Raw genomic sequence first — 57,671 nt, forward strand, 5'->3', positions numbered from 1 at the left:
CTTACCGTATTGGTGACTCAGTCACAAACGTTATTGCTCCAATGATGAGCTATTTCGGTCTTATTTTGGCAATGGCAGCCAGATACAAAAAAGATTTGGGTATGGGAACGCTCATCGCCATGATGCTGCCTTACTCTATGGTGTTTATCGTAGGTTGGACAATTTTGTTCTACATTTGGGTTTTCCTACTCGGTATGCCGGTAGGCCCGGGCGCAGCGACTTATTATCAGCCTTAAATAGATAGATTAACGCCTTAGTACGCTTAATGCGGCAGCGAACTAAGAAAAGCGGCATATGGTTTTGAAAAGTATTTCCGAACACCTGCCGCTTTTTTAATGCCCAAAAGCTATTAGCGCAATCGCACTTTTTTGGCGTTATAGCAGATCATAATCTAAGGTAATTCAGTATAATACGGATATCGCGCAGTACTTCTGGGATTATGAATACATGAAATACAAATCGAACAAAGGTTTTACTCACGGGCAACCAGATAAAATTGGCGTACTAGTAACTAATTTGGGAACGCCAGAAGCGCCAACTAAACAGGCGTTACGCCCTTATTTGAAAGAGTTTCTTTCTGATCCGAGAGTTGTGGAAGTGCCTAAAGCGATTTGGTGGTTTGTATTAAATGGCATTATTCTAAACTTTCGGCCTAAGCGCTCGGCAGAGGCTTATTCCACCGTATGGACGGAAGAAGGCTCTCCACTTATGGCTATCACTAAAGCGCAAGCATCTGCTATTGCTGAACGCTGTAAAGCCCAATATGGCGATGATGTAATTGTCGATTTCGCCATGCGCTACGGCAAGCCTGCCATAGGTGATACCATCGAGTCCCTGTTAGAAAAAGGCGTACGCAAACTTGTCGTTTTACCGCTTTACCCTCAATACAGCGCGTCGACAACTGGCTCCACATTTGATGCCATCGCTAAAGATTTCACCTCTCGCCGTTGGCTACCAGAACTTCGCTTCGTGAATCACTATCACGATCGTGATAATTTCATCACCGCGCTGTCGAACAAAGTAAAAGCGCACTGGGAAACCCATGGAAAAGCGGACAAGCTTATCTTGTCTTATCACGGTATTCCCAAGCGCTACTTAATGAACGGTGACCCCTATCACTGTGAGTGCCACAAAACGTCGCGTTTGCTTGCCGAGAAGCTTGGCCTTTCACACGACGAATATATGACAACCTTCCAATCTCGTTTTGGTCGAGAAGAGTGGTTGAAACCGTATACAGATGAAACGTTAAAGTCTTTACCTGAAAAAGGAGTGAAATCCATTCAGGTTATGTGCCCTGGCTTCTCAGCCGATTGCTTGGAGACTATTGAAGAAATTGGTGAAGAGAATCGCGAGTACTTTATGGAAGCTGGCGGTGAGCGCTATGAATACATCGCGGCACTTAATAGTGACAAAGAACACATAGACGTGCTTTTTGACATAGTGCAAGAAAACCTGCATGGATGGGCAGTAGAGTCGGATAATGGTTTGCGCGCAGGCTTAGCAAGAGCGCTGGGCGCTGAAAAGTAGCGTTTGAAAAGCTGACAGTAAACGTTTCGGGAATAACCAATAGGGAAATCACCCTTGGTGGCGCATTTATTTTAGATTTATTGTATTAATAGGGAGATAAGGTCGTGGAAGGCAAAGCACCAAAGGCACTACTTAAAGCGCAAAAACTGGCGAACTTGCTGGATACTGCGGTAAAGCTCCCTTTTATTCCAATAAGAATAGGCTTGGATTCAATCGTAGGCCTTATCCCAGGAGCCGGTGACGCGCTAATGCTTTTCGTTTCACTTCGAATAGTTTGGCTGGGAAAATCATTGGGTATGCCCAAAGCGTTAATAGCTCAAATGGTAAAAAACTCAGCAATCGACTTTGGCTTAGGTTTTATTCCATTTGTTGGCGACATCGTGGATATATTCTATAAAGCCAATCAGAAAAATGTCCGTATTATGGAGCGCTGGTGGATAAGCGAAAATAAATATGAAGTAGATAAAGTAACACAGCAGGCGCTATCCGAATGGAGCGCTGAATAACCTAGATTTAATTACTTCAATATCTGCGTTTTTTCACTTTGCTTATTTACAGTGTAAAGCTACGTAAAGCTTGAGTAAATAAGAGAACCTTGTCCTTTAATTAAATGTCTTTTTTGCAAAGACAACCAAGGGCAACGTACAATGACATCAAAAAAATTAACGGAAGAGCTGCTTAAACGACGCCGCTTTTTAAAAACAGCGGTGGGGCTTACATTGGCTCCTGTTGCTATCGGATTGTGGGGGTGTGGAGGTTCTAATTCCACCTCTGAAAGTTCCACAACATCTAACTCCTCATCTTCCAATAACGACACCGATTCAAATTCAGATTCAGAAGTGGATTTTGACGGTTGGGCAAGCGGTGGCACGTCAGCTATAACATCAGACTTTCCAGACGATAGTTTATTTGACACTGCTTCTGTATGCAGTGTTGCCCTCACAGGTTCCCAAACGGAAGGCCCGTGCTATTTTCAAAGTGACTATCTTGACGACATATCATATGCGCAAACAGGTTTACCGATGATGTTGTGTCTTCAGCTAATTGATGGAGCATGTAATCCGCTGTCCGGCTACGAAATTGAAGTATGGCATTGCGATGTAGATGGTATTTATTCAGGGGATACCGATGATAGTGCTGACGCCAGTAGTTTCAATTCAGCATTTTGTACGGGCAACGATGCAAATGCATTGCGTTCAAAGTGGTTCAGAGGCATTGCGGTGACAGATGCTAGCGGAAGAATAAACCTAAAAAGCTGTTTTCCCGGCTGGTATAGTAGCCGGGCGATTCACATTCACTTTCGCATACGTCGCAACAACACCGATCAGTTGGTCTCTCAATTTGGCTTTGCTGATAGCTTCTGCCAAGACATTTGTGCCAATCATCCCGACTATAGTCACCGGGGTGAGCCGGACACATTGCTAGGGCAGGATACGGTATTTGGCAGTGACTACGACAAATATACATTCAATGTGGCGCAAAACGAAGATGGTTCTTTACTCGCATACAAGCGCATAATAATCAGTGAATAGACTTCCTTTTTCTCTCCTATACGCTATTTTTTAACATGCCCGTTAGTTACGGGCATTTTATTACGCACAGTAAACCCATTCGCAGCATTGTTTCGTAGCACAACTAATAAGAACTTTATTTTCTGCTCAAATTACAAGGAGCGTGCAGCACATGAAAGCGTCCGATTTATTTGTTAAAGCGTTAGAAGCAGAAGGCGTGGAATACGTCTTTGGTATCCCCGGTGAAGAAAACCTCGACTTACTTGAGTCGTTGCGAGAGTCTTCTATTAAACTGGTGCTGACTCGTCACGAGCAAGGCGCTGGTTTTATGGCTGCTACTTACGGCAGGCTTACCGGAAAAGTGGGAGTGTGCCTTTCGACTTTAGGACCTGGGGCCACTAATCTAGTTACTCCAGCGGCTTATGCTCAACTTGGCGCCATGCCAGTGTTGATGATTACCGGGCAAAAACCGATTAAAACCAGTAAGCAAGGTCGCTTTCAAGTCATCGATATTGTGGACATGATGCGGCCGATCACGAAATTCACCAATCAGATTGTGAGTGGTGATAGAATTCCTTCTACTGTGCGAGAGGCATTTCGTCTAGCCCATGAAGAGCGCCCAGGCGCTGTACACATTGAACTGCCAGAAGACATTGCCGCAGAACAAACCAGTGCCCAAATACTAACCCCTAGTATGGCCCGTCGACCTATCGCCGAATACAAAGCGATTGCTGCTGCGATTACTATGATTGAAGAAGCCCAGTCACCTTTGTTATTGATTGGCGCCGGAGCGAACAGAAAGCTTACCGCGAAAATGCTTAGGGAATTTGTTGATAAAACCTGCATTCCGTTTGTTACAACCCAAATGGGTAAAGGGGTGCTTAATGAAAGCGACCCTCGCTTTGCAGGAAACACTGCGCTATCTGACGGCGATTTTGTGCATAGAGCAATTGAGCGCGCCGATCTTATCATCAACGTAGGGCACGACGTGGTAGAAAAACCACCGTTCTTCATGCATCACAACGATAAAAAAGTGATCCATGTTAACTTTGATTCGGCTGCCGTAGACCCTGTTTACTTCCCACAACTCGAAGTGGTTGGGGATATTGCCAACAGCATCTGGCAGATAAAAGAAGGCATTACTCCCCAAGACAGTTGGAAACTCGACTTTTACAAAGATGTGCATCAAGCCTATGTAGACCACCGTGCTGAAGCAGAAGACGACAATCGATTCCCTATCTTACCTGAACGTCTTGTGCGCGATATTCGTAAAGTTATGCCTGATAACGGCATTGTTACGTTAGATAACGGCGTATATAAAATATGGTTTGCCCGAAATTACCCCGCTTATCATCCGAATACTCTGCTTCTAGATAACGCACTGGCTTCAATGGGGGCCGGTTTACCATCAGCTATAGCAGCTAAACTAGTGAAGCCTGATGTCCCTGTGGTAAGCGTATGCGGCGATGGCGGCTTTATGATGAATAGCCAAGAAATTGAGACTGCTGTTAGGCTAAAACTTGACCTTGTTGTGATCATCTTGCGCGACGATGCGTACGGAATGATCAAGTGGAAACAAGCAAACATGCAGTTCGATGAGTTTGGTTTAGATTATGGCAATCCCAACTTTGTTAAATACGCACAAAGTTACGGCGCACAGGGCTGGAGAGTTGACGATGCGGATGTACTTATTCACTTAGTTGATAAGTGTTTGAACACAAAAGGCGTACATATTATCGATTGTCCAGTTGATTACAGTATGAATGACAAAACACTAAATCATACGATCAAAGAGCTTAGCGCCAAGCTTTAAGCCAAACGTAACAGAAAGGTAAGGAGTAAAAAATGTTGAAGGAAAGCTATCCCTATTATTTAGCGAGTGAGCCACATTATGCCAATACCGACTTGGACGTGACTAATAAATACACCGGAGAGGTAGCAACCAAGGTGGCGATGGCCGATGCGGATACCATCGATAAAGCCATTGCTGCAGCAGAAGAAGCGCAGCCTGCGATGGCCGCCATGGCTCCTTTCGAAAGACAAGCGGTGCTAGAGCACTGTGTGAAGCGCTTTACCGAAAGAGCCGATGAGTTGGCACAAGCGCTTTGTATAGAGGCTGGTAAGCCAATTAAAGACGCTAAGGGCGAAGTCAGCCGCCTTATCGATACCTTCAAAATAGCGGCAGAAGAATCAGTGCGTATTAACGGCGAAGTTGTGAATTTAGAAATCTCGGCGCGCGCCAAAGGTTATCAGGGCATGACCAAGAAAGTCCCTATAGGTCCATGTTCATTTATATCGCCGTTTAATTTTCCTCTGAATTTGGCTGCGCACAAGGTGGCTCCTGCAATCGCAGCAGGTTGTACCTTTGTACTTAAGCCTGCCTCGCGAACCCCTATTGGTGCGCTTATTATTGGTGAGGTATTAGCTGAAACCGACTTACCCAAAGGCGCATTTTCTATTCTACCTTGTAGCCGCGACGGCGCTGACTTATTCACTACTGATGAAAGACTAAAGCTGCTTAGCTTCACAGGTTCACCTGATGTGGGCTGGGCGCTTAAAGCAAAAGCAGGAAAGAAGCCGGTTGTATTGGAGCTTGGCGGTAACGCCGCTTGTGTCGTTGATGAAGATGCCGATATTGAAGACGCCATCGACCGCGTAATTGTCGGAGCTTATTATCAATCAGGGCAAAGTTGTATAAGTGTTCAGCGCCTTTTAGTACACAGCAAAATATACGATGAATTTAAGTCACGCTATGTGGAAAAAGTTAAAGCGCTAGTGTCTGGCGACCCGTCTAATGAAGACACCTTTATCGGGCCCATGATTTCAGAAGGTGAAGCAAAGCGCCTTCACGGCTGGATTGAAGAGGCAAAAGAGAAAGGTGCCACCATTCTATGCGGCGGAACGCGAGACGGCGCCATGCTTGAGGCTACGGTAATGGAAAATGTACCAAAGGATTGTGATGCCAGTGCCGAAGAAGCGTTTGGCCCTCTATCTATTCTGGTGCCATTCGATGACTATGACGAAGCACTTGAGGAAGTAAATAACAGCCGCTACGGACTTCAAGCAGGTGTGTTTACCCGCGATATCTACAAAGCGCACAAAGCATGGAATGTGCTCGACGTTGGCGGTGTGGTCATAGGGGATGTGCCTAGCTGGCGGGTGGATAATATGCCTTACGGCGGCGTGAAAGACTCAGGTCTAGGACGCGAAGGTATTCGCTACGCGATAGAGGATATGTCTGAAACTCGACTTATGGTTATTCGTACTCCTCAGTAGCTGTTAGGCATGGGGAGCTGACCAAAAATTTGCTCGGAGCTACAAATAATACTAGGTCGATCTGTTAGAGCGCAGATATTAGAAGTTAAAGACTTCAGAAAAAGCATGCTAATTAAGCATGCTTTTTTATTCGCGCCAGATCAGCTTAACCATTTGAATGTTGTAAACCTGCGCTATTATGGGGGCGATTAATCTGCAGCGAATTCCTCAAGAAGAGACAGAGGAATGATATCGAGCGCTTTTTCATGCGTGGCTTCCAAGCGTACTTTAGGTGCTACACCTGCTTCATAAGCCTGTAGCCAGCGAGCTGCGCACAGACACCATCTGTCACCAGCCAGTAAACCCGGAAATGACATGCTCGGCCACGGTGTAATAAGGTCATTGCCTTGGCGTAACGAAAATTGAAGAAACTCGTTAGTGACAACGGCGCACACGCTGTGATTGCCAACATCAGTGTCGGGTACATAGCAAAAACCTTCTCGAGTAAATCCAGTATTTCCACAACACAGCTGGAGCGGACGTCCATAAACATTTTTTGCGTTCGCCAAAATCAGAACCCTCTTTTACAACGTATATTTTCAAAAAGGTATCCCTTTTTGAATAGCTAAATAGCATGGGGCAGGTTGTAAAACCGTACCAATGTTCACCTTATGACCCTCTTTGATAAGGGTCAACTGTAAAGCACCCAACTGACTACGTTTGAAGGTAAAATATCGTGCTTGATAAAAGTAAAAAAACAGGCGGAAGTAACTTTTCGGAACAAGAAATTTCGCGATTTGACACATTGGCTGAGTCTTGGTGGGACCCGCAAGGTAAATATAAAACTGCTCTGGAATTTAATCGAGCACGGCTACAAGTGATAAAAGCACAAATAGAAAGTCATTTTGGCAGAGGAAACTTACCACCAGACTATTCTGCGTTGTCCATCATTGATATTGGCAGTGGCGGTGGGCTAATAAGCGAACCGCTAGCAAAATTAGGCGCTCAAGTTACGGGAATAGATGCCAGTGCGGTGAGCGTAGAAGTGGCAAAGCGTCATGCTCAAATAAATGGGGTTGAGGTTATATACCGGCATATGCTTTCCAGTGAACTGGTAGAAGAAGGTTTGCAGTATGATGTGGTGATCAATGCAGAAGTGGTGGAGCATGTACCCGACCAGCGGCAGCTTATTCAAGAATGTGCCAGCTTAGTAAAACCGGGTGGATTACTCATTCTGGCAACGTTAAATCGAACCCTCAAAAGCTATATTATTGCTATTTTGGGGGCCGAATATGTAATGCGTTATTTGCCTGTAGGAACCCACGATTGGCAAAAGTTTGTAAAGCCGGAGGAATTGAAAAGTTGGGTTGGAAATGACTTTATGTTGAAGCATCAAATAGGTATGAAACTTAACCCGTTTAAGGGTAACTGGCTAACCACTTCAAGCCTTGCAGTAAACTTCATTCAAGCGTATTCCAAGAGTAAATAGTCTACTATATATATTAGCTATTCCCTATATTTTGAGAGTAAATGGTATGAGAAGATATACCATTAATAAATGCTATCTTATTGTATTAAATGATTAACAGCGCGCCTCTCTACAAACTTTTTATCTATATTTGCTCATTGGCATCATTACAATTTTAATACGGGATTGATTTTTACATTTGTTTTACACAATCATAACAGGGGTCTGGCCACAGACCACAATGTTATAATTATGGGGAACACACACGATGAGAAAATCCAAAAATAAAAGAGCACGGAATGCTCTCATTGTTACTCTACTTACAATGTTCGCAGGCATTAGTATATTTGCGGGAGCAGCAGGACACGCCCTCGCAAGTACGTACGCAAAAACGAGTCACCCAATCGTATTGGTTCACGGTCTTTTCGGTTTTGAAGATATACTGTTTGTAGACTATTTCTATAAAGTCCCACATAAGCTCGCCCGTAACGGCGCGGTTGTGTACATTGCCGAGGTTTCTCCTACAAACTCAACAGAAGTGCGCGGCGAGCAATTACTTGAGTTTATCGATGAGGTTCTAGCCTTATCAGGCGCTGAAAAAGTGAACCTTATCGGACATAGCCACGGTGGCCCTACTGCACGCTACGCCGCAAGCGTCGCCCCTGATAAAGTCGCATCAGTGAGCTCGGTTGCTGGGGTAAACTGGGGAAGCAAGGTAGCCGATGAATTGCGGGATGCATTCGCTGAGGGCTCAGTAGGTGAAGGTGCTGCCGGCTTGGTGGTTAATGCCTTCGCGAATATCATTGAGATTGCTTCTGGGTCGGACCCCCGTGACAAGCCCACCGATTCAATCGCTGCACTTGATTCGCTCTCGACGAAAGGCTCGGTGGCGTTTAATGAAAAATATCCAGAAGGCATGCCAACGGCCTACTGTCAAAATGACGGAAAGATGTTAGCAGAAAATGGCGTGTATTATTTCTCATGGAGCGGCGGCAGAACTTACACTAACGCCCTTGACGTGGTTGACCCATTTCTTGCCATTACTGGCACTGCATTTAAAGAACCCAATGACGGCTTAGTCTCAACCTGTAGTTCCCATCTAGGCAAAGTCCTTAAAGACAATTACAAAATGAACCACCTTGATGAAGTGAATCAAAGTTTTGGCATTACGCATTGGTTTGAGACTGACCCCGTAGACGTATTCGTCCGTCAGGCCAACCGCCTTAAAAGATTGGGGCTATAGTGACGACGCGTAAAATACGCGGTGTTTATCCAGTATTAGGAGGGCTTCTCGCTCTCTTGGTATTGGGCGTTATTTTTTATGCGAAATCTGCCTTTAAAACGGATAACTTCAATCAACGTTTATTGATATCCGCTTTTAAGAACGCAAGTGAAAATACACTAGATGAGAATGGAGTAATACATGGCAGTTCAGTAATCAGCGCTCGGTTGAAAAATAAAGCTGTTTCTGAAAGTAAGCGCCTTACACCGTTTAAACTCGATTACTCAACCAAAGATAGCTTCGATCGTTTTATATTTCTGCGTACCAGCGAGGAACCTAACGAAGTTAAGCTTGCCTACTCTATTCAAGCAACTGGGAAATTTACGCAAGACACGCTGGCCGTTGCCACTGACTTATTTGGTCGTTACGTAGATTATAAAGTTTCGCTTTCCTCAACAGAAATTGAGGTCGACCTTGCAAGTCATAGTTTGCGAGATGTTTCTTTTAAGCTTGATGAGCGAGAGAAAACAAGGCGCGCTTATTTCAATGACAATGAGTACCACTATTTGTTTAGCCAAGAAGCGCAAGTGGACGAGGCGGCGCTAGCACGTTTACAGCTTGCTCAGGAAAGCACGCTATCCAGAGATGAAAGAAAAGCGCTTATCATTGAGTCATTAGAAACGGGTAGCCAAGCCGAACGCAACGCCTTTCAGCCAACGCTGAATATGCATCGTATCAACCAAATAAAACGCAGCCACGATAGTATTAATGACCGATATAACGCCGTGGCGGCAGAATTTGGCAGTGAAGTTGCAGATCGCTTCGCAAGAACTTGGGAAAACCAGGCGCACTGGAAAAACAAAATTGCTGACTATGAAAAATATCGCGACAACTTATCAAAACAGGCGATTGCGGCTAGCGAGCTAGAAAGCGCGCTACGCGAATACCAGTCTGCACACTTCACTGATAATGAAATAAAGCGTCTTAAAGTCATTATCGGGTCTTAAATTATTAAAGGGCGCAACATAGTCGCTTAAGGTTAAGGGCCTCCTTTTCACCAGCGAGTGATACCTCAGAGGTATAACCATAAAAGAACTGAATAGTCCTGTGCATAGACAGAGTGATTTGAAAGCAGTTTGTGCAGTTACTAATCTAGAGAATACCCTATATTCAACAACCCGTCATAAGGTCTGTGACAATCATTATGAAAATCTACGAAACACAAACAGCACCTAATCCACGCCGAGTGCGCATGTTTTTAGCCGAAAAAGGCATTGATGTTGATTACGTTCAGGTCGATATTCAAAAAGGTGAAAACTTAAGTGCAGAAATGCGCGCTAAAAATCCACTGGGAAAGATACCCATTCTAGAGCTAGATGACGGCACTTGTATTGCTGAAACTGATGCCATTTGTACGTATTTTGAAGCACTGCATCCAGAGCCGCCGCTAATGGGGACAACACCCGTTGAAAAAGCAACAATATCTATGTGGCAGCGACAGGTCGAATTAGCGTTTATGATGCAAATTGGTATGTGTTTTCAACATACTACAGGCTACTTTAAAGATCGTATGACACCAGTTCCTGAATTTGGTAAGGAAGCGGGTATCAATGCGTCGAAATATTTGAACATTTTAGAGCGTCGACTTGGTGTTAAAGAGTTTATTGCTGGTGACACCTTTTCTATTGCTGATATAACCGCGTTATGCGCTATGGATTTCGCCCGTGTGGTAAAAATTCGTATGACTGACGAGCATGTCAATCTGGCGCGCTGGTATGAGGCGGTAAGTAACAGAGAGAGTGCAAAAGCCTAATGATAGATTTATACACCGCAGCCACACCGAACGGCTGGAAAGCGTCGGTAGCGCTTGAAGAAATGGGGCTTGAATACACCGCCCATGCCGTAAACCTGATGAAGGGAGAGCAGAAAACTCCTGAATTTTTGGCAATGAACCCCAATGGCCGCATTCCGGTAATTGTGGATAGAGAAGCCGAAGGTCACATCGTGTTTGAGTCTGGCGCTATCATGATTTATCTCGCAGAAAAAAGCGGTATGTTTTTACCCTCTGACGCAAAGCGAAAAAGCCAGGTTTTACAGTGGGTCATGTTTCAGATGGGAGGCATAGGCCCAATGATGGGCCAAGCTAATGTGTTCCACCGCTACTTAGAAGAAAAAATTCCAGTGGCGATAGCACGTTATCAGAACGAAGTACGCCGCCTATTTACTGTGCTTGATGGGAGGCTAGAAAATCGAGAGTATTTGGTCGACGACTACAGTATTGCTGACATGGCGAACTGGTGTTGGGTGCGTACCTATGAATGGTCTGGTGTAAGCATAGAAGGGTTGGACAACTTAATACGTTGGAAGAACAGTATTGAAGCGAGGCCTGCTGCACGACGTGGTGTTGAAGTACCCAATAAAATTGATAAAGAGGTACTTCTTAAAGGTGCTAAAAATGTTGTTACGAGATAGGCACTATATACATGTATGGTTTTCAAGTACGCTAGACTTGGTGTATAAAGGGTTATAACTGAAAACTATAGTTACTTAAAAAGTACGAAAACAAGGATGTCTATGAACAGGTTGTTACTTACTGTTTTGCTCTTCACTGCAATGTTTACTGCTCACGCCGCCGAACCTTTACCTCTCGAATATTTTATAAAACATGGAGACTACCTCAATCTTAGTCTTGCCCCTGATGGAAAACACATCGCTGCACGAGTGCAGTATGACGGCCGTGTTTATCTCGCAATTCTGCAAACAGAAGACATGAAAGCGGTTGGCGGGATTCGTCCTGCAGATAAAGATATTATCCACACCGTTAACTGGGTAACTAACGAACGCATTTTGTACGAGTATGCAGAAAAGCAAACAAACCTAGACAGTCCAGTTCCAACGGGTGAATTGTATGCCATGAATATTGATGGTTCTCAACGAGAATTACTCTATGGATATCGCGCCAGTGATTCAAGAGCCGACAGCCGACTTTCGAACAAAGACTCTACGTTAGCAAGCCAAGAAATTCTAAGCTTTTTAGATGACGATGATAGAAACATTCTTATTGCTGAATATCCTTGGAGCAGAGTGGGCAATACCTACTACAATGATCATAAAAGAGCGCCTACAATCAGCAAACTTGATATCTTCACTGGCAAGAAACGTAAAGTTGAAGTCCTGCCTCATGGTTATAGTCGAGCGCTTGCTTCAAAGAGTGGTGAAGTTAGGTTTATGTCTTGGGTGGATGAAAATAACAATGGGTATTCCGCTTATAGAAAAGATAATGATTCAGAGTGGATATCGCTTGAAAAAGTGTTTGGGGAAGTAGAAGGGTTATTTCCACAAGGTTCAAGTGATGACAACAAATTTGTCTATCTTTCAGGTCGTCACGGACCGGAAGAAATATATACTTTGTATTCACTGAATTTAGAAACCGGTGAATATAAACGTATTTTTGCAGATCACACCACAGATATTGAAAACTACATACTCGATAAAAATGGAATGCCTGCAGTTGGGATTATCTTCCCCAATACCTCTAAATATGTCTACGCAGCTACAAAATCTCGAATTAGTGATGTTCACAAGATGCTAACTGATGCGTTCAAAGGTCAAACGGTTAATATAGTTAGCCGTACAAAAGACGAGAAAACCCTTCTTGTTCATGTATCCAGCGATGTGAACCCGGGCGAATATTATTTGTTTAATAGCGAAACGTTCGGTGCGCGTTTTATTTGGGCTAATAGTTCATGGATAGACCCTAGAACACTCCTAAAAATGCAGCCTATTGTCGTTCCAACGGAAGACGGAGAGAAAGTTCACGGTTATTTAACGCTACCGCCAAGAAGATCGACAGAAAGAAAGCCACCCCTTGTAGTCGTTATTCATGGTGGACCTCATCAGGCTGGAACACGAGACTACTGGGACTACGATGCTGAAACGCAATTGCTAGCAAATCGTGGGTACGCGGTGCTTCGCGTGAACTTCAGAGGAAGTGACGGATACGGTAAACGATTTGAACGATTGGGCTATCGTGAGTGGGGCGGCGCAATGATAAAAGACGTTAATGACTCGGTTAAGTGGTCGATTGAACAAGGGTATGTTGACGGTAGTCGTGTATGTGCTTACGGCGCGAGTTACGGTGGATATGCGGCCCTAATGGTGGCCGTAAGAGAGCCAGAACTCTATCAATGTACGGTTGGTTATGTTGGTATTTACGATTTGAGTTATATGCACTCAGAAAGTGATATTCCAACAATTTGGGGCGGAGAGTCGTACCTAGAGAAAGTGATAGGCTCTGACTCAGCAGTGCTTGCCGAATTTTCACCAATTTATCATGCAGATAAGATTGAAGCGAATGTTATGCTTATACATGGCTCAAAAGACCGTCGAGTTCCAGAAATCAACGCCGAAGCGCTATTTGAAAAACTAACCAGCCTTGGTAAGGACCCTGTGTATTTACAATATTCTCAAGCGGGTCATGGTGTGTATGACGAAAGCAATAGACAGGAACTGTATCAAGGCCTTTTAGACTTCCTTGGTACTAATTTAAAGTAGAGTGGGTAAATTCGTCTACAAATCTGGTAAGCCACTCAAATGCGGTGCTAGGTTTGTAGACAAGCTCAACGGTTTCTTCGTATTAAACTCTACGGTTTTCGGCGTTCATTTTTTCAGCTAATGTATTGTTGCCACTACGTCATACACATAAGCGAGTCAGCTTTCCACATTAACCATAAGAGTACTGAAGCCATTTTCTTTCCAGACTCCTGCCCTACATCTCTTTTAATATCGTAAAATTGCGATTCAATCGGGGCAAGCAAACCCAAACTTTTTAAGCGGGACCTTGCGAAACTGCACAAGTTATCAAGAGCACAATAAAATACGCCCGCTTCATGCGTAATCAGTAATAGCTTGCCTGAAGGGCTAGGTTTGCACTGCCTATAGATTGTGCTTTTCTGCCTACCTTACCTGCACTAATCTCAAACTTCGCTACGCCTCTCATATCTAAACCTCGCATATCACTTTGAGTTTGCTCAACGAGCGAATACTTAATGTTATCAGGTATAGCGCCATCTATAATTACGCCATCTAGGTCTAATAGGCTCATTGCACATTGAGCAGCAAAGGCTAAACCTCTGGCCGTTTCGTTCAACCAGTCATCTATTATTTGCTTGTCGCAAGACCAGTGGGAAGGAGATTCATAAATATGCTGGCCGTTACTTCCTGCTTGATTAAGCTTTCGTTCTAGTAAATAAAGTGAAGACTGAGCTATCAACTGGCTCTGTGTAGTTCTGTTAAAAAATGGGAGAGAGCCAATTGCACCCGCGTTCCCTGTTTTTCCATTGATCAACTGGTTATTTAGCACGAGACCGCCACCTAAAAATGTACCAACAAAGATATATAGGAAACTATCGTAGTTATCTGGGTTACCAAAAGACATCTCGGCGCTACACGCAGCTCCAGCGTCGTTTTTTATAAAAACAGGCAGTGATAATAAGTCTTCCAATGCGGCTTGTGCATTAAACTCTCTCCATTCTTCCAATTCTTTTTTTGGGGCCCCTGCCTCTTCTGCCCAGCTCCAAATTTCGAAGGGCATAGCAACGCCTAAACCGCGAACCAGACGCTGTTGGTGTGCATCCAAATTCTTAACTAGGACATTGAATGCGCGTTTGGCAAAAGTAAGCAAGTTGTCCACGGTGGGGTAGGCAAATTTTTCGTGAAGCGTGGCGCGCACATTGCCTTTCAGGTCGAGCAGTGTCATGTCGAAACTTCGTCGACCTACTTTTAGTCCTATACCAAAGGCCCCATTTTCATTTAGACCAAACGGCACTTTGGGTTGGCCTACGCCGCCTTTGATTGGCTTTAGCTTTTTTACTAGTCCATCAGCCTCTAGCTTTTTAATGATCACTGTAGCTGATTGTGCAGACAGCCCAGTTAACTGGGCTATTTCAGCTTTGTGCAAAGAAGCGCGTTGGCGAATGAGGGTAAGAACATTCCGTTCATTCGGTGAGCGGCTATCAAGCAATGCAGGTGTTTTTTGTGTTGGCAAGTAAAGGGCCGATTCAGTATTCAATGTATTTACAATCTATCGTTATCAGAAGCTAGAGTGTAATAACAACCTAGCCATGTATCAAATTTAAGAAATGGCGTAGGTACTTGTTCAAACAAAACTTTATTTAGCAGTACTGCGTCAACCTTATCACACACATTGATGCTTGCACAAAACGATAAATCAATTGGGTTGATTTAATTAGTGCTTTCGACAATACTATGCCCTAATTAATTAACGATTCGTTAACCTTGCGCGAATTGCGTATTGGGAAGCTGCAATTTTTAAACTCTGTTAAGTGAGGCTGGTATGAAGATTTTATGTTTAGGTGAAGTGCTAATTGATATGTTAAGCCAAGGTGCTGCGCCCAAAGATGGCAACATACCAGCAATGAAACCTTTCCAGCCCTACGCGGGTGGTGCACCTGCTAATGTGGCAGTCGCTGTAGCTCAGCTAGGTGGTGAGAGTGCGATGGTCTCGAAAGTAGGTGACGATACCTTTGGCGCGTTTCTTAAAGAAATGCTAGAGCACTACAAAGTAAACACTGACTTCGTGTGGACTACACAAGAAGGCAATACGGCTCTGGCATTTGTAAACTTGGATGCAGACGGCGAACGCTCTTTTGATTTTTATGTTGATAATGCCGCGCATAAACATATTTCAGAGCAAGATTTGTCGACGATAGATTGTGATAAAAATACAGTGCTTCATTTTTGCTCAGGTTCTATTTCAGGCCCTGAACTTATTCCTGGTACCGAGTTTATTCTGAACAAGGCGAAGGAAAACGGCATGATGGTGTGTTTGGATATTAACTATCGCCCAGCGTTTTGGGATGACACAGCGAATGCACCGTCACGTATAGATGAAGCTGCAAAGAAAGTGTCTGTTTTAAAGGCTAGCCGAGAAGAACTCGCAGAGCTATATGGCGAAGAAAATGCTGATACAAAAGTTCAGCAATGGCTTGATAGCGGCGTTAAAGTTGTATTGGTAACCGATGGTGGTGAGCCTATTCACTATATTACCAAGTCATTCAGCGGCACGTTAGCATCGCCCAAAATGGATGTGAAAGACACCACTGCAGCAGGTGATTCATTTATCGGTGGCTTCCTTTACTTCCTTTCTACTAAGGTTAAGAACGCCGATGAATTTGATGCATGGGTAGGAAGCTTTGAAAATGTTAGCGAAGCCACTGAATTCGCTATCCGTTGTGGGGCTTACACAGTTACGCAATACGGTGCATTTAGTGCGCTACCTACTCAGGAAAATATTGCTAAATAAGCACTTTAAACACTGTGTTTTGAAGATTAGAAAAGGTTTCGATATTGTAGTGACCCCATAAAGTAGGGCTTATTTCTAAGCTGCTGCCAAGGCCTGATTTCGACATTGTATCGGACTCAGGCCTTTTTATTTATTCGATAATTACGCCTCTAGCAGAAATGCCGATGGATAATTAACTTAAGGAGTTAAACGCTTAGTGTTTATCGGCTCTACTTTGAAACTTGCGCTCTTCGGTGTTGACCTTAATCCACTCACCAGTGCTGATGTATTCAGGTACCTGTACTACTAGGCCAGTTGAAAGCGTAGCTGGCTTAGTACGTGATGTAGCTGACGCACCTTTAATTGAAGGGTCTGTCTCAACCACTTCAAGCTCCACGCTCATCGGCAAGTCTAACGCTACGGGTACTTCACTTACGATAACAACTTGAATACCATCCGTTTCTTCGTTAATGAATAAGGCTTCGTTTTCAATGCTGTCTTTATTCAGGTGGTAAGGCGTGTAATCTTCCTTATCCATAAACACGTATTCGTCTCCATCAATATAAGAGAACATTGCTGGGCGACGGGTGAGATCTGCCATATCCAACGTATCTGAGTCTTTAAATGTTTCGTCATATTTAGCGCCCGTTACTACGTCATACATACGCATGCGATAAATGCTGCCACCTGCGCGCCCTTGAGGTACAGAGCGCTCAATGTCTCTCACAATGCAGGTTTTTCCGTCAAATACCACGGTGTTATTCTTTTTAATTTCACTAGCCTTAGGCATGGCGACTTCCTATTGATATGTTTTGGTAGGCAAACGCCTACTGTTTTCTCGCTTTATTCTCTGCGATTTTGCCTAACATAGGAAGTGTTTTGAGAGCTTAGTTTTCTATCAGCGCTTTAACGTTAGCCAATGTATCGGCTTCACTAGCAGGCTTATCCCAGCGAATACGGTGAATACGAGGAAAGCGAAGCGCAACACCTGATTTGTGCCTTGATGAAGGGTGTACCGCATCGAAAGCCACTTCAAGTACTAGCGCTTTTTTTACTTCTCTTACCGGGCCAAAGCGACCCACAGCGTTTCGCCTTACCCAGTTATCCAGCTTTTTAAGCTCTTCATCGGTAAACCCGGAATAGGCTTTTCCAATGGGTAAAAGCTGGCTGTCTTCCCATGCGCCAAAGGTATAGTCTGAATAAAAGCTGGAACGCTTTCCATGCCCGCGTTGGGCATACATCATAACCGCATCAACGACCAGCGGATCGCGCTTCCATTTAAACCATTGGCCTTTGGGTCTGCCAGGTACGTACTTACTGTCTAGGCGTTTTATCATAAGCCCTTCCACCGCTCGATTTTCGCATACTTGGGCGTGAAGCTCGCGAAGGCTTTCAGGGCTGGTGGCGGTAAGTGTTTGCGATAGAAACAAGCGTTTGTTATCAATCTTACTGAACCACTTTTCTAATGCGTGGCGCCGCGCTTTCAGCGTTTGTTCGGTCAGGTCTCTACCATCTAGTACTAATGCATCATAGACAATAAGCCCAGCGGGGGCAGAAGATTGAAGTGCTTTACTCGGTTTCTTTTTATTAAGACGCTGCTGAAGCGCATTAAAGGTATCCACTTCCGGCCGTGCGGCGGTCAAAACGTGTGAGCCGCCTTTATCAATGAGCGCTTTCTCATTACTCGCCTCTTTTTGAATTGAGGCTCCAGGTGAGTCATAGTTGCCATATACGTTATGGATAACTAGTAGTTCTCCATCTAGCACCATATTGCCGCTTACAGATTCAAGAAGGTCGGGGAATGAGTGGCTAATATCATCGCCAGTACGAGAAAAGAGAGCCTTTTCGGAAAGATCTTTATTCGATTCACGGTGGTTATTGAGCCTTTCATCTACGGGCGTATTCGACTTAACGACAAGCTGCACACGAATGCCGTCGTATTTGTTTTCAATTTGCCATGTTTCGTTTCTGAATGCGTCTATATCGCTATCTTCAATGGGGTGTGAAAGCATGACTGGGTGAAAAGTAACCGCATTTTCTATATCGGGTTTTTCTACTTTCCCTTCTAGCCACGCAAGCATATCAATATAAGGAGGGTCAACCGCATGCCATAGCGTCTCAATTTCTTTGATGTCTTTATTGCCATAGTCGGCCAAAATCTGTTTTATAGAACGAGCTGACACACCAATACGCAAGCCTCTCGTGCCCAACTTTAGTAACGCCCATCGTTGGGCAGGTGTCATTATTGTTAAGTAGTGAGCTAGCGTGGCGGAAACTTTCTGTTTACTAACGGACGCAAAGGTTTCTACCACCTCGGTAAGCGTGGGTAGTGAATCTGTAGGCTCGCTGTAAGGCCACAAATGGGCCACAGTTTCACTAACCTCACCCACATAGTCATAGCTCATGGCAAAAAGCTCTGGGTCGGTATGTTCGGTGATCAGCTTTTTTACCGTATTGCGCTTGAAAAAATCGAACCGCAGCGTACCTGCCATAGCAGCAATCGCCCAGCCCCGGTCGGGATCGGGCGTATTAGCAATATAATCGGCAATAAGTTGCGCTTTGGCTTTGTTACCAGACGTGAAATATAGCTGCTCAAGTAAGTGACTAAATGTTTCCACTAATCGCCTCCTTGCTCTTCTTCATCATAGCCTACAAGAGACAGGGCTCTCGCTTTGAATCCCATTTTCCCTGCTTGGTACATCAACGCGTCTTCTCTGCCGTGGGTCACCCACACTTCTTTTGGGTTTACTTCTTCAATGGTTTGTAGCAATTCAGGCCAGTCGCAATGGTCGGAGATAATAAGCGGTAGCTCCGCATTTTTTTGCTTAGCGCGAGCGCGGATTTGCATCCAACCAGACGCCACGACAGGTCGCACGTTAGGCAAGCTTCGCGACCACCTATCGGCGAGTGCAGAAGGTGGCGCAATGACTATCTCACCGGCTAACGTTTTTTTATCCGCCACTTCAGACACCGGAATTAACTCGCCTAAGTCTATTCCTAATTGCTTATAGAGATCACAGAGTTTTAGCTGTGCACCGTGCAAGTAGATTGGCTTAGTGTAACCTGCCTCGCGCAGCGCTAATATAACCCGCTGGCATTTGCCTAATGCATAAGCGCCTACTAGATGGCATCGCTCGGGAAACACGCGCAACGAATGAAGGAGCTTTTCTATTTCGTGCTCAATGGGCGGGTGTTTAAAGACTGGCAGTCCAAAGGTGGCCTCGGTAATTAATACATCGCAGTGTACGACTTTAAATGGCGGGCAAGTGGGATCGTGACGGCGCTTGTAATCGCCGGTAACCACAACCCGGTATCCAGCATATTCAATAAGAATTTGTGTAGACCCGAGAATATGACCGGCAGGGTGAAACGTGGCCCTCACATCGTTAAATGCGATAGTTTTTCCGATTGTTATAGCATGTTGGTGAATAGCCATATCTTCACCGTAGCGGGTTTGCATAATAGCCAGAGTTTCTGCACTGGCATACACATTGTGATGACCTGCCCGCGCATGGTCGGCGTGACCGTGTGTGACAAGCGCGGTGGAGACTTCATTCATTGGGTCGATGTAAAACTCACCAGGCTCGCAATACAAACCGGTATCGTCAGCTTTTAACCACGTTGATGGATGCACTGCTCGTAGTCCTGCCAAATTAAAGAATGCTTATTACTACGTATTTAACCCCTTGAATCGACCACTTAAACTGTGAAAGATGAAGAACTCAATTAGGTGCTGATTGAACTGGTTCACGACATTGTCGCAAGGTATGTTGTTGTGCACTTTTATATTGAAATATAGGAACTTTTTGTTTAACTTCGGTGTCTGGTTAGTAAGAGTGTCGCAGGGATGCTCATTATAAATAAGGATATTGTCCAATGCTGCGTTTAAGCGCTTGTATGCTAGCTTCTTTAACCCTTCCCGTTTTTGCCCAATCAACTGATATTCAGCATGAAATCGCGCTAGGTTTTTCTGATGTGCGCGATGCCGACGACAACTTTATTGGTGCAAGCTACCGCTATTATTTTGAATCAGTGAATATTGACCAGCAACCCTGGTCGATTAGTCCATATCTTCAAAGAACGAACAACGTTTCTGTGGATTATTTTGGTATTAACAACATTGACAGCGTGAATGTACGCGGAGAGTGGTTTTACTCAGACGCGTTAGTTATACGAGGCCGCTATGGGCGTGAAACCAACGACAGCCAATTTTTTGAAGAGACGTTAAATCGCTATGCCGCAGAAGTATCCACATTCGCCAACCAACATTGGGAATACGGGATTGGCGTAGAGTACTTTCACAAAAATGAAGAACTCTTTAGTTCTATTGACGCTGGCATCAGCGAAGAGCGTTCAGATTCAGAGTTTAGTTACAGTGCCTTTGCAAGATATACGAGCTTTGGGGAGCGCTCTGGTAAGTTTTCCCCAGGTTGGGATACCAAGTTGAAAGCGACGCAGTTTGATGGCGAGTTTTCCGTTGAGCTAGATGCAGATTATTACTTCCGTCGTGATTGGAGTGTGGGAGTCACCTATATTCATGAAAGCAATGAAGTAATAGGCTCTGACAACGTCATCGAACTGGGTACGCACTACTGGTTTAACCCCTACTCATCTATAGAGTTTGGGTTAGGCTATGATACGGATGAAAGTCAATTGGGTTCGGCTACTTTGCTAGGCACTTTCAGGTTCTAGCTACCAGCGCAAAAATGTTATAGGGCCTTGTTTTGCGAGGTCCTATTTTTTTAGAGTAACAATGACTAATTTCGTTGGTTGGCGTGTTAGCTACAACGTTTTTTGTCTCAGTCGCTGACTATTGCTCTGAAACCCAAGTGTCAACTTGCTTGTTCTGTTGCTTCTTTTGGAAGCTGCGCAGATACAGTGTTCTCCACGCCGCTTCAAATGGCCCTTGCTCAAAATGCTTAGTTATAAAATTCGCCAGCAAAATTTGCATTACTGTGAGTACAAGTGAAATTAACACTAAGTCGAGCAGCGTTACAGTATAAGCAAACTCCGGATAGTAGACGGGCGTAATCACGCGAAACAACACAGCTAAAACGATAGATTGTGTAAGGTAAAGTGTAAACGCTACCTTGCCGCAGTTAATCAGCGATTGATACCACCAGGTCCTTGTATTTTTCAATTTAATCAGCAAGTGGGCGAAAACGAAAGCACAGAAAATAGCGGGGATGCTTGCAAATATGGGAATAACATCCGACGTTACCTGTTCAAACATTAATTGAGGGATAACGGTAATGATAGAGGCTACTACGGCAATAATAGCCACTCTCTTAAATATAGTAGATGAAAACCCAACGCTAAAGAAGCCACTTCTATAAAGGTAGGCACCAAACATCATCAGCCCCATTGACTGCCATAGCATGGTAAAAGGTGCTGCAATGATGGTAGCAAGAACAAAGGAAGCTTGAACCCCAATTTGGAACAAATAGCTTTTTTGCCACGCCACGACCTCTTCGGCGTAAGCTTCGCTAGCTCTAAGAGGAAGTGCACCACCGTAGTCGTATGAAAATGTAATTACAATGCCAGAAACAAGCATAATGATGCTTCCCACAACGAGGTATTTAACACTTTTTGCGCGAAGTTCTTCTTGGCTGAGCGTTAAGTGTTTTAGTACAAAAAAGGCACAAAGACTGTAATAAAGTAGTATGTCGCCGCCAAATATGAATACACCATGTATTAACCCAAATAAAAATAGCCATTTAAGTCGGGATTGAGAGAAGACCAAAAAGTTGTGCCCACGCTTTTGGCACGCATCAAATTGAATAGCTAGTCCCGCGCCAAACAGCAAACAGAACAAGGTACGAAATCTTCCGTCCAAAAAAAGAGTGCTAATTATGGAAATAATTTCATCCGACAAAAGCGCCTCTTCAAAAAACACGTAGCCAGTGTGAAAATTTTGATGATATGCAATGTTTAAAAATAATATGCCAAGGATTGCTAAACCTCTAATGGCATCTATCGATTGAATTCGCATTTACATTCCCTGTAGTTATTTTCTGTAGTTTAACAAATGTAGCGTATTGGTTTTGGTGCGGTCGACGTAAAAAGTATTTCCAAACATTAAGCTCCAGTGACGAACTAAAATTATTAGAACTCAGCTGTTTTAAGAAGGAGAAACTGATTTGAGCTAAGATTATTAACTGAAATGCGCGGAGAAAGCATGGGGGACATGTAAACTTAACTAACGATTTACCGTATAAATCGCAAAAGCCGTAACAGATAATGTAAATGACATTACTCCCCCCCGCTTTCGCTAAATGGTTTAGTCAAAAAGGCTGGCAACTACGCGATTATCAACACACCATGCTGGTGGAAAAAGAGCAGCACGACAGCACGTTATTGATTGCGCCAACCGGCGCGGGCAAAACCTTGTCTGGCTTTTTACCGAGCTTAGTAGAGCTTAGCGAACAAAATGAGAGTAATGCATCGCCTGAAAACGAAGGTAAGCAGAGTGGGTTCAATGGTTTGCATACGCTATACATATCACCACTTAAAGCGTTAACCCAAGATATTCATCGAAACCTGTTACAGCCCATTGAGGAAATGTCACTGCCGATAACGGCGGAAACTCGTACTGGCGATACGCCGTCGCACAAGCGTCAGCGTCAGCGCAAGAAGCCGCCTAATATACTCCTTACAACACCTGAATCGCTCATGCTGATGTTAAGCTACGCCGATGCCGATAAACTTTTCGGCAAGCTAAAGCGTGTGATTATAGACGAAACGCACAGCTTAATAGCTAATAAACGGGGCGATTTTTTATCTCTAGTTCTCGCGCGATTAAGCGTATTGTCACCAAGCTGCAAGCGCATAGGCTTGTCTGCTACCGTGGCATTTCCCGAGACCTTGGGCGCGTGGCTGGCTGGCAGTGACGGTAAAGCTAATATCATCAAGGTCAAAGCAGGAGAAAAGCCTAAAGTTGAAATGTTGCATTCTAAAGCACGTATGCCTTTTGGCGGCTTTATGGCTCGCTACGCAATCGATGATATCTATCAAGCCATTGAAAATGCAAAGACCACGCTGGTGTTTGTTAACACGCGAGCTCAATCCGAGCTACTGTTCCAAATGCTGTGGGAGGCAAACGAGGCTGCGCTTCCCATTGCGCTTTATCACGGTAGCTTAAGCAAAGAGCAACGTCGCAAGACCGAAACCATGATGGCAAGCGGAATGTTACGGGCTATTGTCTGTACATCGGCGTTAGAGTTAGGTATTGACTGGGGAGATGTGGACAAGGTTATTCAGGTGGGCGCGCCAAAAGGCGTAAGTCGGTTGTTGCAGCGAATAGGGCGGGCAAATCACAGGCTCGACGAGCCGAGCGAAGCGTTACTCGTACCGGCAAACCGTTTTGAAGCGCTGGAATGCCAGGCGGCGATCAGCGCTATCGAAAAAGGAGAGCTAGACGGGGAAAGCCCACAGCCAGGGGCACTGGATATTGTTCCGCAGTTTATATTGAACTGCTTGTGTAGTAGGGCGGATAGTCCAGATACATTGTACCAAGAGATACTTACTGCCACGCCCTATCAAGGGTTGGATAGAGATGATTTCGACAAGCTGTGGCAGTTTACGCAAGACGGCGGAAGTGCGCTCAACGCTTATGAGCGATATCAGCGCCTTACAAGAAACGACGATGGTACTTTCTCGCCTGCGAACCGCCGGGTTATTCAACGGCACAGGCAAAATATCGGAACAATTGTTGAAGCGGGTCGGCTTAAAGTAAAGCGTATTCGAAGGGGAAACCAAGGCAAGATCATTGGCGAGGTAGAAGAATACTTCGCCCAGCAGTTAACGCCCGGAGATACCTTCTACTTTGCAGGAGAGGTATTGCGTTTTGAGGCTATTCGCGACATGCAGCTTCACGCGAAGCCTGCAAAAGCAAAAGAGCCGAAAATACCGAGTTACGCGGGTGGTCAAATGCCGCTTTCTACCTATTTGGCGGAAGGCGTACGGGCAATTTTGGCTACTCAAACAACGTGGAGAGCACTGCCGGCCCAGGTTCAAGAGTGGCTTAAACTTCAACAGGCGTTCTCTGAGTTGCCTAGCCCTGACAAGGTGCTGGTGGAGCAATTTCCATTTAGGCAGGCGCACTACACCTTGTACTACACCTTCGACGGACGCAAAGCGAACCAAACCTTAGGTATGTTGTTGACTCGGCGAATGGAAAAAATGGGCATTAAGCCTTTAAGCTTCAGCGTGACTGATTATGGTTTGTCGGTGGCTTCAGTAAACGCCATCACCCAAGGGCAGTTACAGCAGTTATTTCAACCGGATATTTTAGGGGACGAGCTAGAAGACTGGATGTTACAGGCACCTATGCTTAAGCGCTCGTTTAGGCAAGTGGCGGTGGTAAGTGGACTGACAGAGCAGCGCTATCACGCCAGCCAAAAAACCATGAAGCAGGTAACGTTCTCTACGGATCTTATTTACGATACGTTGCGTGAACACGACCGCGACCACATCTTACTGAAAGTAGCACGGGCCGATGCTGAACGCGAGCTACTCGATTTACGGCGATTGGCAAATTTACTTATTCGCTATGTAGATTCAGCGACATTAGTGAACCTTGAGAAGCCCTCGCCCATGGCTATACCTATCGTACTTGATGTTCGCAGTGAGCAAGTGAAGGGCGCTGGCGCACAGGCTATTATTGAGCAAGCCAATTTATACGCCGAAGCTGAAACTATGTTAGACGAGGTACGCGCATTGCTTTCGGGGGCGAGCGTTGAATAAAGCGGAAAGCAACACAACCTTTAAACTGCGCTTTCATATCTTCGCAACGTATTTCACGCATGACACATTGCTCAACTAATTCAGAGCAGTCAGCCAGTTGTACGAGAATGCTCAATAGTATACCACCATATAAAATCGCGGCTTCGTATCGATAATACGAACTCACAAACCAAAAGAGAACGAGGAAAATTTGGCAATAACCGATTCGTGGCTAACTGAAAAAATAAGTCAGCGCCATATCACCATTACGAAATATGCAGGCTACTTGTGGCTGTTAGACGCACGTGGTGTGGCGTATTTGCCCGCATGTGACTGGCTTATTGTGTCTGATCTTCACTTAGAAAAAGGCAGTTATTTACGCAGCTATGCGAACCCGTTGCCAAGTTTAGATTCCACCGCAACGTTAAAGCGCTTAGAAAGTATCATCGATGATTACCAGCCTTTGCGGGTAATTAGCTTAGGCGACAGCTTTCACGATAAACACAGCATGTCGCGCATGACTGCCGAGGATCATCAGCACTTATGTAGGCTAGTTGATAAAGTGAACGAATGGATGTGGGTTGAAGGAAACCATGATCCTGATTTACCCGACGGTATTCCGGGTACGCCATGTTTTGAAATAGTGCTAGATAATATGGTATTCAGACATGAGCCGGAATTAAACGAAAAGCGAGCGCAAGTCATTGGTCATTACCACCCTAAAAAGCGCACAACCATTACTCGACGAAGATATTCAGGTAAATGCTTTACCAATAACGAAAACTTGCTAGTGATGCCCGCCTTCGGGCAGTTCACCGGCGGCTTAGACATTGACGAGGAGGTAATGCTAACGGTTCTCCCTAAACCTTCACGGCACGTATTTATGCTTTACGACGGCATTATTTTTAAAGTGTAACACCGTGAAGCATATCGGTGATACTCTGACCCCATTGTTTAATTTTGCGTTGGCGTGAATACACCCACAGAGTCAACGACCTCGTCTGCCCAGCGTTGGCTTTCCCAGTATAGTTTCGCAAGCAACTGCCTATCTTTATTGTCGGTTTCCGATGCAATGCCTCTTTCCCACATCATGCAACTCTTAAGCAGTTCTCCCAAGTGTCCTTTTTTATAAAGCAACGCGCTATATAGCGCTCTAGATAGGGGGATAGAGCTCACAATACTTTTCATGTCGAGTTCAAGTACTGTATCTAACTCAGAGAACAGCCCTAGCAAAAAATACTCATCCGAGCCTTGAAGGTGCTTTGATACTGCAAAGAGTTCTAATAGCCTAGCCCGAGCCAATAAAATTCTAAACAACTCCAGTGGCGAGTTTGACTCACTTACCAATAACAATACCATTAGCCATTTTTTTACTGGGTCTAAACCAAGTGTGACAATAGCCTGTTTTATGCAAGTTATTTTTTGGCTGCGTGAAAATAGCGGACTATTCACTAACGTAAGCACTTTCGTCACAAGTATAGGGTCGCAACTTACAACCTTAGAAAGTTCTGCCGCAGTAATACTTTCTCGGGCTATATCACTGAGAAGTTTAAGTACAACTTGCTTATTTGGATTAACTTTCACACCCTTTATTAGTGTGGGCTTTTCGATAAAAAAGCCTTGAAATAAAGAAAAGCCCAGTTCCTTACAGCGTTGGTAAGTTTCAACATCTTCAATTTTTTCTGCAAGCAGAGTGGCATTAGTCACTTCTTTTAGCGCTTGAATTTTAGTTTCAATAACGTTAATAGGGCATGCCTGCACGTCAATTTTGATGTAATCAACGTAAGGCAACAAGGGCGCATGGTGGCTCTCGAAACAATAATCATCTAGCGCGAATTCGAAATTTTGACGTTTAAGCGTTCTTATTGTTCGGAGGAGCGGCGGTGTTAGCACAATAGTTTCAAGCAACTCTAACACCAAACCATTTGTGTTACTGGGAAAAAAGCTGGGGGACTCAAGGAACGATTGACTAATGTTAATGAATACTTTTTTGGAACAATCAATACGATTTTCAACGCCAAAACTTGCCAGATTACTTAATACGTCGATTGTAGCACTATATTGCTCTTCAGGAGAATCAAGATCAAACTGCTGCCCTCTATACAATAGCTCGTAGCCAAAAAGTTCGTTCTGCTCATCATAAATGCCCTGTCTTGCCATAAGCACGTCTAATTTTGCATTTGTTGTATTGATCATTTTTTTAGTTTTAGTGATACGCGATCATTGGAACAGGAGCAGAGCAGAAGCTAGGCACACTGCAACGAATAAGGACGAGATGTGTAAAGAACGCGTTTGATGTTTTAGGGTCGCCCGATGCTACATAAATCACTGATTTTTTTGAATGTATACGTGATATTGTCCATGATACTATCGTATGACTTTTAGTACCTTAGTGGGTGATTATTGAGCACTATAATTAGCTGGGAACTAATTTTTTACGGCAAAGGAGAAGTTGAAAGCCCTTTATTCTATTGATTTTTAAGTAAATATTTAATGTCTATTTAATTTTCAATAGTGTCAATATGTCAGGGTTCTTTGTCGCTGAGTAAGTTAGAAAAACACAAAAGGCGCTGATGTTGTATTGAGCTGGTTGCATATTTATTCGATTTTAATTTTTCTTATTGATGCAAAGAGCGACAGAATGGCCGCTCTTATAATTGTAGGTTCAACTAAACGTTTTTTAATCTCGCCAGCGCTTGGTAAGATCGTCGTACGCGTCGATACGTCGATCGCGGAAGTAAGGCCAAATGCGCTTAACCTGCTCGGTACGTTCCATATCGAGCTCTACTGATAGCGTTGTTTCACCCTCAGCTTCGGCTTTTGCCAAAATCTCGCCCTGCGGCCCTGCTATGAAGCTTTGCCCCCAGAATTGAATGCCCGGGTCGCCTTCAACAGGGGAGGATTCAAAACCGGTGCGGTTTGCAACGATAACCGGCACTGAGTTTGCCACGGCGTGAGAGCGCTGAATAGTTTCCCATGCGCCGTGCTGGCGGGTACGCTCTTCTTCTGTGTCAGTCAAGTCCCAGCCAATAGCAGTAGGGTAAAACAACAAATCTGCGCCTGCCATCGCCATTAAGCGTGCCGCCTCCGGATACCACTGATCCCAACATACCAATACACCAAGTTTACCCACGCTAGTTTCAATAGGCGTAAAGCCCATGTCACCTGGTGTGAAGTAAAACTTCTCGTAAAAGCCCGGGTCATCAGGAATATGCATTTTACGGTATTTGCCCGCCATTTCTTTGCTGCGGTCAAACACTACGGCGGTGTTGTGGTACAAACCTGAACCGCGCTTTTCAAAAAGCGACGTCACTAAAACGATATTGTGCTTTTCGGCGAGTTCACCAAAAAAGTCTGTCGCTGGTCCAGGAATTGGTTCCGCCAAATCAAAAGCGTCAGTATCTTCTTGCTGACAAAAGTATAGGGTACTGTGCAGTTCTTGAAGCAAAATACACTCGCAGCCCTCAGCCGCTAATTTGGCAATTTGCTCGGCACTTTTATTCCAGTTCGTTGCTTTATCGTTGTCAGCAACAGCCTGTTGTACCAGACCAACTTTTAGCTTAGCTGGGCGCATGTAATGACACTCCTTTCTTTAAGGTGGTGATAATCGAGTCTTTTAATGTATTTGTGGGTACTTGCATGGAAATGCAATGCAAGCTGCCATATTGTTTTACGAGTACGCTGCAATCAATTGGTTCAACAATATGATTGGGATGCGCTTTTTGCACGGTTTCGATGGCTTCAGCGTCTTCTTCCTCACCGTAAACGGGCAATAAAATAGCGTTATTACATATTAAATAGTTGGCATACGATGCCGGCAAGCGATCCCCGTCATCATTTACGATGAGAGGCAGCGGTAAATGAAACTGTTCATGCTCTGGCAGTTCAAGGGCGCACTCGTCGCATAACGCTTTCAACCCCTCAAAATGACTATCGTTAGGGCGGTTGTTACACGCTTGAATAACTAAGCTTTTGTTCGGTGTGAAGCGCACTAGGGTATCGATATGACCATCTGTATCGTCACCCTCTAAATGGCCGTGCTGCAATATAGTGACCTTGCTGCAGCCCAGCATATCTTTAAATGCGTCTTCATAAGCAATTAGCGACATATCGCCATTTCGCTCAGGATTAAGTAAGCACTGTGCAGTACTCAAAAGGTGTCCGTTTTCGTCGATTTCCAACGCACCGCCTTCCGCCACAATCGGACTGCTGCGAAGCACACATTTACACATGGCAGCAAGATAACGCTGATTCGCGAGGTTATCCTCAGCAGCATTAAATTTATTACCCCAACCGTTAAAGCGAAACTCTACGGGAGAGCCGTTACCCTCATTGTCTTTACAGGTGATAAAACCATAATCACGCATCCATGTATCGTTAAATGACGCAGGAACAATAAGCACTTGGGCGTTCTCTGGTAGACGAGACTTAAGATCGTCTACGTCACTTGGCGCACATAATAAAATCACACCAGCGTCATTGCGGTTTACAGCAGCAATCACGTTTAAATAGGTTGCTCGCGCTTCTTCTAGCCATGGAGCCCAATCTGTGTGTGCGTGCGGCCATGCCAACATCACGGCATCAATGTCTTGCCATTCAGGCGTCATAATACGGTTGCTGTGCATAGTTAAATTCCAAGTAGCGTTTAAATAGGGTTCGGATTATAGCCATGCCTCAACAGGAGACCAAGGCAAATGGTGATGAAATTAATTGGCGGTGACGATTACTTTAAGCCATGAGTAAGAACTAGAATTTTCGAAATGAACACGCCTCTACTTTAAATGTCGCCCACCATTAAGGTGAAGGGTTTGTCCTGTTATGTAGTCACTATCAAATAGATAATTCATTGCTTTGACGGCCTCTTGCGCGCCGGGAACTATCTCTAGCAATGATTTCTTTAAAGCTTTCTGTTTGTAGGTCTCATCATCGCCTTCGTTAAACATGAGCAAAGCAGGAGCAATACTGTTTACTTTTACTTGCGGCGAGAGCTTTTTCGCAAATGAAAGGGTGAGATTATGAAGCGCCGCTTTGCTAGCCGCATAGGCCATGTGCTTCTCGCTTCCTGTTTCTTGAACATAATCGGTCATATGAATGATGTCAGCTTTTACTTCGCTATCGCGTAGTGCATTTTCAAGTGCTAAATTTATGCGGTAGGGGGCGACAGCATGGACCATCATCATACGTTCAATCAAACTATGCTTGTCATGGTTATCCTTCTCTTGTGCCCAATCAGAAGCGTTATGTATTACTCCTCGATAGGTTTTACTGATTGCCTTAATCTCACCAATTGCTCGATCAATAGCCGCCTCAGTGCTAAAATCCGCCTGTATGACTGTTGCGCCTTTATCTTTGAGTAATGCAATACTCGAGCGATACGTTCGATAAGTAACGACTATGCGGCGGCCTTGCTCGAGTAAGCTTTGCGCCATTGCTAAGCCTAAACGTTGGCTTGCGCCCGTTATTAATACAGGTGATTTCAAGATAATGTCCATTTTAGAGAAAAGTAACAGCCTCTATATTTTGTGCTAAGTGCGCAGTCGGTAGCAATGACATTAAATAAAAGTCATGTTGCCGAGTAATCGATCTGTAACGAATTGAAAGTCGTAGAAGATCAAAAAAAGAAGTATTAACGGATAAAGTAATGTTAGCAAAAGAAGCGGTAATTGTGCGTGATGCACTAGACCCCTCTATATCAGAGCCAGCACAACGAGTACGATACGCATTAGAAACCAAAGGGTTGGAAACACCTATGGTGTCTAATGGCCTTTCTGACGAACAAAAGCGCAAACGAATAGAAAGCGCGATGCGTGACGTAATGGATACGCTTGGCCTTGACCTAACTGATGATAGTTTAAGTGATACGCCTGCGCGTATTGCCAAAATGTACGTCAATGAGATTTTCGGTGGTTTGGATTACCGCAAGTTTCCTAAGATCACTGCTATCGAAAATAAGATGCAGATTGACCAACCTGTGCAGGTATCTGATATCAGCCTAACAAGTACATGTGAGCATCACTTCGTGACCATTGATGGCACGGCTACCGTTTCTTATATACCGAAGGATACGGTTATTGGTCTTTCAAAGATAAATCGTCTTGTAGGCTTCTTCGCTCAGCGTCCCCAGGTACAGGAGCGTTTAACTCAGCAGGTGTTGATAGCGCTTCAAACGCTAACCAATACAGAAGATGTAGCGGTGAGTATTAACGCCACACACTATTGCGTAAAGGCGAGGGGGATTCGCGACACCAATTCATATACCAAAACGTCTGCACTAGGTGGCCGTTTTCTTACCGATAGCGAATTGAAGCGAGAGTTTTTTCGTTAATCGATAGACTCTTCGTATCCACTTAAGTTCTTAAAAGCCACGTAGTACGCGGCTTTTTTGTGTGCGAATTCATTGTTAAACACCCTCACGCACTTCTATTTGATAATGTGCTCCGCATCTGTCTCATCGACAATAAGATTGATACGACCACCTATACCGTTGGCCGCGGTGATGCTGAGTACTTTGCTGCAGCACCCACAAGATTCATGCTGTTCGTAATGCATGTCACGAACGGTTTCTAGCTGGAAACCATTGATCGCGCCGCAATACGGGCACATGTATTCCAGAGCACCATCACTTTGCATCGTTTTATCCGTTACCATGTTGAACATTTCCATATGACATAAGTCCAATCCCGCCGTTTAATACTTCTGCGTAAAGCAAGAAACAAACCACACGCTAAGAAGAGCGCTACTTCCGCGTCGACCAGTCTAAACGCTAAAAAAATAGGAATGTGACGGTCAAAGCCATGTAGAAACTGCGTGAACTGTCTATCCACTATCAAAAGTATAGTGGGTATTTATGAGTGTGCATGTGAAAAAATGACTTATTTGACAAGTCTCTGGGGGTAACTAGCTAAGCCGTCAACTAAGCTGTTGATAACTTGCAAACCACCTTTTATAAAGTGGTTTGCAAAGTGTAGTAAATGCACGGGCTTTAATTCGCAATAAGCCACATTTGTTGAAGTGGCTCAAGTGATAGTAACGTGGCATTCGTTTCGACAGTTTCACCAGTAAGCAAATCTTGGCTTAAAGCACACTTAAGTGTTGCCAATAGGCTACGGTGAACGGCTTGAGAGTGCTCACTGAAGTTACATATAACAAGCAATTTTTGACCTTTCGCATTTTCCCGTAAAAAAGCAAAGCAATGGTGGTTATCTGTTTCTAAAATTTGAGTGCTAGATTCTCCAAAAATCGCATTCTGCTTCCTAATAGCTATCATTTTTCGCAACTCGTTAAATATGCGAAGACTTGCGGTCTCTGTAGCGTTTGAAGGTGAAATGGTTCCTAGCGCCAACTCTGTATCTGCACGAGTAACGGCGATACGGTTTGCCCATCTATCGTCGTGCTTTTTTGTTTCATCAAAGCGATAGCTGTAGTCATTAAGCTTGCCCACTTCGTCGCTTGAGTAAAGTAGTGGAATACCTCCGATGCTAAAAGTAATGCCGTAAAGTAGCATTATTCGCTTCACAGCATCGTCAATGCCTTTTGAATCATTAACTTTTAATGCCTTTTCTAACCCGCACAACGAAGCCAATGACCCACACACGCGGCAGTCGCCATTTGAAGGATTTTCGGCAAACGGGACGCCATCAGCAAAACTTCCTTCAAAACGACCGGTATAAAATTGATTAAGAAAATGGCGGTGGTCGAAAGCATTAATGCCTAGTTCGCTGGCTACTGCGTCGTCGAAAGTCCATCCTATATCGTCGTGACATCGCACATAGTTAACCCATGTACAGTTTTCAGAAATAGCAAAGCTCTTTTTCATTGAGCTCGTGAGCAAACGGGTTTTACGCGTTGCCATTGAATTCCATAAGAGTGCCATTAACAAAGGGTTATAGGAAAGCTGACATTCATCCTTGTCGATGTATTTAAGTACTTCGTCTGGGTGTACGATAGCTTCTGACTTAAACACAACGGCAGGCGCTACAATTTGCAAGCAACAGTTAAATGCTTGAATTAGTACGTGGGCCTTTTCCTGATTCTCGCAATTAGTACCGAGTTCTTTCCATATGAAAGCCAGCGCATCTAGGCGCAATGCAGCGCTACCTATATTGGCAAGAAACAGCATCTCAGAAGTGATAGCGTTGAACACCTCAGGGTTACTGTAATTTAAGTCCCATTGAAAGCTATTAAATGTCGTCCATACCCATTTTTCTACCTGTTCATTAAAGGTAAAGCTCCCTCTTCTGACTTGAGGGAATATTTCTCTTAGCGTATGTTCGTATTGATCGGGAATGGTTCTGTCATCAAAAAGATAATAGTAATTTTGATATTGCTTCTCACCAGCCAATGCCGCTTTCGCCCAAGCGTGCTCGTCTGAGGTATGATTGAATACAAAGTCGAGAACAAGGTTTATTCCCTCTTGCTGCAATGCAAAAGCGAGCTTCTCTAAGTCTTTCACCGTGCCTAGCATTGGATTAACTTTGCGATAATCCGATACAGCATATCCGCCATCGCTATCCCCTTTGGGCGCGTCGTATAAAGGCATTAAATGCACATAGGTAACACCTAAAGACTTGAAGTAGGGAATTTTCTCGTGCAAGTCATTCAAGGTGGGGCCCATAAGGTCAACGTAACAGGCCATGCCGACTTGTTTTTCATCGCGAAACCAAAGCGGGTTTTTTAACCTTTCATTATCAAGCTTTTTAAGGGCTGGTTTGCGGCTTTTTAACCCGTCTCTTAATATTTCAACCAGTTTTTGTAAATGAAAATAGCAGTCATACTGGTGCCCGTATACGCGCGTATAATTATTAAAAAGGCGAGAAAAATGTGTCTTCAAACGTCGAGTAAAGATCGAGGCATCTTTCTTACTTAGGCCAGACAAATCAGTCGATGCTAAGATACGGTCTAAACATACACCACTGTCAGCAGCATAGCTCATAGAAAACTCCAAAGTGCGACGCTTAAGCACGTCTTACAACCTATCCTAATTAACAGGTTTACAGGCTTTTTAAATTCTGTTAACTTTTATCTTAAACGATTAAGCTCTATTATCAAGTTTATTACATCGTTATTTGTGACCAACGGAATGCGTGCAATGTTGAACGTGTTTTTGTGAAGTTTAGAAGGGTTGAACACTACCTTTCATACCGTGCTTGTGAGACAGACTATGCCCAATCATGATCCTAGTAGCAGAATTATCAGATGGCTAACCTACCTAATGTTTATGATGTTTGCGATGACGTCAGACTCGGTAGGCGAGATAATCAAAGAAGTGAAAGTGGCGTTCTCTGTGACCAATGCTCAAGCAAGCTTAATGCATTCACTTCCCATGCTAGGTATTGCGCTATCAGGTCTTTTCTTAGGTTTTTTGGCAGATAAGTTGGGCCGCAAGCCCACTATTATTATTGGTTTGGCTTTGTTTGGCCTTGCATGCTACAGCTTCTTAATGGCTAACGACTTCATGTTAATTGTTAGCTTAATGAGCTTATCCGGCGTTGCCGTAGGTATTTTTAAAACAGGTGCGTTAGCGCTTATTGGCGATATTTCTACTTCGACCAAGCAGCACACCGCAACTATGAATGGGGCGGAAGCTTTCTTCGGCGTTGGCGCAATCATTGGTCCTCTCATTGTCGCTTATCTTATCCATCAAGGCGTTGCATGGCAGTGGCTCTACGTAATTGCCGGTGGTGTTTGCACGCTGCTTATTATCGGTGCGTTGCTGGTTAAATACCCTGATTATTCTTGCGATACAACCTCTGGTGAAAAGAAAGTATCGATAGCACAGAGTTTAAGCTTAGTGAAAAACCCTTATGCTCTAGGATTTTCAGTAGGGGCTTTTTTATATGTCGCAGCAGAAAGCGCCATTTATGTGTGGATGCCGAGTTATTTAGTGTGTGACGCGACCACGCTTAAAGCGACTTACAACTGTTATACTGAAGGCTTCTCTCAAACCCTGGCAATCTATTCGGTTACGGCATTCTTTATCCTTCGTGCCGCAGGGCGTTTCGTGGGTATTTGGATGATGTCTCACTTTAACTGGGCTTTGGTGTTGATGGTGTTCACCGGTGCTATTGTATTGTGTTTTGGACTTGGCCTGTGGGGCGGAAAGCAGCTTGCGTTGTTTTTATTCCCACTAACGGGCATTTTTATGTCGGTAATTTATCCTACCTTCAACTCTAAAGGTATAAGTTGTTTCCCGAAGCATCAGCACGGCAGTGTAGCGGGAGTTATTTTGTTCTTTACCGCAGCCGGTGCAGCCGCAGGGCCTTTCATCATGGGCTTGGTGAGTGACGCCAACGGTGGTGATGCCAAGTATGGCTTCATGGTAGCCACCGGTTTTGCAGCTTTACTCTTTGTTGGCTTGGTGTACAACTATATCAAGAATCCTACCAAAGAGCGGTTAGCTATTATCGAGGCAAGCGAGTACACCGACTAGACACAATGTCCGTACTCTTTATTGTGTCACCTTAATGTAGACCACCATACCTGCGGTGCCAGGCCGCGATTACGAACATTTTAAGCTTCGCTGAATGGGTAATTATCTATGCGGAGTGGTCTAATGTGCCGGGCTAGCTATGGGCACTGGTTTTTCCACACGTTGTTGTTTAAGCTTCGGTTATTCACATCAGCCTAAAAATCTAATCACGTCCCATGGATGAATTAAAGTAAGCGCAAGCCCTTTAGCCGCATAATGTTGATATTCCATTCCCGCAAAGGAAAGTTCGGATGCTTGATTAGTTAAGGATAGCGTCATCATTGTTGAAAAATGCCAAATAAAACGACGCTCATTCGGCATTTTTTATATTGAGATTATGCGGTTTTAGCTTTCGTATAGCTCAAGAGGTAAGCCGTCAGGGTCTTGGAAAAACGTAAAGCGTTTGCCGGTGTACTCGTCGGTCCTCACTGGCTCGCATTCAACCCGCTTTTTCGCCAGCTGGTTGATCATTTCATCAAGGTTGTCCACTTTAAACGCTAGATGTCTAAGTCCTTGTGCTTCCGGGCGTGATGGCCTTTGCGGAGCTCCCGGGAACGAAAAAAGCTCAATCTGGCTACCATCATGTAACGCGAGGTCACACTTGTAAGAGTCTCTGGCTTCGCGGTAATTTTCATCAATAATCGAGAAGCCTAATACATCGGTATAAAACGTCTTTGAGCGCGGATAGTCACTACAAATTATGGCGATGTGGTGAAAGCCTTTTAGCATTCTCATTTCCTTTATTTATATGCCTACGGCATGTCTTGGCCGCGAGAAGCCTCAAATAACGTGTACCAGTGCTCTCGGCTTAAATGCACATCTACAGCCTTCTGGCATGCTTTAATTCTGTCAATATTAGTACTGCCCAGAACTGGCGCAATATTAGCAGGATGACGCATCAGCCAAGCTAGAACAATGGCTTCAGACGTAGTTTGATACTCACTTGCAAGCTGAGCCACCAAATCTGCTGTCGCGCGGTCTTTGCTATCTTCAACGTTTGCGCCTGTGTATCTTCCTTGTGCCAAGCTTCCCCACGCCTGAAGTTGCACGTTATTCATCATGCAGTATTCAAGAGTGCCGGGCGCATACCCTATATCGCGATTAGCAGCACTGTTGGTAGTAATACCGTCTTCTAACCAGTCTCTGAAACCCAGGCTCATTTCAAGTTGGTTGGCAACTATAGGAGTAGAAAGTGCAGACTGAAGATAATTAATTTGGTGGCCATGCATGTTAGAAACCCCCACATGCTTGATTTTTCCTTGTTGCTGAAGTAGCTGCAGTGTACCTGCGACTTCTTCTAACTCCATAAGTGGGTCTGGTCGATGTAGCAACAATATATCGAGCTGCTCTATACCTAATCTAGTAAGGATGCCCTCAACTGAAGTGTGAATGTGATTCGCTGAAAAGTCATAACGCTTTGGTCCTAAATCATCTTCAAAGCGTATAGCACATTTAGATTGGATGATCATTTTGTCTTTTAACTCGGGCGCTTGCTTGAGCGCTTCACCAAAAACCGTTTCGGCTTTGCCAAATGTATAAATATCAGCATGGTCAAACACAGTAATATCTATATCTAGCACAGTGTCGATGATGCTTCTTGCTTGGCTTACATCGGTTTTGGTTACTGGTTCGTCGTTCCAACCACCACCTAAACCCATGCATCCATAAATTAAGCGGCTTGCGTGTGGAAAGTGTGCATTCATGTCATTTTCTCCCTGTTTAAGAATATCGAGCGGGCAGGGCCAATATTAGCTCGAGGCTTGTTTTAAAAGCACTGTAATATGGTCCAAGTGATAATAAAAGCCTGATTAGGCGAGCGTATTTTTACTAGCGACCGTTAGCCTGGTTTGAGGGTTTATGGTGTTGCGGAAACGATAAAGATCATTTTTAGCGTCATAGAGGCGTTTATTGAAATTAACACGTTAGCTTTTGAAAAAATCAGTTCAAAGGAAAGAGGGCGTATGTTTAAACAGTTCGTTTCAATGATAATGGTAAGTATGGTGTGTGCGGGTTTGTCTGGTTGTACTGGCGTGCCTGACAAAGTAGCGCCGGTTGAGGGCTTTGAGCTTTCTCGTTATTTAGGAAAGTGGTATGAAATAGCGCGCTTTGACCATAGCTTTGAGGAAGGGTTAAGCGAAGTTACAGCAACCTACAGTATGCGCGATGATGGGGGCGTCAACGTTATAAACCGCGGCTTTTCTAAAGAAGAAACTACGTGGGATGAAGCCGAAGGCAAAGCGTACTTTGTCGGTGCAAAAACCACAGGACACCTTAAGGTATCGTTCTTTGGTCCGTTTTACGCAAGCTATGTAATTATGGAGCTCGATAAAGAGGGCTATCAATATGCTCTCATAACAGGCCCTGATAAGGATTACCTTTGGATTTTAGCGCGAACGCCTTCTATTTCAGACGAAGTCCGAAGGCACTTGTTAGAAAAAGCAACAAAGGCTGGCTATGACATTAGTAAGCTTATCTGGGTAGATCACGGCAAAGAAAACTCATAGCAACATTCAAGCGAGTTGTTCTGCGCGCAAAATGGGAGTTGTGTTATTATTGCACGCATCTTCCCCTCTGTTTGAATAAGTACTAAGAGAGACAAAGGCATGCAAACGCTCACCATCACTACGCCAGACGATTGGCATCTTCACTTTCGCGATAACGAAATGCTGACTGAAACAGTGCCTGCAACCGCACGTTGTTTCCAGCGAGCTATTGTTATGCCAAATCTTGTGCCACCAGTGGTTAACGCTGAGATGGCGATGGCGTATAAAGATCGAATTGAGGCTGCAAGACCAAATGGCAGTAGCTTTGAGCCTTTAATGACCTTATTCCTTACTAACCAAACGACGCCTCAAGATATTGTCGATGCAAAACGAGCGGGCGTTACTGCGTGCAAGCTATATCCTGCAGGGGCCACCACTAATTCAGACGCCGCAGTAAAAGGCATTCACGCTTTATACCCAGTATTCCAAGCCATGCAAGAACAAGGTTTGTTATTGTTGATACACGGTGAAGTGACCGAGCATCACATTGATATTTTTGACCGTGAGAAAGTATTTATAGATACCCATTTAGGGCCTATTGTTGAAGCATTCCCTAAGCTGAAAGTGGTGTTCGAGCACATTACAACAGCAGATGCTGCAAGCTTCGTAGCGGGCGCTAGCGAATTTGTTGGAGCCACCATTACCCCTCAACACTTATTATTAAATCGCAACGATTTACTGGTTGGTGGGGTGCGTCCTCATAACTATTGCTTGCCAGTGCTCAAGCGTAACACCCATCAAAAAGCACTGCGCGATATGGTGGCAAGCGGCAACAAAAAGTTCTTCTTAGGCACTGACTCTGCGCCACATGCAAAGCATAAAAAAGAAAATGCCTGTGGTTGTGCGGGTTGTTATAGCGCATGGTCTGCTATTGAGCTTTATGCAGAAGTGTTCGAGCAACTTGATGCAATAGACAAACTTGAAGGTTTTGCTAGCCATTACGGTGCAGATTTTTATGGTTTACCGCGAAATACGACGACCATGACATTAGTGAAAGAGTCATGGACGGTGCCGGAGCAAGTCACCCTAGCTGATGGCACTGATATGGTTCCATTTTTTGCGGGGCAAACATTACAGTGGAAATTAGAAAAGGCATTTCAAGCGTAGCGATATGTATTAACACTCACAAGTAAGTACGACATTTCAACGGCCTACCTGGGACTGTCAAAGATAGTCATCTGTGTTTTGGTTTGAGAGAGGCTAAAACTAGCGGCGGCCGGTGTGAAAATGAGTGACAAGTTTAATGAGCAGCCTTCTTCATGGAGTGACATGGTGTCCCAAGAATACGGCATAGCTCATCATACCGAACATGGTGTAGTACACCTTTGGAACCCAAATAAATGACAGTTGAAACCGTTAAGCATTTAGATATAAATCCTGCCATCACCAAGGCGTTAGACTCACGGGGCATTTACCAACTCTCCCCTATACAGGCTCAATCGCTCCCTGTGACATTGGAGGGTAAAGATGTAATAGGCCAGGCGCAAACAGGTAGCGGTAAAACTCTATGCTTTGTGATCCCTGCTTTACAGCACATTGAAGTTAACGATTTTACTACACAAGCTATTATACTTTGCCCTACCCGAGAGCTCGCTGACCAAGTCGCTCAGCAATGCCGTACGGCAGCTAAAAATATCGGTAATATCAAAGTAACCACGTTGTGTGGTGGCCAGCCTATGGGACCGCAAATTCAGTCACTAAAACATAGCCCTCATATTATCGTCGGCACGCCAGGTCGCGTAATGGATCATGTGGAAAAGCGTCGCATTGATTTAAGCAATGTAAAACTACGCGTACTCGATGAAGCCGACCGCATGTTAGATATGGGCTTCGAGGACGATTTACGCATTATTTTCGGTCAAACGCCGAAACAGGTACAAACCCTGCTATTTTCTGCAACATTTACAGAGCAAATTGAGCGTGTAGCGAAGCAATACTTGCATAACCCGGTGACCTGTAAGGTTGAGTCACAAGACAGTAAACCCGCTATCACGCAGTTGGGCTACAACGTACTACCACACACGCGCACTCAGGCGCTCAAAGCGGTGTTAACCGAATACCAGCCCAAAAATGCGATTGTATTCTGTAACCGCAAAACGCAGGTAAATGAAGTCGTAGAAGAGCTAATAGAAGACGGTTTCAGTGCAAAGGGGCTTCAGGGGGACATGGAACAGCATCAACGTACATCGGTGCTCATGCAGTTTGCCAGCGATGCGCTACAAGTACTTATAGCCACCGATGTAGCTGCACGAGGACTGGACATTGACGATGTTGCCTGCGTAATTAATTACTCAGTAAGTGAAGAGCCGGAAACCCATATTCACCGCATTGGGCGTACGGCACGTGCGGGCGCTCAAGGCATGGCAGTAACGCTAGTGAGCGATGATGAAGAGCACTTTTTGCGAAAAATAGAAGTATTACAAGAAAGCGATATTCCGCTTAAAGGCGCGCAAAGCCTACGTTTTCATAAAAACAAAATTACTCAGCCTGAATTTACCTGTATTTCACTAAGCGCGGGTAAAAAAGAAAAGCTTCGCCCAGGCGATCTGGTGGGTGCACTTACCAAAGATGCGGGCATTCCTGGCGACGACTTGGGCAAAATTAAAGTTCAGAACAGCATGAGTTTTGTCGCAGTGAAAACGCGAAGCGTGAAAAAAGCCATGGCGCACTTTAGAGAAGGAAAGATCAAAGGAAAGCGTATTAGAGCCCGAAAGCTTTAGTGAACGCTTTAATAAAGTAAGTATTTACCTTGTAGAGAGGAAGGTTAGTGTGGTTGCCGAAACTGATTTAGCCCTGTTGCTTAAAAACTTAAACCCTGTAGCCAGTAGCGAAGACTTTATATTCACTACTTTGCCTGCAGATAAGTTAACCAGTACGTTGATTTCAACGGCTAAGGGTATGTTTCAAGAGCGAGAGGGCACCACGCTTATTCTGCCTTCAGCTGAAGCCGAGCAGGCTGGGCTTCAATTTGAGGGTTACTATCGCTGCATAACCTGTGAAGTACATTCTAGTTTGGAAGCGGTAGGCATGACTGCAGCTATGTCCACTGCGCTGGGTAAGGCAGGAATTAGCGCCAACGTGGTGGCCGCTTATTATCACGACCATATTTTCGTGCCAGCTGAAAAAGTCGACTTGGCTGTAGAAGTTTTAACGTCGTTGTCTAACTAGGTCTGACCATTCTCTTCCTGCCTATTCTCTTTTCTCAAAAACGCATCAACCAGCCCCATGGTTAAGCAATATTGGGCTGCATAGTAAGTTGTCATTACCCAAAAGGTAGACAGTGGAAGCGGGGTTTTGAAAACCGACTGGGCGAGAATGGCATCTGATATCACAAAAAGTAACGCAGCAGTTACGATTAGCTTGGTTTGAGCCAACCACACTGCGGTTAAGCCCATCAATGTGATTACGCCAATATAGGCGACTACAGGGTAAAATAAGGCTTTCGACGCTGGCAGAATGTGCACTGCCATCATTACGGCAAAGCTAACCATAATAATACTAATGAACCACTTTGCTTTGCGCGAAATGATATGGTCGCCGAGCGTTTCTACTAGGCGGCGATGCAGCAACGCAAAACACATAGCATAAGCTAAATGCGCAGCAAAAAAACACGATAAACCAACAATAAAACTTTCGGCAAAGGGCAAAGCCAGACTGATATCTCCAGCAAGGCTACAAAGTAGCGCCGTCAACACCATATATCGCGGCATAGCGCTGAGTTTTATATAGGCGAAGACTGCAAGTACCACAATAGGTAGAGATTTGGGTAAGAATTGCGCCGCGTAGGGAGTAAGCGGCAGCGTCGCCAGGTAAATCAACGCTAAGCTGATAAAGACAATAGTTGCTCTTACATTCATATTTAGCCTTTTTGAAACTGCTCAGTCATATACTTCAATACAAGAAAAGCCCCAGTTTGGTGAAGCAAACATGGGGCTTTAGCTATCTTGGTTTATGTACGCTACTCTTTATGTACTGTGTTTAGAGTACGCGAATTACCAAATTTTCACGCGTTCTTCTGGTGGTAAATACAACGCGTCTTCTTCTGTCACGTTAAACGCTTCGTAGAATTCAGGTACGTTGCGAACAGCACCGTTAGTGCGGAACTTCGTAGGTGAATGGGTATCGGTTTGTACTTGGCTGCGCAACGCTTCTTCACGATATTTGCTGGCCCAAACTTGGCCGTAACCAATGAAGACACGCTGATCGCCAGAGAAGCCATCTAGTTCCGGGGCATCTTCACCGTTAAGAGATAAGTGATAAGCTTTAAGCGCAATACTAATACCGCCAAGGTCGCCGATGTTTTCACCTAAGGTATATTCACCGTTTACGTGTAAATCAGGTAAAACCTCGAATTGATTGTATTGGTCTATGAGGTTTGCAGTGCGTGCCTCAAACTCGCTGCGATCTTCATCGGTCCACCAGTTTCTGAGTACACCATCGCCATCAAACGTTGATCCTGCATCATCGAACCCGTGGCCAATTTCGTGACCAATTACCGCGCCAATACCACCATAGTTAACCGCGTCTTCCGCGTTCATGTCAAAGAACGGAGGTTGAAGGATAGCCGCAGGGAATACAATTTCGTTTAGCGGCGGATTGTAGTAAGCATTAACGGTTTGCGGTGTCATGCCCCACTCGTGGGTCCAAACTGGGCCGCCTTGTTTCTTCAGCATTTCTTCATATAGTACGTCAGAAGAGCGCTTAAGGTTTCCGAATAAGTCACCAGCATTTACTGTCAGTGCTGAATAATCTCTCCACTGGTCTGGATAACCAATTTTCACGGTAAACTTAGACAGCTTGTCTAGTGCTTGAGCACGTGTTTCATCTGTCATCCAGTCTAGGTTTTCGATACTTTCTTTGTAAGCCAGCAGTAGGTTGTTAACCATTTCCATCATGCGGTCTTTCGCTTCAGGCGGGAAGTGCTGTTTTACATAAACCTTACCGATAAGCTCGCCAACATGGGCGTTTGAAAGACTCACTGCACGACGCCACTGTGGCTGTTGCTCTTCTACGCCGCGAAGCACTTTGCTGTAGAAGTTGAAGTTCGCTTCATCAAGCTCGGCATTTAAGCGACTGGCTGAAGCATTTAACAAGCCCCACTTAAGGAACGTTTTCCAATCTTCCAGTGAGGTGTCTGCTATAACACCATCAATGTTCTGCATGTAGTCTTTTTGCAGTATGCCTAGCGAAGGTATGCCGCTTACATCAGCTTGGGCTAGGTAGGCATCCCAATCGAACTTAGGCATTAACGCTTTAAGTTCTTCAATTGTCAGTTTGTTATAGTTGGCAGCAAAGTTACGGGCCTGCTCTTTTTTCATGTGTAGCTGAGCAATTTTAGTCTCAAGTGCAAAAAGCATGTCCGCGCTTTCTTTGGGCGCGTCGAAACTCGCCAGCTCAAACATGGTTTGAATATGTTTAACGTAGGCATCTCGAATGGTTTGTGATGTTTCGTCGTCCTTGAAGTAGTACTCGCGCTCAGGAAGGCCTAAGCCCGACTGCCACGTGTACATTAAATATTCTTTTGGTGACTTAAGATCAGGATATTGGGTTAGGCTGAACGGTGTACCGTAACCATAGCGAGCAGCATAGGCAAAATACTCAGCAAGGTCGGTATAGTCTTCAATAGCATCAATCTTTGTTAGCTCAGGTTTTAGCGGCGTCAAACCAAGCTCGTTGCGGGTTTCCATGTCCATATAGGCACGGTAAAAATCCCCCACTTTCTGTTCGTCACTGCCCGCTTTGAAATCGCCCTCTGCAGATGACTTTATAATGTTCATGACGTGATCTTGCGCTTCATCGCGAAGAATAACGAAAGAGCCATAGCTTGATTTGTCTGCTGGTATTTCAAAGTTGTCAAACCACTTACCGTTTACGTAGCGGAAGAAGTCATCTCCAGGGTCTACAGACAGGTCCATATTCTCTTTAATGACGCCTGAAGAGAGCTGTTGCTGCGTCTCTTCGGTGGCAGCGCTTTGGTTTTGTTGTTCTGTCGTTGAATTTTGTGGGCTACAAGCCGTTAGGGCAAGTGCCACGCTTAAGCTTAAAACGCTACGTAACATGTGGAGTTTTCCTTTTCATCTTATTGGGCAACATCTGGGTTTGCTGCTTATTGTTTTAGTGCGTTGCGAAACCTGCGCATCCCTTCGTAAAGAAGGGGGGGCCGTACTGCGTGCACGCTTTTTACTAGTTTTTAGCATGGCGGCGGTGATAGAAAAAGTGTTTATAGTGAAAATACACAGCTTGTAACAACTTGTAAGGCTAATTTCGTTATAGTGTTTTTTTCAGCCACTTCAACATTCAAGGAACGGCGATGGACTTACATAATACCCCTTTCGATAGCGTATCACCTTGCGAATACGCTGGTGCTCTGCCAAGAAAACAGTTTATGCATTACGCAATACAACCATTGTGGAGAGGCATGCCACGCATCGCGGGCCCAGCATTTACGGTAAAATGTGAGCCGGGTGATCATCTAATGCTGCATGCGGCCATATATCGCGCGAGCCCGGGCGACATTATTGTGGTTGAAGCTGATGATGAATTCGCCGTTGCGGGCGGCAACGTTTGCGCAATAGCTCAGTCTCGCGGTATTAAAGGCTTCGTTGTCGATGGTGTCATACGGGACCTTGCCGAAACTCGCGAAAATAGGTTTCCGGTATTTGCGCGCGGTGTGATCCCTAAGCCTGGCGCTAAGAAATGTCTATCGCCCTTGAATGAGCCGATAACCTGCGGTGGTGTTGTGGTCAACCCAGGAGACATTATTGTTGCAGACGAGGAGGGCATTGCAGTAATTCCAAAGGACGAGGCGCTAGCAGCCTATGATATTGCCCAAAAGCGCGCCCAGAAAGATGGTTCTATGTCACTTGAACAGTGGCAAGCTGAACACGCTGAAAAAGTGGAAAGCATTCTTGCTAACCTAGGCTTTGCAGAGTGAAAGCTGACAGAAAACTAGCTTAATGTTGATTTGTTTTATGTAAGCACTTCTCCAAATAATCACCTTTGCCAAATATAAACCGATCTTAAACGAGCTTTGCGGCAAAAAAACACCGCAAAGTTCAACACACTTTCAGTTATCGTGTAGAATTGTGACGTAAGCATTTTGGGGCATACGTAAACGTGCCCTGTCACTGAATAACTAACGAGTTTTACATGTTTTCATTTTTTGAAAAGCTGACCCAGCCTTTCCCTGACACGCCGCCTACCCAACCACCAACAGGTATCGTTGCATTTTGTAAGTACTACACAAAAGGCATGTGGGGGGTAATCCTTACTGTTTCCATGCTAAGTGCTATCGTCGCCATGTTAGAAGTGGCGCTTTTCGGCTTTTTAGGGCAGTTAGTTGACTGGTTCTCTGATCAAAACCGAGCTACGTTCTTAGCGGATCAAAAATTTACCCTTATTGGCATGGGGTTAACCGTTCTCGTTTTTATTCCTCTGTTTATTTTGTTGCGCTCGCTGTTTTCTCGTCAGTCTTTGATGGGGAACTACCCCATGCGCATTAGGTGGCAGGCGCACCGCTACTTGCTTGGGCAAAGTTTAACTTTCTTCCACGATGAGTTTGCCGGTCGTGTCGCCACCAAGGTTATGCAGACTGCACTATCGGTAAGAGAGACAGTAACTAAGGTACTTGACTTACTGGTGTACATCGCCGTTTATTTTATCTCTATGGTTGTGCTTATTTTCAGCACAGACTGGCGCTTAGCCATGCCGCTTATCGTGTGGTTCTTTGTGTACATCGGTATCTTAAAGGTGCTGGTACCTAAATTAAAAGAAGTCTCGCAAAAGCAAGCGGACGCGCGCTCGTTAATGACCGGACGTATTGTTGATAGCTATACCAATATCACCACAGTCAAGCTGTTTTCACATAGTCGGCGCGAAGCGGATTACGCCAAAGAAAGCATGGATGGTTTTCTTAAGACGGTTTACCCGCAAATGCGTTTGGTTACCGTGTTGGAATTCTGCGTGGAAATGGCTAACGCCATTCTCATTTTTACTGTGGGCGCGCTGTCTGTGTATTTATGGATGGAAAATATTGCAAGCCCGGGCGATATCGCCATTGCCATTAGTCTGTGTTTGCGATTAAACGGTATGTCTCACTGGGTAATGTGGGAAGTATCAGGATTATTCGAGAACTTAGGTACGGTGCAAGACGGTATGAATACGCTAGCACAGCCTATAGCAGTAAAAGACAAGCCTAAGGCCGACGCGTTAAAGGTAAATGGCGGCGGGATTAACTTCGATAATGTGCATTTTTCTTACTCAGGTGCAAACAATAAACCTATTGATGTGTTCAATAACTTAGATTTAGCGATAGAGCCCGGAGAAAAAGTGGGCTTAGTGGGCCGTTCTGGGGCGGGTAAATCGACCCTGGTTAATTTGCTCATGCGTTTTTACGACACCCAGAGCGGTCGTATAGTCATTGATGGCCAAGATATCACTGAAGTAGGCCAAGAAACCCTTCGCGCTAAAATTAGCATGGTGACACAAGATACATCGCTTATGCACCGTTCGGTACGCGACAACATTCTTTACGGGCGAACCGATGCAACAGAAGATGACATGATCCGTGCAGCTAAACAGGCAGAAGCACACGACTTTATTCTTACGCTTACCGATAGCCACGGTAGAACAGGGTACGACGCGCATGTAGGTGAGCGCGGTGTGAAGCTTTCAGGCGGTCAGCGCCAGCGCATTGCCATTGCTCGCGTATTGCTAAAAGACGCGCCTGTACTAGTGCTGGACGAAGCCACATCGGCGCTAGATTCAGAAGTTGAAGCGGCCATTCAAGCCTGTCTGGATAAAGTGATGGAAGGCAAAACCGTGCTGGCTATTGCGCATCGCTTGTCGACCATTGCGCAAATGGACAGATTACTTGTTCTGGATAAGGGTAATATTGTAGAGCAGGGAACCCATGCCGAGCTTATTGCGCACAATGGCATATATGCCAAGCTTTGGGCACACCAAACGGGCGGATTTATAGGCGTTGAATAGGCAAGGTGCGAATTAGCGTTCAATCGCAGATGGGATGGATAAACCGCTTGTATCTTGAAAGTGGTTAAGTATAATACGCGTCCCTCCCTTGCGATACCGCATTTTCCTTAGAAAAGACGCACAACTCACAAGGGCAGTGTAAGTAAATTTTGTCTTTTAGACACCACAGGGGTGTAGTTCGAATTGGTAGAACAGCGGTCTCCAAAACCGATGGTTGGGGGTTCGAGTCCCTCCACCCCTGCCAAATTTACTTAAACTAAGAATTTTTAAGTTGCGCATTTTTTATATGCGTAAAACAACGACGCTGTAGTGCTAGGATCGTAACATGAGCGAAAAGACGGAAAATCAGTCCAATGCATTGGACATGTTTAAATGGGTAGTGGTTTTTGCACTACTTGCCGGTTTAGTAACCGCTAATACAATGTACGGTGAGATCTCGGTACTGTACCGTGCCATCGCGATTGTTGTGGTAGTTGGTATAGCTGGTTTTATCGCGGCAACTACCGAAAAAGGTAGCACCTTCTTGAGCTTTGCTAAAGAGTCTCGCACAGAAGTTCGCAAGGTTGTGTGGCCAACTCGCCAAGAGGCGAACCAAACTACACTTATCGTGCTTGCAGCGACGTTAATCATGGCACTAATTTTATGGGGACTAGACGGCATCATTGTTCGTGTAGTTGGCTTTATTACAGGAATAGGAGCATAACCGTATGTCTGAAGAAGAAGCAGTAAAGAAAAGATGGTACGTAGTTCAAGCCTATTCACAATACGAGTCTCGCGTTAAGAAGACCCTGCTTGAATACATCAAAATGCACAATATGGAAGACTACTTCGGTCAGGTACTAGTACCAACAGAAGAAGTCGTAGAAATGCGTGCGGGCCAAAAGCGTAAGTCTGAGCGTAAGTTCTACCCAGGTTACGTATTGGTAGAAATGGCGATGACAGAAGAGTCATGGCACTTAGTGAAAAGCGTACCTCGCGTACTTGGTTTCATCGGTGGTACATCTGACCGCCCAATGCCAATCACGCAGAAAGAAGCTGATGCTATCTTAAATCGTCTTGAAGAAAACGTTGATAAGCCAAGACCAAAAACGCTATTCGAGCCAGGCGAAGTTATTCGTGTTATCGATGGCCCATTTGCAGACTTCAACGGTGTGGTAGAAGAAGTAGACTACGAAAAGAGCCGCGTAAAAGTATCGGTACTTATCTTCGGTCGTTCTACACCGGTAGACCTAGAATTTGGTCAGGTAGAAAAAGGCTAAGTTTACGCTCGTATACAACATTTTAAAAAGACCCTTCAGGGGTAATACCGATAAATTAAGACGTATTGACGCGGTCGGTTATCCAATGTTTTTACGGTTCAAAATCCGATATCAGTTTCTGATTTCGGATTTTTTTATGCGCATTGAAAAGGAGTTCGCGTTAGCTTTTAACACTTATTGTGAGCTAGTTAGAGATGTTGTTTTAACGTTATTTAACGATTGCGTTAATCATGAATTTGAAAAAAATGGCTGCCGTTAGAACAGAAATCTACATACCAATAAATCAAAAATAAGTCTCTACGACACCGTCCATGTTGCCTGTATTTGTAAGTGCTAGTCATAGAAAAATGTTACTTATCCTTTTAATACCCAGTTGTAATATGGTTTACTTTCACCTGAACAATAAAAAGAAAATCTTGTGGTGCAAGTACCAACAATAAATAGAATGTAGTTATTAAGGGAATAAAATTGGAAATCGTTCAAAGAGCAAAGTCGCTTACGCCTAAAATTGAAATTTATGAAAGAGCGGTTGTCGTTCCTATTCAAAGTCTTAGAAATAAAGAGTTTCAAGCGGGTGTAGTGACTCGTCATGGCGATTTTTGCGAGCTTAGTGTACACATGAAACCTGGTTTAACGTGTAAGCCACCTAGCAACGACTATTCGGTTAACAAAAAAGTAGCGGGTAAGCATCTATTCTGTGGAATGCTACAGAATTCTCATTTTGGCCATTTTATGGTTGAGAGCATCACGAGAATTTGGGCTTCCACTATACTAGCGGACGTAGACAGTCTTGTTTTTTATAAAAGAGAAAAGAGGCGAGGCATTCCTACGTTTGTTGAGGACTTTATTTCGTTATTCTCAGGTAAAATCCCTATTTCGATAGTAGAAGAACCGACTGAATTTGAGACACTTTTTGTTCCTAACCAGTTGGGTATAGAGCGCTCAGGAGTATTTATACACCACGCTGCTGTTGAATCTAATGTCACAAACTTGTTAGAAACAATCCGCTCAAGCGTAAAAGGAAAACTGTACCCAGAAAAAGTCTATGTTTCCCGTTCTCAGCTTTCAGGCCGAGAAGGTACGTTTGTCGGTGAAAAAATAATAGAGCAAAACCTCAAGAGGCAAGGCTACTACGTTATTTACCCAGAAAAAATGTCAGTATTTGAGCAGTTACAGTATTATGTAAGTGCAAAAAAAATCATCTTCGCGGATGGCTCTGCATACCACCTATTCGCAATCGTTGTAGAAGAGACGCAAGATGTTTTTGTTATATGGCGAAGAAAAAAGCATTCTGATTTTGATTTTCAACTTCTATCAAAAACAAACAAACGAAGTAAGGGTGAACCGTACTTGAAAGGCTATTGGAAAGCGGCGGGATTACCGGTTGTTTCTTCTACGCAAATTTCTGAATTGGATTGTTCGAGACTAAAAATGGCGTTAATAAAAAATGGTTTTGTTGATGGTAGTACCAAATGGGACACACCAGAAAAATCGCTAGTGTCAAAAGAAGTAGAAGCTATTTCTGCATTCAGAAAGGTAGAATTGGAATATATCGAGGTAGAGCAAACTGTCTAAGTAGGCATGATTATGAATCAACGAATAATATCATGTTGTAATGGTTTCAGACTTTTATTAAAAAGATGGGAAAGCGTGCCTAATTCTCAAAATTAAATTATACATAGCGTGGTTGCAGTTCGTGTAGTTGGCTTTATTACAGGAATAGGAGCATAACCGTATGTCTGAAGAAGAAGCAGTAAAGAAAAGATGGTACGTAGTTCAAGCCTATTCATAATACGAGTCTCGCGTTAAGAAGACCCTGCTTGAATACATCAAAATGCACAATATGGAAGACTACTTCGGTCAGGTACTGGTACCAACAGAAGAAGTCGTAGAAATGCGAGCGGGCCAAAAGCGTAAGTCTGAGCGTAAGTTTTACCCAGGTTACGTATTGGTAGAAATGGCGATGACAGAAGAGTCATGGCACTTAGTGAAAAGCGTACCTCGCGTACTTGGTTTTATCGGTGGTACATCTGACCGCCCAATGCCAATCACGCAGAAAGAAGCTGATGCTATCTTAAATCGTCTTGAAGAAAACGTTGATAAGCCAAGACCAAAAACGCTATTCGAGCCAGGCGAAGTTATTCGTGTTATCGATGGCCCATTTGCAGACTTCAACGGTGTGGTAGAAGAAGTAGACTACGAAAAGAGCCGCGTAAAAGTATCGGTACTTATCTTTGGTCGTTCTACACCGGTAGGCCTAGAATTTGGCCAAGTAGAAAAAGGCTGAACGTTCTTAGCCAAATGATTTTGGAAAGCCCCGTTTAACGGGGCTTTTTTTTGAGCTTAAACTATGGCAGATACGCATTATCTTTGAGGCTTTATCATTTCATTGTTGTGCAAATTTTTAAAGGAGGCGCATTTATATAATCCACAAAAAGCTGGTAGTTAATACCAGTAACAAAAATACAAAGTGTATTACTGCACCCGTATTCTCTGATATTCTACTACTTTTAGTGAATGAGTCCCAAAACCCTACTCCTAAAGCGCGTTTTAAAGCAAAATTGCTAATACAAACGAAAATAAACCAGATTAAAACCTCTTTTACATCTACCATAATTAGCCTGCCTGTATTTGTGTTTAAGCTTCGTGGTAATCTGAGAATAGACTTGCGATACCCCCTGCAACAATACCACCGCCAACAGAAGTGGCAAGAGTCTTAAAGCCCGTAACAGGGCTCAATGCACCTGCCCCCATTCCGGAGAGTGTACCCGCTGCAATGCTGCTAAATGTTGCATCTCTGCCTCCACCGATGATTGAGCCGTAAAAACCACCTATGCCGCCAGCAATTGCACCTGCTGCATTGGCCCAAAGAGCGCCAGATACATTAGCTAATTCATTGCTAGTAAGTTCAATTGGTTTTTCCATTTTAACGTTATCCTTTTGTTGCGTAGTTAATCCGATGCGCGAGTTGCGCAACAGTCAATATTACTCTGCCAAACTTGCCGCTTTGAAAATACTGACCTTTCGGTGGTTTTTTATTCTAAATAGCCCTTGCATAGTAATTAATCACCTTATATAATGCGCGCCCTTTTAAACGGAAACGGGAAGCCGATTGAGCAAATAATCTCTGTATTTGCGAGGCGTTAGACCCAAACAAGAGAGCATGTAAAATGGCTAAAAAAGTAAGCGGTATTATCAAGCTTCAGGTTGCAGCAGGTGCTGCTAACCCAAGTCCACCAGTTGGTCCTGCACTAGGTCAACACGGTGTAAACATCATGGAATTCTGTAAGGCTTTCAATGCGAAAACAGAAAGCCTTGAGAAAGGCGCTCCAGTACCAGTAGAAATTACTGTATACGAAGATCGCTCTTTCACATTCGAAACTAAGACTCCTCCTGCGTCTTACCTGCTTAAGAAAGCAGCGGGCATCAAGAGTGGTTCTGGCCGTCCTAACACTGAGAAAGTGGGTAAAGTTACTCGCGCTCAGTTGGAAGAGATTGCTAAAACTAAAGAGCCAGATCTTACTGCAGCTGATCTAGATGCAGCGGTACGCACTATCGCGGGTTCTGCTCGCTCAATGGGCTTGAACGTAGAGGACTAATCGAATGGCTAAATTAACTAAACGCGCTCGCCTAATTCGCGAAAAAGTAGACTCGGGCAAAGAGTACGAAATTAACGAAGCAGTAGCGCTTCTTAAAGAACTAGCAACAGCTAAGTTTGCAGAAAGCGTAGACGTATCTGTTAACCTTGGTATCGATGCGAAGAAATCTGACCAAAACGTTCGTGGTGCAACTGTACTACCTAACGGTACTGGTAAAGACGTTCGCGTTGCAGTATTCACTCAAGGTGCAAATGCTGACGCAGCGAAAGAAGCGGGTGCTGACATCGTTGGTATGGACGACTTAGCTGAGCAAGTAAAGAAAGGCGAAATGAACTTTGACGTAGTAGTTGCTAGCCCAGACGCGATGCGTGTTGTTGGTCAACTAGGTCAAATCTTAGGTCCACGCGGCCTTATGCCTAACCCAAAAACTGGCACTGTAACGCCTGACGTTGCAACGGCAGTTAAGAACGCTAAAGCTGGTCAGGTACGCTACCGTAACGATAAGAACGGTATCATCCACGCTAGCATCGGTAAGATTGCGTTCGAAGCGAACCAAATTCAAGAAAACCTTGAAGCGCTACTTGAAGCATTGAAGAAAGCTAAGCCTTCTTCTGCTAAAGGTACATACATCAAGAAGATCAGCCTAAGCACTACAATGGGTGCTGGTGTTGCTCTTGATAAGGCTTCTGTAGGTCTTTAATTTCGCTGAGCTTACGTTCATCGAAATCTCTTAAAGGTTATGGGTTGGAGCTGTGACAATTAGCAGTGCTAATAAGCAGCTCCCGTCCAAGACCGCAGGCGCGGTGTGGTGAAAGAGGTAAGAGAACTTTCACAGTCAACACACGGCTTAATACAACAACCTGCGCAGACGGTGGTTTGACTCAGACTCTCTGGGGTAACAAACACCGTAGAGCGGTATCAACCATGAGGGTTGGTATCAATCTGTGAACCCTGACGGCGTAAACGGGTAACCGCAAACAAAGTCAGATACAAAGAGGTGAACTCAGTGGCACTAGGTTTAGCAGCAAAAAAAGAGATCGTAGCAGAAATTTCTGATGTTGCGTCTCGCGCTCTATCCGTAGCCGTTGCTGAATACCGTGGGATGGAAGTTGCAGAACTGACTGACCTACGTGTTAAAGCTCGTGAGCAAGGCGTATACCTAAAGGTTGTACGTAATACTCTTGCAAAGCGTGCTCTAGCAGACAGTCAATTTGCAGACTTAGACAGCGCCTTAACTGGTCCGCTTATCTATGGTTTCTCTATCGACGCACCAGGCGGTGCGGCACGTCTTTTCAAAGACTTCGGTAAGACTAACGATAAGCTAAAAGTTACAGCACTTTCTATTGGTAGTGGTCTTCTTGGTCCAGAGAAATTGGACGCAGTTGCAGCTCTACCTACCCGCGACGAAGCGCTTGCAAAACTTCTTGCAACCTTCAAAGCACCAGTTGGGAAATTCGTTCAAACAATCAACGAAGTTCCTGGCAAGTTTGTGCGCGTATTGGCGGCGGTCAAAGACACCAAGTAATTGGCGTTTTTGGCATATTGATTTTTTTAACATTTTATACCCAGGAGTTTAGAGAACATGGCTCTAACTAAAGAAGATATCTTAAACGCAATCGCTGAAATGCCGGTAATGGAACTGGTAGAACTAATTGAAGCGGCTGAAGAGAAATTCAACGTATCTGCTGCAGCTGCTGTTGCTGTTGCTGGTCCAGCTGCTGGCGGCGACGCTGCTGCTGCTGAAGAAAAGACTGAATTCGACGTTGTAATGACTTCATTCGGTGGCAACAAAGTTGCAGTTATCAAAGCAGTTCGCGGTGCGACTGGCCTAGGTCTTAAAGAAGCAAAAGAAGTAGTTGAGTCTGCTCCTAAAGCTATCAAAGAAGGCGTAAGCAAAGACGAAGCTGAAGCACTTAAGAAAGAGCTTGAAGAAGCTGGTGCAGAAGTAGAAATCAAGTAATCTGACATAGTCAGATTATTGCCTGAGACGGCAAGGCTGGTGGTTTTTTGAACCACCAGCCTTTTTGCGCTGTATAGTGTGTAGAATCTAACCCTTGGTTACACTACTTAAAGCGCCATTCGGAAATACCCGTAAAAAGCATAAAAATCCAACAAGTTAACTAATAATTGGTTAAATTTTGTTGTATGCTGGTGTATCTGCCCGAAAAAGGGTTGTGGAAGTTTGTTGCTTAGTGCGCCATTTGAAACGTAGCTTTTAGCCCATAGCACGCGTTTTAAAGCATTTTGCAGCAGGTTGGGTCATAAATCAGCAGGCTGAGGAACCCATGGTTTACTCTTATAGCGAAAAGAAACGTATCCGTAAGGATTTTGGCAAACGCCCACAGGTATTGGAAATTCCATACCTTCTTTCAATTCAGCTTGATTCTTTCAAAAAGTTTATTGAGACCGATCCGGAAGCTCAATACGGTTTGGAAGCAGCATTTCGTTCCGTTTTTCCAATTAAAAGCTACTCAGGTAGTTCAGAGCTTCAGTATGTAAGCTACCGCCTGGGAGAGCCCGTTTTCGACGTTAAAGAATGTCAAATTCGAGGCGTAACTTTCTCTGCTCCGTTAAGAGTAAAACTACGGTTAGTGTTGTTCGATAAGGACGCTGCGCCAGGTACCGTAAAAGATATTAAAGAACAAGAAGTGTACATGGGCGAGATCCCATTGATGACTGAGAACGGTACGTTCGTTATCAATGGGACAGAGCGTGTTATCGTGTCACAACTACACCGTTCACCTGGTGTATTCTTTGATCACGACAAAGGTAAAACCCACTCGTCAGGTAAAGTGCTTTATAACGCACGTGTAATCCCTTACCGTGGTTCGTGGTTAGACTTTGAGTTTGACCCGAAAGATAACCTATTCGTACGTATTGACCGTCGTCGTAAGTTGCCTGCAACGATTATTTTACGCGCACTTGAAATGTCATCAGAAGAAATCTTAGATACCTTCTTTGAAAAAGTAAGCGTACGTATCGACAAAGATAAGTTAATGATGGAAGTGGTTCCTGATCGCCTACGAGGTGAGACGGCTGCTTTTGACATCATTGACGGTGAAGGCAACGTTGTTGTTGAAACGGGTCGTCGTATTTCTGCGCGTCACACGCGTGCACTAGAGAAAGCCGGTCTTACAGAGCTTGAAGTTCCAGCCGATTACCTAATTGGCCGTGTTTACGCAGCTACTTATGTAAACGAAGACACAGGCGAAGTGATTGTAAGTGCGAACGACGAGTTGACTCTTGAAAACCTGGCGGCGCTAAGCCAAGCAGGTATCAAAGAGTTCGAAACGCTTTACATTAACGAGCTAGATCACGGTTCATATATATCGGATACACTACGTATCGATTCTTCAACTAACCGCCTTGAAGCATTAGTTGAAATTTACCGTATGATGCGTCCTGGTGAGCCACCAACAAAAGACGCAGCAGAAACCTTGTTCGATAACTTGTTCTTCTCTGATGAACGTTACGACCTATCTTCTGTTGGCCGCATGAAGTTCAACCGCCGTCTTGGCCGTGAAGAACTAATTGGTGCTGGTACACTAGACAAAGAAGACATTATTTCTGTAATGAAGCAGCTAATAATGATTCGTGACGGTAAAGACGAAGTAGATGACATCGATCACCTAGGTAACCGTCGTATCCGTTCTGTAGGTGAAATGGCAGAGAACCAATTCCGCGTTGGTCTAGTACGTGTTGAGCGTGCAGTTAAAGAGCGTCTAAGCTTAGGCGATCTAGACAACGTGATGCCTCAAGATCTTATTAACGCTAAGCCTATTTCGGCTGCGGTTAAAGAGTTCTTCGGTTCATCTCAGCTTTCTCAGTTCATGGACCAAAACAACCCGCTGTCGGAAGTAACGCACAAGCGTCGTATTTCTGCATTAGGTCCGGGTGGTCTTACACGTGAACGTGCAGGCTTCGAAGTTCGAGACGTACACCCGACTCACTACGGTCGTCTATGTCCAATTGAAACGCCGGAAGGCCCGAACATCGGTCTAATTAACTCATTGGCAAGCTTCGCGCGTACCAATGACTTCGGTTTCCTAGAAACGCCGTTCCGTCGCATTGTAGACGGTGTGGTAACAGACGAGATCGATTACTTATCTGCAATTGAAGAAGGTCAATTCGCAATCGCTCAGGCAAACATCGCGTTGACTGAAGCAGGCGAGTTGGTTGACGATCTAATTCCATGTCGTCACCGTGGTGAAACTACCTTGATGCCGAAAGAAGACATCAAGTACATGGACGTTTCACCACAGCAAATCGTTTCAATTGCTGCAAGCATTATCCCATTCCTAGAGCACGATGATGCGAACCGTGCACTAATGGGTGCGAACATGCAACGTCAGGCAGTACCTACACTACGCGCTGATAAGCCGCTAGTTGGTACCGGTATGGAAAGAACTATCGCGGTTGACTCAGGTGTTACTGTAGTTGCTAAGCGCGGTGGTGTGGTTGATTATGTAGATGCCAGCCGTATCGTTATCAAAGTAGACGAAGACGAAATGCTTCCGGGTGAAGCAGGTATCGATATCTACAACCTGACTAAGTACACTCGTTCTAACCAAAACACGTGTATCAATCAGAAGCCTACTTGTAGTGTTGGCGACCCGATTGTTGCAGGCGACGTGCTAGCTGACGGTCCTTCAACAGACCTAGGTGACCTAGCACTTGGTCAGAACATGCGTATTGCGTTCATGCCGTGGAATGGTTACAACTTTGAGGATTCAATCCTTATTTCTGAGCGTGTAGCGCAGGAAGATCGTTTTACTACTATCCACATTCAAGAGCTTAGCTGTATCGCTCGTGATACTAAGCTTGGGCCAGAAGAGATTTCTTCTGATATCCCGAACGTGGGCGAATCTGCACTTAGCAAACTTGATGAATCAGGTGTTGTTTACATTGGTGCAGAAGTGAAAGGCGGTGACATTCTTGTAGGTAAAGTAACGCCTAAAGGTGAAACGCAGCTTACGCCAGAAGAGAAACTACTACGTGCAATCTTTGGTGAGAAAGCGTCTGACGTTAAAGATACGTCTCTACGTGTACCTAACTCTGTTCACGGTACGGTAATCGACGTTCAAGTATTTACCCGTGATGGTGTAGAGAAAGACAAGCGCGCGCTAGAAATTGAAGATATGCAGCTACGTCAGGTTAAGAAAGACCTTACTGACGAGTTTGAAATTCTTGCAGACGGTATCTTTGCACGTGCACAAACTGCACTTCTACGTGCTGGTGTTGACCAAGCTAAGCTTGACAGCCTGCCGCGTGAAAAGTGGTTTGAAATTGCACTTAACAGCGAAGATGCACAGCTAGAGCTAGACCAAATTGCCGATCAGCACGCTGAAATCAAAATGGACTTCGATAAGAAGTTTGAAGGTAAGCGTCGCAAGATTACACAAGGCGATGACCTAGCCCCTGGCGTGCTTAAGATCGTTAAGGTTTACCTTGCGGTTAAACGTCACATCCAACCGGGTGACAAGATGGCCGGTCGTCACGGTAACAAAGGTGTTATCTCGACTATCCAGCCTGTAGAAGACATGCCATACGATGCTAACGGTACGCCGGTAGATATCGTTCTCAACCCACTAGGTGTACCGTCTCGTATGAACATCGGTCAGATCCTAGAAACGCACTTGGGTATGGCTGCACACGGTCTTGGTGTGAAGATTGATCGCATGATTAAAGAGCAGCGCGAGCTGGCTGAACTACGTGACTTCTTGAAGAAGGTGTACGAGCTTGGTGAGAATCACCAAGAAGTTGACATCGATAGCTTCACAGACCACGAAGTTCGTCGTCTA

The 57,671-nt window shown here is 44.6% G+C and carries 49 protein-coding genes, 1 tRNA gene and 1 pseudogene (2 of these 51 only partly in view); 34 read left to right on the forward strand and 17 right to left on the reverse strand.

Annotated features, from left to right (window positions below; genetic code table 11):
* From V7R42_RS08465 to V7R42_RS08490, 6 genes are all read left to right on the forward strand, one after another.
* Positions 1 to 236: the 3' portion of an AbgT family transporter gene (locus tag V7R42_RS08465; RefSeq protein WP_438823642.1), read on the forward strand. It extends 1,366 nt beyond the left edge of the window; 236 of the gene's 1,602 nt are visible here — the last part of the coding sequence; the start codon falls outside the window, past its left edge; the stop codon is at positions 234 to 236.
* 211 nt (positions 237 to 447) lie between these two features.
* Positions 448 to 1,527 (forward strand): ferrochelatase, encoded by a 1,080-nt coding sequence (gene hemH, locus V7R42_RS08470; protein WP_334019734.1) that lies wholly within the window; start codon positions 448 to 450, stop codon positions 1,525 to 1,527.
* A 104-nt stretch (positions 1,528 to 1,631) separates the two neighbouring features.
* Positions 1,632 to 2,033 (forward strand): DUF4112 domain-containing protein, encoded by a 402-nt coding sequence (locus V7R42_RS08475; RefSeq protein ID WP_334019735.1) that lies wholly within the window; start codon positions 1,632 to 1,634, stop codon positions 2,031 to 2,033.
* A 141-nt stretch (positions 2,034 to 2,174) separates the two neighbouring features.
* Positions 2,175 to 3,059 carry a dioxygenase family protein gene (locus tag V7R42_RS08480; protein WP_334019736.1) on the forward strand — a complete coding sequence of 295 codons (885 nt, stop codon included), beginning with the start codon at positions 2,175 to 2,177 and terminating at the stop codon, positions 3,057 to 3,059.
* Between the two features lie 151 nt (positions 3,060 to 3,210).
* Complete coding sequence (locus V7R42_RS08485) at positions 3,211 to 4,851, forward strand: acetolactate synthase large subunit (RefSeq protein WP_334019737.1); 1,641 nt, start codon at positions 3,211 to 3,213, stop codon at positions 4,849 to 4,851.
* Between the two features lie 32 nt (positions 4,852 to 4,883).
* Positions 4,884 to 6,314, forward strand: coding sequence for an aldehyde dehydrogenase family protein (locus V7R42_RS08490; RefSeq protein WP_334019738.1), 1,431 nt, complete (start codon positions 4,884 to 4,886; stop codon positions 6,312 to 6,314).
* A gap of 188 nt (positions 6,315 to 6,502) precedes the next feature.
* Here V7R42_RS08490 and V7R42_RS08495 read toward each other — a convergent pair whose 3' ends face one another.
* A complete protein-coding gene (locus V7R42_RS08495; RefSeq protein WP_334019739.1) occupies positions 6,503 to 6,862 on the reverse strand; it encodes a DUF2237 family protein in 360 nt (119 codons plus the stop codon).
* 167 nt (positions 6,863 to 7,029) lie between these two features.
* Here V7R42_RS08495 and ubiG point away from each other — a divergent pair, with 167 nt between their 5' ends.
* From ubiG to V7R42_RS08525, 6 genes are all read left to right on the forward strand, one after another.
* Positions 7,030 to 7,782: a bifunctional 2-polyprenyl-6-hydroxyphenol methylase/3-demethylubiquinol 3-O-methyltransferase UbiG gene (ubiG, locus tag V7R42_RS08500; protein ID WP_334019740.1), complete on the forward strand. Its 753-nt coding sequence runs from the start codon at positions 7,030 to 7,032 to the stop codon at positions 7,780 to 7,782.
* Positions 7,783 to 8,029: 247 nt separating this feature from the next.
* Positions 8,030 to 9,004 carry an esterase/lipase family protein gene (locus V7R42_RS08505; RefSeq protein WP_438823643.1) on the forward strand — a complete coding sequence of 325 codons (975 nt, stop codon included), beginning with the start codon at positions 8,030 to 8,032 and terminating at the stop codon, positions 9,002 to 9,004.
* Positions 9,004 to 9,990 carry a lipase secretion chaperone gene (locus V7R42_RS08510; protein ID WP_334019741.1) on the forward strand — a complete coding sequence of 329 codons (987 nt, stop codon included), beginning with the start codon at positions 9,004 to 9,006 and terminating at the stop codon, positions 9,988 to 9,990. Before V7R42_RS08505 ends, V7R42_RS08510 begins: the two co-directional genes overlap by 1 nt.
* Positions 9,991 to 10,187: 197 nt before the next feature.
* A complete protein-coding gene (locus tag V7R42_RS08515; RefSeq protein ID WP_334019742.1) occupies positions 10,188 to 10,796 on the forward strand; it encodes a glutathione S-transferase family protein in 609 nt (202 codons plus the stop codon).
* A complete protein-coding gene (locus V7R42_RS08520; RefSeq protein WP_334019743.1) occupies positions 10,796 to 11,455 on the forward strand; it encodes a glutathione S-transferase family protein in 660 nt (219 codons plus the stop codon). The genes V7R42_RS08515 and V7R42_RS08520 overlap by 1 nt, the downstream gene beginning before the upstream one ends.
* 102 nt (positions 11,456 to 11,557) lie before the next feature.
* On the forward strand, positions 11,558 to 13,537 hold the full coding sequence (locus tag V7R42_RS08525) for an alpha/beta hydrolase family protein (protein WP_334019744.1): 1,980 nt from the start codon (positions 11,558 to 11,560) through the stop codon (positions 13,535 to 13,537).
* Between the two features lie 343 nt (positions 13,538 to 13,880).
* Here V7R42_RS08525 and V7R42_RS08530 read toward each other — a convergent pair whose 3' ends face one another.
* On the reverse strand, positions 13,881 to 15,053 hold the full coding sequence (locus V7R42_RS08530; protein ID WP_334019745.1) for an ROK family transcriptional regulator: 1,173 nt from the start codon (positions 15,051 to 15,053) through the stop codon (positions 13,881 to 13,883).
* A 285-nt stretch (positions 15,054 to 15,338) separates the two neighbouring features.
* Here V7R42_RS08530 and V7R42_RS08535 point away from each other — a divergent pair, with 285 nt between their 5' ends.
* Positions 15,339 to 16,307, forward strand: a complete 969-nt coding sequence (locus tag V7R42_RS08535) for a carbohydrate kinase family protein (RefSeq protein WP_334019746.1) — start codon at positions 15,339 to 15,341, stop codon at positions 16,305 to 16,307.
* A gap of 193 nt (positions 16,308 to 16,500) precedes the next feature.
* On the opposite strand, the gene efpL is transcribed toward V7R42_RS08535, so the two are convergent.
* From efpL to V7R42_RS08550, 3 genes are all read right to left on the reverse strand, one after another.
* Positions 16,501 to 17,076, reverse strand: a complete 576-nt coding sequence (efpL, locus tag V7R42_RS08540) for an elongation factor P-like protein EfpL (protein ID WP_334019747.1) — start codon at positions 17,074 to 17,076, stop codon at positions 16,501 to 16,503.
* 97 nt (positions 17,077 to 17,173) lie between these two features.
* Positions 17,174 to 18,904 carry a cisplatin damage response ATP-dependent DNA ligase gene (locus tag V7R42_RS08545; protein ID WP_334019748.1) on the reverse strand — a complete coding sequence of 577 codons (1,731 nt, stop codon included), beginning with the start codon at positions 18,902 to 18,904 and terminating at the stop codon, positions 17,174 to 17,176.
* Positions 18,904 to 19,920 (reverse strand): ligase-associated DNA damage response exonuclease, encoded by a 1,017-nt coding sequence (locus V7R42_RS08550; RefSeq protein ID WP_334019749.1) that lies wholly within the window; start codon positions 19,918 to 19,920, stop codon positions 18,904 to 18,906. The genes V7R42_RS08545 and V7R42_RS08550 overlap by 1 nt, the downstream gene beginning before the upstream one ends.
* Positions 19,921 to 20,183: 263 nt before the next feature.
* Here V7R42_RS08550 and V7R42_RS08555 point away from each other — a divergent pair, with 263 nt between their 5' ends.
* A complete protein-coding gene (locus tag V7R42_RS08555; RefSeq protein WP_334019750.1) occupies positions 20,184 to 20,978 on the forward strand; it encodes a hypothetical protein in 795 nt (264 codons plus the stop codon).
* Positions 20,979 to 21,096: 118 nt separating this feature from the next.
* Here the strand turns inward: V7R42_RS08555 and V7R42_RS08560 are convergent, their stop codons facing one another.
* A complete protein-coding gene (locus V7R42_RS08560; protein ID WP_334019751.1) occupies positions 21,097 to 22,278 on the reverse strand; it encodes a DUF418 domain-containing protein in 1,182 nt (393 codons plus the stop codon).
* A gap of 254 nt (positions 22,279 to 22,532) precedes the next feature.
* Here V7R42_RS08560 and V7R42_RS08565 point away from each other — a divergent pair, with 254 nt between their 5' ends.
* Positions 22,533 to 25,031 (forward strand): ligase-associated DNA damage response DEXH box helicase, encoded by a 2,499-nt coding sequence (locus V7R42_RS08565; RefSeq protein WP_334019752.1) that lies wholly within the window; start codon positions 22,533 to 22,535, stop codon positions 25,029 to 25,031.
* Positions 25,032 to 25,221: 190 nt separating this feature from the next.
* A complete protein-coding gene (pdeM, locus tag V7R42_RS08570; RefSeq protein WP_334019753.1) occupies positions 25,222 to 25,926 on the forward strand; it encodes a ligase-associated DNA damage response endonuclease PdeM in 705 nt (234 codons plus the stop codon).
* A gap of 38 nt (positions 25,927 to 25,964) precedes the next feature.
* Here the strand turns inward: pdeM and V7R42_RS08575 are convergent, their stop codons facing one another.
* The 4 genes from V7R42_RS08575 to folM form a co-directional block, all read right to left on the reverse strand.
* Positions 25,965 to 27,206, reverse strand: a complete 1,242-nt coding sequence (locus V7R42_RS08575) for an EAL and HDOD domain-containing protein (RefSeq protein WP_334019754.1) — start codon at positions 27,204 to 27,206, stop codon at positions 25,965 to 25,967.
* 484 nt (positions 27,207 to 27,690) lie between these two features.
* Positions 27,691 to 28,584 carry a carbon-nitrogen hydrolase gene (locus tag V7R42_RS08580; protein WP_334019755.1) on the reverse strand — a complete coding sequence of 298 codons (894 nt, stop codon included), beginning with the start codon at positions 28,582 to 28,584 and terminating at the stop codon, positions 27,691 to 27,693.
* Complete coding sequence (locus V7R42_RS08585; RefSeq protein ID WP_334019756.1) at positions 28,571 to 29,635, reverse strand: agmatine deiminase family protein; 1,065 nt, start codon at positions 29,633 to 29,635, stop codon at positions 28,571 to 28,573. The genes V7R42_RS08580 and V7R42_RS08585 overlap by 14 nt, the downstream gene beginning before the upstream one ends.
* Before the next feature lie 147 nt (positions 29,636 to 29,782).
* The gene (gene folM / locus V7R42_RS08590) at positions 29,783 to 30,490 is read right to left on the reverse strand and encodes a dihydromonapterin reductase (RefSeq protein ID WP_334019757.1); all 708 of its coding nucleotides are present in this window, start codon (positions 30,488 to 30,490) and stop codon (positions 29,783 to 29,785) included.
* Positions 30,491 to 30,651: 161 nt separating this feature from the next.
* On the opposite strand from folM, the gene folE reads away from it, so the two are divergent.
* Positions 30,652 to 31,335 (forward strand): GTP cyclohydrolase I FolE, encoded by a 684-nt coding sequence (gene folE, locus V7R42_RS08595; protein WP_334019758.1) that lies wholly within the window; start codon positions 30,652 to 30,654, stop codon positions 31,333 to 31,335.
* 95 nt (positions 31,336 to 31,430) lie between these two features.
* Here the strand turns inward: folE and V7R42_RS08600 are convergent, their stop codons facing one another.
* Both V7R42_RS08600 and V7R42_RS08605 read right to left on the reverse strand, forming a co-directional pair.
* On the reverse strand, positions 31,431 to 31,688 hold the full coding sequence (locus V7R42_RS08600) for a hypothetical protein (protein WP_334019759.1): 258 nt from the start codon (positions 31,686 to 31,688) through the stop codon (positions 31,431 to 31,433).
* Between the two features lie 304 nt (positions 31,689 to 31,992).
* On the reverse strand, positions 31,993 to 33,942 hold the full coding sequence (locus V7R42_RS08605; RefSeq protein ID WP_334019760.1) for an amylosucrase: 1,950 nt from the start codon (positions 33,940 to 33,942) through the stop codon (positions 31,993 to 31,995).
* A 279-nt stretch (positions 33,943 to 34,221) separates the two neighbouring features.
* Between V7R42_RS08605 and V7R42_RS08610 the strand changes: the two genes are divergently transcribed.
* Entirely contained in the window at positions 34,222 to 35,439 is a 1,218-nt protein-coding gene (locus V7R42_RS08610) for an MFS transporter (protein ID WP_334019792.1), read from the forward strand.
* 384 nt (positions 35,440 to 35,823) lie between these two features.
* Here V7R42_RS08610 and gloA2 read toward each other — a convergent pair whose 3' ends face one another.
* Together gloA2 and V7R42_RS08620 are read right to left on the reverse strand one after the other, a co-directional pair.
* The gene (gloA2, locus tag V7R42_RS08615; RefSeq protein WP_334019761.1) at positions 35,824 to 36,207 is read right to left on the reverse strand and encodes an SMU1112c/YaeR family gloxylase I-like metalloprotein; all 384 of its coding nucleotides are present in this window, start codon (positions 36,205 to 36,207) and stop codon (positions 35,824 to 35,826) included.
* A 23-nt stretch (positions 36,208 to 36,230) separates the two neighbouring features.
* The gene (locus V7R42_RS08620; protein ID WP_334019762.1) at positions 36,231 to 37,181 is read right to left on the reverse strand and encodes an aldo/keto reductase; all 951 of its coding nucleotides are present in this window, start codon (positions 37,179 to 37,181) and stop codon (positions 36,231 to 36,233) included.
* Between the two features lie 258 nt (positions 37,182 to 37,439).
* Between V7R42_RS08620 and V7R42_RS08625 the strand changes: the two genes are divergently transcribed.
* The 4 genes from V7R42_RS08625 (at position 37,440) to V7R42_RS08640 (ending at position 41,189) form a co-directional block, all read left to right on the forward strand.
* The gene (locus V7R42_RS08625; protein ID WP_334019763.1) at positions 37,440 to 37,982 is read left to right on the forward strand and encodes a lipocalin family protein; all 543 of its coding nucleotides are present in this window, start codon (positions 37,440 to 37,442) and stop codon (positions 37,980 to 37,982) included.
* A 99-nt stretch (positions 37,983 to 38,081) separates the two neighbouring features.
* A complete protein-coding gene (pyrC, locus tag V7R42_RS08630; RefSeq protein WP_334019764.1) occupies positions 38,082 to 39,128 on the forward strand; it encodes a dihydroorotase in 1,047 nt (348 codons plus the stop codon).
* 233 nt (positions 39,129 to 39,361) lie between these two features.
* Entirely contained in the window at positions 39,362 to 40,741 is a 1,380-nt protein-coding gene (gene dbpA, locus V7R42_RS08635) for an ATP-dependent RNA helicase DbpA (protein ID WP_334019765.1), read from the forward strand.
* 49 nt (positions 40,742 to 40,790) lie between these two features.
* Positions 40,791 to 41,189: an ACT domain-containing protein gene (locus V7R42_RS08640; protein WP_334019766.1), complete on the forward strand. Its 399-nt coding sequence runs from the start codon at positions 40,791 to 40,793 to the stop codon at positions 41,187 to 41,189.
* On the opposite strand, the gene V7R42_RS08645 is transcribed toward V7R42_RS08640, so the two are convergent.
* Together V7R42_RS08645 and V7R42_RS08650 are read right to left on the reverse strand one after the other, a co-directional pair.
* Positions 41,186 to 41,878: a lysoplasmalogenase gene (locus V7R42_RS08645; RefSeq protein ID WP_334019767.1), complete on the reverse strand. Its 693-nt coding sequence runs from the start codon at positions 41,876 to 41,878 to the stop codon at positions 41,186 to 41,188. The two genes, V7R42_RS08640 and V7R42_RS08645, sit on opposite strands and share 4 nt — an antisense overlap.
* A 135-nt stretch (positions 41,879 to 42,013) precedes the next feature.
* The gene (locus tag V7R42_RS08650; RefSeq protein WP_334019768.1) at positions 42,014 to 44,080 is read right to left on the reverse strand and encodes a M13 family metallopeptidase; all 2,067 of its coding nucleotides are present in this window, start codon (positions 44,078 to 44,080) and stop codon (positions 42,014 to 42,016) included.
* 251 nt (positions 44,081 to 44,331) lie between these two features.
* On the opposite strand from V7R42_RS08650, the gene V7R42_RS08655 reads away from it, so the two are divergent.
* The 7 genes and pseudogenes from V7R42_RS08655 (at position 44,332) to nusG (V7R42_RS08685) (ending at position 50,558) form a co-directional block, all read left to right on the forward strand.
* Entirely contained in the window at positions 44,332 to 44,955 is a 624-nt protein-coding gene (locus V7R42_RS08655) for an RraA family protein (protein ID WP_334019769.1), read from the forward strand.
* A gap of 215 nt (positions 44,956 to 45,170) precedes the next feature.
* Positions 45,171 to 47,012: an ABC transporter ATP-binding protein gene (locus tag V7R42_RS08660; protein WP_334019770.1), complete on the forward strand. Its 1,842-nt coding sequence runs from the start codon at positions 45,171 to 45,173 to the stop codon at positions 47,010 to 47,012.
* Positions 47,013 to 47,179: 167 nt separating this feature from the next.
* Positions 47,180 to 47,256: transfer RNA gene (locus V7R42_RS08665), tRNA-Trp, on the forward strand.
* Positions 47,257 to 47,337: 81 nt separating this feature from the next.
* Complete coding sequence (gene secE / locus V7R42_RS08670) at positions 47,338 to 47,715, forward strand: preprotein translocase subunit SecE (protein WP_014951045.1); 378 nt, start codon at positions 47,338 to 47,340, stop codon at positions 47,713 to 47,715.
* 4 nt (positions 47,716 to 47,719) lie between these two features.
* Positions 47,720 to 48,271: a transcription termination/antitermination protein NusG gene (gene nusG, locus V7R42_RS08675; RefSeq protein WP_014951044.1), complete on the forward strand. Its 552-nt coding sequence runs from the start codon at positions 47,720 to 47,722 to the stop codon at positions 48,269 to 48,271.
* A gap of 468 nt (positions 48,272 to 48,739) precedes the next feature.
* The gene (locus tag V7R42_RS08680; RefSeq protein WP_334019771.1) at positions 48,740 to 49,846 is read left to right on the forward strand and encodes a glycosyltransferase 61 family protein; all 1,107 of its coding nucleotides are present in this window, start codon (positions 48,740 to 48,742) and stop codon (positions 49,844 to 49,846) included.
* A gap of 160 nt (positions 49,847 to 50,006) precedes the next feature.
* Positions 50,007 to 50,558 (forward strand): annotated as a pseudogene (gene nusG / locus V7R42_RS08685) (transcription termination/antitermination protein NusG).
* A gap of 350 nt (positions 50,559 to 50,908) precedes the next feature.
* On the opposite strand, the gene V7R42_RS08690 reads toward nusG (V7R42_RS08685), so the two are convergent.
* Complete coding sequence (locus V7R42_RS08690; RefSeq protein WP_334019772.1) at positions 50,909 to 51,196, reverse strand: hypothetical protein; 288 nt, start codon at positions 51,194 to 51,196, stop codon at positions 50,909 to 50,911.
* A gap of 245 nt (positions 51,197 to 51,441) precedes the next feature.
* Between V7R42_RS08690 and rplK the strand changes: the two genes are divergently transcribed.
* The 5 genes from rplK to rpoB all read left to right on the forward strand — a co-directional run.
* A complete protein-coding gene (gene rplK / locus V7R42_RS08695) occupies positions 51,442 to 51,870 on the forward strand; it encodes a 50S ribosomal protein L11 (protein WP_014951043.1) in 429 nt (142 codons plus the stop codon).
* Between the two features lie 4 nt (positions 51,871 to 51,874).
* A complete protein-coding gene (gene rplA, locus V7R42_RS08700; RefSeq protein WP_334019773.1) occupies positions 51,875 to 52,570 on the forward strand; it encodes a 50S ribosomal protein L1 in 696 nt (231 codons plus the stop codon).
* 306 nt (positions 52,571 to 52,876) lie between these two features.
* Complete coding sequence (gene rplJ / locus V7R42_RS08705; protein ID WP_071817642.1) at positions 52,877 to 53,395, forward strand: 50S ribosomal protein L10; 519 nt, start codon at positions 52,877 to 52,879, stop codon at positions 53,393 to 53,395.
* A gap of 57 nt (positions 53,396 to 53,452) precedes the next feature.
* Positions 53,453 to 53,830: a 50S ribosomal protein L7/L12 gene (gene rplL / locus V7R42_RS08710; RefSeq protein WP_015068303.1), complete on the forward strand. Its 378-nt coding sequence runs from the start codon at positions 53,453 to 53,455 to the stop codon at positions 53,828 to 53,830.
* Between the two features lie 325 nt (positions 53,831 to 54,155).
* Positions 54,156 to 57,671, forward strand: the 5' portion of a protein-coding gene (gene rpoB / locus V7R42_RS08715) for a DNA-directed RNA polymerase subunit beta (RefSeq protein ID WP_334019774.1). It continues 513 nt past the right edge of the window; only the first 3,516 of its 4,029 coding nucleotides appear in the window; its start codon is at positions 54,156 to 54,158; its stop codon lies beyond the right edge, outside the window.

Source organism: Alteromonas sp. S015 (genome assembly GCF_036864485.1).
Taxonomy (GTDB): domain Bacteria; phylum Pseudomonadota; class Gammaproteobacteria; order Enterobacterales; family Alteromonadaceae; genus Alteromonas.

What these genes read in the sequence shown, in the direction of transcription:
- V7R42_RS08585 (WP_334019756.1), bottom strand. Translation starts at nt 29,635, where the DNA reads ATGCACAGCAACCGTATTATGACGCCTGAATGGCAAGACATTGATGCC.
- V7R42_RS08520 (WP_334019743.1), top strand. Translation starts at nt 10,796, where the DNA reads ATGATAGATTTATACACCGCAGCCACACCGAACGGCTGGAAAGCGTCG.
- V7R42_RS08610 (WP_334019792.1), top strand. Translation starts at nt 34,222, where the DNA reads ATGTTTATGATGTTTGCGATGACGTCAGACTCGGTAGGCGAGATAATC.
- hemH (WP_334019734.1), top strand. Translation starts at nt 448, where the DNA reads ATGAAATACAAATCGAACAAAGGTTTTACTCACGGGCAACCAGATAAA.
- dbpA (WP_334019765.1), top strand. Translation starts at nt 39,362, where the DNA reads ATGACAGTTGAAACCGTTAAGCATTTAGATATAAATCCTGCCATCACC.
- V7R42_RS08565 (WP_334019752.1), top strand. Translation starts at nt 22,533, where the DNA reads ATGACATTACTCCCCCCCGCTTTCGCTAAATGGTTTAGTCAAAAAGGC.
- V7R42_RS08525 (WP_334019744.1), top strand. Translation starts at nt 11,558, where the DNA reads ATGAACAGGTTGTTACTTACTGTTTTGCTCTTCACTGCAATGTTTACT.
- V7R42_RS08690 (WP_334019772.1), bottom strand. Translation starts at nt 51,196, where the DNA reads ATGGAAAAACCAATTGAACTTACTAGCAATGAATTAGCTAATGTATCT.
- V7R42_RS08650 (WP_334019768.1), bottom strand. Translation starts at nt 44,080, where the DNA reads ATGTTACGTAGCGTTTTAAGCTTAAGCGTGGCACTTGCCCTAACGGCT.
- V7R42_RS08575 (WP_334019754.1), bottom strand. Translation starts at nt 27,206, where the DNA reads ATGATCAATACAACAAATGCAAAATTAGACGTGCTTATGGCAAGACAG.
- V7R42_RS08485 (WP_334019737.1), top strand. Translation starts at nt 3,211, where the DNA reads ATGAAAGCGTCCGATTTATTTGTTAAAGCGTTAGAAGCAGAAGGCGTG.
- nusG (WP_014951044.1), top strand. Translation starts at nt 47,720, where the DNA reads ATGTCTGAAGAAGAAGCAGTAAAGAAAAGATGGTACGTAGTTCAAGCC.
- V7R42_RS08605 (WP_334019760.1), bottom strand. Translation starts at nt 33,942, where the DNA reads ATGAGCTATGCTGCTGACAGTGGTGTATGTTTAGACCGTATCTTAGCA.
- V7R42_RS08560 (WP_334019751.1), bottom strand. Translation starts at nt 22,278, where the DNA reads ATGCGAATTCAATCGATAGATGCCATTAGAGGTTTAGCAATCCTTGGC.
- rplA (WP_334019773.1), top strand. Translation starts at nt 51,875, where the DNA reads ATGGCTAAATTAACTAAACGCGCTCGCCTAATTCGCGAAAAAGTAGAC.
- rplL (WP_015068303.1), top strand. Translation starts at nt 53,453, where the DNA reads ATGGCTCTAACTAAAGAAGATATCTTAAACGCAATCGCTGAAATGCCG.
- V7R42_RS08620 (WP_334019762.1), bottom strand. Translation starts at nt 37,181, where the DNA reads ATGAATGCACACTTTCCACACGCAAGCCGCTTAATTTATGGATGCATG.
- V7R42_RS08655 (WP_334019769.1), top strand. Translation starts at nt 44,332, where the DNA reads ATGGACTTACATAATACCCCTTTCGATAGCGTATCACCTTGCGAATAC.
- V7R42_RS08645 (WP_334019767.1), bottom strand. Translation starts at nt 41,878, where the DNA reads ATGAATGTAAGAGCAACTATTGTCTTTATCAGCTTAGCGTTGATTTAC.
- efpL (WP_334019747.1), bottom strand. Translation starts at nt 17,076, where the DNA reads ATGCCTAAGGCTAGTGAAATTAAAAAGAATAACACCGTGGTATTTGAC.
- rplK (WP_014951043.1), top strand. Translation starts at nt 51,442, where the DNA reads ATGGCTAAAAAAGTAAGCGGTATTATCAAGCTTCAGGTTGCAGCAGGT.
- V7R42_RS08535 (WP_334019746.1), top strand. Translation starts at nt 15,339, where the DNA reads ATGAAGATTTTATGTTTAGGTGAAGTGCTAATTGATATGTTAAGCCAA.
- folE (WP_334019758.1), top strand. Translation starts at nt 30,652, where the DNA reads ATGTTAGCAAAAGAAGCGGTAATTGTGCGTGATGCACTAGACCCCTCT.
- V7R42_RS08625 (WP_334019763.1), top strand. Translation starts at nt 37,440, where the DNA reads ATGTTTAAACAGTTCGTTTCAATGATAATGGTAAGTATGGTGTGTGCG.
- V7R42_RS08480 (WP_334019736.1), top strand. Translation starts at nt 2,175, where the DNA reads ATGACATCAAAAAAATTAACGGAAGAGCTGCTTAAACGACGCCGCTTT.
- V7R42_RS08555 (WP_334019750.1), top strand. Translation starts at nt 20,184, where the DNA reads ATGCTAGCTTCTTTAACCCTTCCCGTTTTTGCCCAATCAACTGATATT.
- V7R42_RS08505 (WP_438823643.1), top strand. Translation starts at nt 8,030, where the DNA reads ATGAGAAAATCCAAAAATAAAAGAGCACGGAATGCTCTCATTGTTACT.
- V7R42_RS08515 (WP_334019742.1), top strand. Translation starts at nt 10,188, where the DNA reads ATGAAAATCTACGAAACACAAACAGCACCTAATCCACGCCGAGTGCGC.
- gloA2 (WP_334019761.1), bottom strand. Translation starts at nt 36,207, where the DNA reads ATGCTAAAAGGCTTTCACCACATCGCCATAATTTGTAGTGACTATCCG.
- V7R42_RS08580 (WP_334019755.1), bottom strand. Translation starts at nt 28,584, where the DNA reads ATGCGCCCAGCTAAGCTAAAAGTTGGTCTGGTACAACAGGCTGTTGCT.
- V7R42_RS08490 (WP_334019738.1), top strand. Translation starts at nt 4,884, where the DNA reads ATGTTGAAGGAAAGCTATCCCTATTATTTAGCGAGTGAGCCACATTAT.
- V7R42_RS08660 (WP_334019770.1), top strand. Translation starts at nt 45,171, where the DNA reads ATGTTTTCATTTTTTGAAAAGCTGACCCAGCCTTTCCCTGACACGCCG.
- pyrC (WP_334019764.1), top strand. Translation starts at nt 38,082, where the DNA reads ATGCAAACGCTCACCATCACTACGCCAGACGATTGGCATCTTCACTTT.
- secE (WP_014951045.1), top strand. Translation starts at nt 47,338, where the DNA reads ATGAGCGAAAAGACGGAAAATCAGTCCAATGCATTGGACATGTTTAAA.